The 57,671-nt window shown below is 65.4% G+C and carries 47 protein-coding genes and 1 tRNA gene (1 of these 48 running past the window's edge); 32 read left to right on the top strand and 16 right to left on the bottom strand.

Annotation, left to right across the window (positions count from 1 at the left end; genetic code table 11):
* A protein-coding gene (gene dusA, locus AC07PZ_RS19810) for a tRNA dihydrouridine(20/20a) synthase DusA (protein WP_495296845.1) crosses the window boundary here: on the top strand, positions 1 to 723 show its 3' portion. It extends 267 nt beyond the left edge of the window; the window shows 723 of its 990 coding nt (coding positions 268-990); the start codon falls outside the window, past its left edge; it ends in the stop codon at positions 721 to 723.
* A gap of 13 nt (positions 724 to 736) precedes the next feature.
* On the opposite strand, the gene AC07PZ_RS19805 is transcribed toward dusA, so the two are convergent.
* The 5 genes from AC07PZ_RS19805 to AC07PZ_RS19785 form a co-directional block, all read right to left on the bottom strand.
* Positions 737 to 1,516, bottom strand: coding sequence for an amino acid ABC transporter ATP-binding protein (locus AC07PZ_RS19805; protein ID WP_495296844.1), 780 nt, complete (start codon positions 1,514 to 1,516; stop codon positions 737 to 739).
* A gap of 2 nt (positions 1,517 to 1,518) precedes the next feature.
* The gene (locus tag AC07PZ_RS19800) at positions 1,519 to 2,187 is read right to left on the bottom strand and encodes an amino acid ABC transporter permease (protein WP_495296843.1); all 669 of its coding nucleotides are present in this window, start codon (positions 2,185 to 2,187) and stop codon (positions 1,519 to 1,521) included.
* A gap of 10 nt (positions 2,188 to 2,197) precedes the next feature.
* The gene (locus AC07PZ_RS19795; RefSeq protein ID WP_495296842.1) at positions 2,198 to 3,040 is read right to left on the bottom strand and encodes a transporter substrate-binding domain-containing protein; all 843 of its coding nucleotides are present in this window, start codon (positions 3,038 to 3,040) and stop codon (positions 2,198 to 2,200) included.
* Between the two features lie 58 nt (positions 3,041 to 3,098).
* Positions 3,099 to 3,836 carry an SDR family NAD(P)-dependent oxidoreductase gene (locus AC07PZ_RS19790; RefSeq protein ID WP_495296841.1) on the bottom strand — a complete coding sequence of 246 codons (738 nt, stop codon included), beginning with the start codon at positions 3,834 to 3,836 and terminating at the stop codon, positions 3,099 to 3,101.
* 107 nt (positions 3,837 to 3,943) lie between these two features.
* Positions 3,944 to 4,591 carry a GntR family transcriptional regulator gene (locus AC07PZ_RS19785; protein ID WP_495296840.1) on the bottom strand — a complete coding sequence of 216 codons (648 nt, stop codon included), beginning with the start codon at positions 4,589 to 4,591 and terminating at the stop codon, positions 3,944 to 3,946.
* Positions 4,592 to 4,704: 113 nt separating this feature from the next.
* Between AC07PZ_RS19785 and scpA the strand changes: the two genes are divergently transcribed.
* The 5 genes from scpA to AC07PZ_RS19760 are packed head-to-tail and all read left to right on the top strand — an operon-like array spanning position 4,705 to position 12,070.
* Positions 4,705 to 6,864: a methylmalonyl-CoA mutase gene (gene scpA, locus AC07PZ_RS19780; RefSeq protein ID WP_495296839.1), complete on the top strand. Its 2,160-nt coding sequence runs from the start codon at positions 4,705 to 4,707 to the stop codon at positions 6,862 to 6,864.
* Between the two features lie 2 nt (positions 6,865 to 6,866).
* Complete coding sequence (gene meaB / locus AC07PZ_RS19775; protein ID WP_495296838.1) at positions 6,867 to 7,937, top strand: methylmalonyl Co-A mutase-associated GTPase MeaB; 1,071 nt, start codon at positions 6,867 to 6,869, stop codon at positions 7,935 to 7,937.
* 46 nt (positions 7,938 to 7,983) lie between these two features.
* Entirely contained in the window at positions 7,984 to 9,516 is a 1,533-nt protein-coding gene (locus AC07PZ_RS19770) for an acyl-CoA carboxylase subunit beta (RefSeq protein WP_495296837.1), read from the top strand.
* A gap of 17 nt (positions 9,517 to 9,533) precedes the next feature.
* Positions 9,534 to 11,585 carry an acetyl-CoA carboxylase biotin carboxylase subunit gene (locus tag AC07PZ_RS19765; protein ID WP_495296836.1) on the top strand — a complete coding sequence of 684 codons (2,052 nt, stop codon included), beginning with the start codon at positions 9,534 to 9,536 and terminating at the stop codon, positions 11,583 to 11,585.
* The gene (locus AC07PZ_RS19760) at positions 11,582 to 12,070 is read left to right on the top strand and encodes a VOC family protein (RefSeq protein WP_495296835.1); all 489 of its coding nucleotides are present in this window, start codon (positions 11,582 to 11,584) and stop codon (positions 12,068 to 12,070) included. The genes AC07PZ_RS19765 and AC07PZ_RS19760 overlap by 4 nt, the downstream gene beginning before the upstream one ends.
* A gap of 31 nt (positions 12,071 to 12,101) precedes the next feature.
* Here AC07PZ_RS19760 and AC07PZ_RS19755 read toward each other — a convergent pair whose 3' ends face one another.
* From AC07PZ_RS19755 to AC07PZ_RS19740, 4 genes are all read right to left on the bottom strand, one after another.
* Positions 12,102 to 12,734 (bottom strand): LysE family translocator, encoded by a 633-nt coding sequence (locus AC07PZ_RS19755; RefSeq protein WP_495296834.1) that lies wholly within the window; start codon positions 12,732 to 12,734, stop codon positions 12,102 to 12,104.
* Positions 12,731 to 13,381: an RnfABCDGE type electron transport complex subunit B gene (locus AC07PZ_RS19750; protein WP_495296833.1), complete on the bottom strand. Its 651-nt coding sequence runs from the start codon at positions 13,379 to 13,381 to the stop codon at positions 12,731 to 12,733. Before AC07PZ_RS19750 ends, AC07PZ_RS19755 begins: the two co-directional genes overlap by 4 nt.
* Positions 13,371 to 14,876, bottom strand: a complete 1,506-nt coding sequence (locus AC07PZ_RS19745) for a polyhydroxyalkanoate depolymerase (RefSeq protein ID WP_495296832.1) — start codon at positions 14,874 to 14,876, stop codon at positions 13,371 to 13,373. Before AC07PZ_RS19745 ends, AC07PZ_RS19750 begins: the two co-directional genes overlap by 11 nt.
* A gap of 88 nt (positions 14,877 to 14,964) precedes the next feature.
* Positions 14,965 to 16,161, bottom strand: coding sequence for an amino acid aminotransferase (locus tag AC07PZ_RS19740; RefSeq protein ID WP_495296831.1), 1,197 nt, complete (start codon positions 16,159 to 16,161; stop codon positions 14,965 to 14,967).
* A 132-nt stretch (positions 16,162 to 16,293) separates the two neighbouring features.
* On the opposite strand from AC07PZ_RS19740, the gene uvrB reads away from it, so the two are divergent.
* The 13 genes from uvrB to AC07PZ_RS19675 all read left to right on the top strand — a co-directional run bounded on the left by uvrB (position 16,294) and on the right by AC07PZ_RS19675 (position 27,317).
* On the top strand, positions 16,294 to 18,414 hold the full coding sequence (gene uvrB / locus AC07PZ_RS19735; protein ID WP_495296830.1) for an excinuclease ABC subunit UvrB: 2,121 nt from the start codon (positions 16,294 to 16,296) through the stop codon (positions 18,412 to 18,414).
* A 220-nt stretch (positions 18,415 to 18,634) separates the two neighbouring features.
* Positions 18,635 to 19,171, top strand: coding sequence for a Fe-S cluster assembly transcriptional regulator IscR (gene iscR, locus AC07PZ_RS19730; RefSeq protein ID WP_495296829.1), 537 nt, complete (start codon positions 18,635 to 18,637; stop codon positions 19,169 to 19,171).
* A 91-nt stretch (positions 19,172 to 19,262) separates the two neighbouring features.
* Entirely contained in the window at positions 19,263 to 20,483 is a 1,221-nt protein-coding gene (locus AC07PZ_RS19725; RefSeq protein WP_495296828.1) for an IscS subfamily cysteine desulfurase, read from the top strand.
* Positions 20,484 to 20,525: 42 nt separating this feature from the next.
* Positions 20,526 to 20,942, top strand: a complete 417-nt coding sequence (gene iscU / locus AC07PZ_RS19720; RefSeq protein WP_495296827.1) for a Fe-S cluster assembly scaffold IscU — start codon at positions 20,526 to 20,528, stop codon at positions 20,940 to 20,942.
* A 1-nt stretch (position 20,943) separates the two neighbouring features.
* Positions 20,944 to 21,267, top strand: a complete 324-nt coding sequence (gene iscA / locus AC07PZ_RS19715; RefSeq protein WP_495297086.1) for an iron-sulfur cluster assembly protein IscA — start codon at positions 20,944 to 20,946, stop codon at positions 21,265 to 21,267.
* 151 nt (positions 21,268 to 21,418) lie between these two features.
* On the top strand, positions 21,419 to 21,937 hold the full coding sequence (gene hscB / locus AC07PZ_RS19710; RefSeq protein ID WP_495297085.1) for a Fe-S protein assembly co-chaperone HscB: 519 nt from the start codon (positions 21,419 to 21,421) through the stop codon (positions 21,935 to 21,937).
* Between the two features lie 4 nt (positions 21,938 to 21,941).
* The gene (gene hscA / locus AC07PZ_RS19705; protein ID WP_495296826.1) at positions 21,942 to 23,801 is read left to right on the top strand and encodes a Fe-S protein assembly chaperone HscA; all 1,860 of its coding nucleotides are present in this window, start codon (positions 21,942 to 21,944) and stop codon (positions 23,799 to 23,801) included.
* A 9-nt stretch (positions 23,802 to 23,810) separates the two neighbouring features.
* Entirely contained in the window at positions 23,811 to 24,149 is a 339-nt protein-coding gene (gene fdx / locus AC07PZ_RS19700; protein ID WP_495296825.1) for an ISC system 2Fe-2S type ferredoxin, read from the top strand.
* Complete coding sequence (gene dnaQ, locus AC07PZ_RS19695; RefSeq protein WP_495296824.1) at positions 24,149 to 24,877, top strand: DNA polymerase III subunit epsilon; 729 nt, start codon at positions 24,149 to 24,151, stop codon at positions 24,875 to 24,877. Before fdx ends, dnaQ begins: the two co-directional genes overlap by 1 nt.
* A 59-nt stretch (positions 24,878 to 24,936) precedes the next feature.
* Positions 24,937 to 25,011, top strand: a tRNA-Val gene (locus AC07PZ_RS19690).
* Positions 25,012 to 25,108: 97 nt separating this feature from the next.
* Positions 25,109 to 26,212, top strand: a complete 1,104-nt coding sequence (locus AC07PZ_RS19685; RefSeq protein WP_495296823.1) for an NAD(P)/FAD-dependent oxidoreductase — start codon at positions 25,109 to 25,111, stop codon at positions 26,210 to 26,212.
* 88 nt (positions 26,213 to 26,300) lie between these two features.
* Positions 26,301 to 26,612, top strand: coding sequence for a glycine zipper domain-containing protein (locus AC07PZ_RS19680; RefSeq protein WP_495296822.1), 312 nt, complete (start codon positions 26,301 to 26,303; stop codon positions 26,610 to 26,612).
* Between the two features lie 3 nt (positions 26,613 to 26,615).
* The gene (locus tag AC07PZ_RS19675; protein WP_495296821.1) at positions 26,616 to 27,317 is read left to right on the top strand and encodes a phage holin family protein; all 702 of its coding nucleotides are present in this window, start codon (positions 26,616 to 26,618) and stop codon (positions 27,315 to 27,317) included.
* 63 nt (positions 27,318 to 27,380) lie between these two features.
* Here AC07PZ_RS19675 and AC07PZ_RS19670 read toward each other — a convergent pair whose 3' ends face one another.
* Complete coding sequence (locus tag AC07PZ_RS19670; RefSeq protein WP_495296820.1) at positions 27,381 to 28,454, bottom strand: quinone-dependent dihydroorotate dehydrogenase; 1,074 nt, start codon at positions 28,452 to 28,454, stop codon at positions 27,381 to 27,383.
* 40 nt (positions 28,455 to 28,494) lie between these two features.
* Between AC07PZ_RS19670 and rpiA the strand changes: the two genes are divergently transcribed.
* Positions 28,495 to 29,184, top strand: coding sequence for a ribose-5-phosphate isomerase RpiA (rpiA, locus tag AC07PZ_RS19665; RefSeq protein WP_495296819.1), 690 nt, complete (start codon positions 28,495 to 28,497; stop codon positions 29,182 to 29,184).
* A gap of 53 nt (positions 29,185 to 29,237) precedes the next feature.
* Here the strand turns inward: rpiA and AC07PZ_RS19660 are convergent, their stop codons facing one another.
* The 4 genes from AC07PZ_RS19660 to AC07PZ_RS19645 form a co-directional block, all read right to left on the bottom strand.
* Positions 29,238 to 31,295, bottom strand: coding sequence for a M3 family metallopeptidase (locus AC07PZ_RS19660; protein ID WP_495296818.1), 2,058 nt, complete (start codon positions 31,293 to 31,295; stop codon positions 29,238 to 29,240).
* A gap of 26 nt (positions 31,296 to 31,321) precedes the next feature.
* Positions 31,322 to 32,173, bottom strand: coding sequence for a bifunctional methylenetetrahydrofolate dehydrogenase/methenyltetrahydrofolate cyclohydrolase FolD (gene folD / locus AC07PZ_RS19655; RefSeq protein WP_495296817.1), 852 nt, complete (start codon positions 32,171 to 32,173; stop codon positions 31,322 to 31,324).
* Between the two features lie 78 nt (positions 32,174 to 32,251).
* Complete coding sequence (locus AC07PZ_RS19650; protein ID WP_495296816.1) at positions 32,252 to 32,887, bottom strand: response regulator transcription factor; 636 nt, start codon at positions 32,885 to 32,887, stop codon at positions 32,252 to 32,254.
* Positions 32,884 to 35,427, bottom strand: a complete 2,544-nt coding sequence (locus AC07PZ_RS19645) for a PAS domain-containing sensor histidine kinase (protein WP_495296815.1) — start codon at positions 35,425 to 35,427, stop codon at positions 32,884 to 32,886. The genes AC07PZ_RS19650 and AC07PZ_RS19645 overlap by 4 nt, the downstream gene beginning before the upstream one ends.
* Positions 35,428 to 35,615: 188 nt before the next feature.
* On the opposite strand from AC07PZ_RS19645, the gene aceE reads away from it, so the two are divergent.
* The 3 genes from aceE to lpdA (AC07PZ_RS19630) are packed head-to-tail and all read left to right on the top strand — an operon-like array spanning position 35,616 to position 41,901.
* Entirely contained in the window at positions 35,616 to 38,330 is a 2,715-nt protein-coding gene (gene aceE, locus AC07PZ_RS19640) for a pyruvate dehydrogenase (acetyl-transferring), homodimeric type (protein WP_495296814.1), read from the top strand.
* Between the two features lie 30 nt (positions 38,331 to 38,360).
* Entirely contained in the window at positions 38,361 to 40,037 is a 1,677-nt protein-coding gene (gene aceF, locus AC07PZ_RS19635; RefSeq protein WP_495296813.1) for a dihydrolipoyllysine-residue acetyltransferase, read from the top strand.
* Positions 40,038 to 40,050: 13 nt separating this feature from the next.
* The gene (gene lpdA / locus AC07PZ_RS19630; protein ID WP_495296812.1) at positions 40,051 to 41,901 is read left to right on the top strand and encodes a dihydrolipoyl dehydrogenase; all 1,851 of its coding nucleotides are present in this window, start codon (positions 40,051 to 40,053) and stop codon (positions 41,899 to 41,901) included.
* A 110-nt stretch (positions 41,902 to 42,011) separates the two neighbouring features.
* On the opposite strand, the gene AC07PZ_RS19625 is transcribed toward lpdA (AC07PZ_RS19630), so the two are convergent.
* Positions 42,012 to 42,593, bottom strand: a complete 582-nt coding sequence (locus AC07PZ_RS19625) for a C40 family peptidase (RefSeq protein WP_495297084.1) — start codon at positions 42,591 to 42,593, stop codon at positions 42,012 to 42,014.
* Between the two features lie 237 nt (positions 42,594 to 42,830).
* Here AC07PZ_RS19625 and AC07PZ_RS19620 point away from each other — a divergent pair, with 237 nt between their 5' ends.
* The 8 genes from AC07PZ_RS19620 (at position 42,831) to AC07PZ_RS19585 (ending at position 54,495) form a co-directional block, all read left to right on the top strand.
* Positions 42,831 to 43,997 carry a PQQ-dependent sugar dehydrogenase gene (locus AC07PZ_RS19620; protein ID WP_495297083.1) on the top strand — a complete coding sequence of 389 codons (1,167 nt, stop codon included), beginning with the start codon at positions 42,831 to 42,833 and terminating at the stop codon, positions 43,995 to 43,997.
* Positions 43,998 to 44,108: 111 nt separating this feature from the next.
* Entirely contained in the window at positions 44,109 to 44,711 is a 603-nt protein-coding gene (locus tag AC07PZ_RS19615) for an isochorismatase family protein (RefSeq protein WP_495296811.1), read from the top strand.
* 109 nt (positions 44,712 to 44,820) lie between these two features.
* A complete protein-coding gene (locus tag AC07PZ_RS19610) occupies positions 44,821 to 46,758 on the top strand; it encodes a propionate--CoA ligase (RefSeq protein WP_495297082.1) in 1,938 nt (645 codons plus the stop codon).
* A 167-nt stretch (positions 46,759 to 46,925) separates the two neighbouring features.
* Positions 46,926 to 49,796 (top strand): 2-oxoglutarate dehydrogenase E1 component, encoded by a 2,871-nt coding sequence (locus AC07PZ_RS19605; protein WP_495296810.1) that lies wholly within the window; start codon positions 46,926 to 46,928, stop codon positions 49,794 to 49,796.
* Between the two features lie 54 nt (positions 49,797 to 49,850).
* Positions 49,851 to 51,122, top strand: coding sequence for a 2-oxoglutarate dehydrogenase complex dihydrolipoyllysine-residue succinyltransferase (odhB, locus tag AC07PZ_RS19600; RefSeq protein ID WP_495296809.1), 1,272 nt, complete (start codon positions 49,851 to 49,853; stop codon positions 51,120 to 51,122).
* A 145-nt stretch (positions 51,123 to 51,267) separates the two neighbouring features.
* A complete protein-coding gene (gene lpdA / locus AC07PZ_RS19595) occupies positions 51,268 to 52,695 on the top strand; it encodes a dihydrolipoyl dehydrogenase (RefSeq protein WP_495296808.1) in 1,428 nt (475 codons plus the stop codon).
* A 55-nt stretch (positions 52,696 to 52,750) separates the two neighbouring features.
* Positions 52,751 to 53,851 carry a cell division protein ZapE gene (zapE, locus tag AC07PZ_RS19590; RefSeq protein WP_495296807.1) on the top strand — a complete coding sequence of 367 codons (1,101 nt, stop codon included), beginning with the start codon at positions 52,751 to 52,753 and terminating at the stop codon, positions 53,849 to 53,851.
* Complete coding sequence (locus tag AC07PZ_RS19585) at positions 53,848 to 54,495, top strand: hypothetical protein (protein ID WP_495296806.1); 648 nt, start codon at positions 53,848 to 53,850, stop codon at positions 54,493 to 54,495. The genes zapE and AC07PZ_RS19585 overlap by 4 nt, the downstream gene beginning before the upstream one ends.
* Positions 54,496 to 54,537: 42 nt before the next feature.
* Here AC07PZ_RS19585 and AC07PZ_RS19580 read toward each other — a convergent pair whose 3' ends face one another.
* Positions 54,538 to 55,317: a PP2C family protein-serine/threonine phosphatase gene (locus AC07PZ_RS19580; RefSeq protein ID WP_495296805.1), complete on the bottom strand. Its 780-nt coding sequence runs from the start codon at positions 55,315 to 55,317 to the stop codon at positions 54,538 to 54,540.
* A gap of 193 nt (positions 55,318 to 55,510) precedes the next feature.
* On the opposite strand from AC07PZ_RS19580, the gene yoaA reads away from it, so the two are divergent.
* Positions 55,511 to 57,556 (top strand): DNA repair helicase YoaA, encoded by a 2,046-nt coding sequence (gene yoaA, locus AC07PZ_RS19575; RefSeq protein WP_495297081.1) that lies wholly within the window; start codon positions 55,511 to 55,513, stop codon positions 57,554 to 57,556.
* Positions 57,557 to 57,671: the final 115 nt, after the last annotated feature.

The raw sequence follows: 57,671 nt of genomic DNA, 5'->3' as shown, positions 1-57,671 counted from the left end.
AACCTGAACTGCGGCTGTCCGAGCGAGCGCGTGCAGCGGGGCGCTTTCGGCGCCTGCCTGATGAACGAGCCTCAACTCGTGGCCGATTGCGTCAAGGCGATGGTCGACGTGACCGCGCTCCCGGTCACGGTCAAGCACCGTATCGGCATCGACAAGTCCGAGAGCTATGAGTTCGTGCGCGACTTCGTCGGAACGGTCAGCGAAGCGGGATGCAGGACTTTCATCGTGCACGCGCGCAATGCATGGCTCAAAGGCCTGTCGCCCAAGCAGAACCGCGAAGTTCCGCCGCTGCGTTATGAAGTCGTGCATCGCCTGAAGCACGATTTCCCCGCGCTGCGTTTCTCGATCAACGGTGGCATCGCGCAAAGCGGCCAGGTGCACGCGCAGCTGCGTCTGCTCGACGGTGTCATGGTGGGCCGCGAGGCGTACCACAATCCGTGGTGGCTGGCCGAATGGGACACGGCGTTCTTCGGCGAGCCGACGCGCGCGTTGTCACGCGAAGATGTCGAGCGCCAGATGTGCGACTACATGGTCCTCGAGGCCGCGAGACACGGCACGCCGTGGTCCAACATCGCGCGCCACATGCTCGGCTTGCGCAACGGCCTGCCGGGCGCTCGCCGCTGGCGCCAGGTCTGGAGCGATCACAGGCTCAAGCAGCTCGATCCGCATGCCGTGATGGCCATGGCCCACATGCCGAGCGGAGCGGAGGCGGAGATCGCCTGAGGTTCAGGCCGGCTCAGGCGGGAGCCGAGCGGTCTTCGTGAAAGCGCGCCAGGAAGGCCCGCGTGGCTTCTTCGTTCGGTGCGTCGATGACCTGGCGGGCCGGGCCACACTCGACGATCACGCCGTCACGCATGAAGGCCACCTGGTCGGCCACCTCGCGCGCGAACGACATCTCGTGCGTGACGATCAGCATGGTCATGCCGTCCTCGGCCAGTACCTTGATGACGCGCAGCACCTCGCCGACGAGTTCGGGGTCGAGGGCGGATGTCGCTTCGTCGAACAGCATCACCTGCGGTTCCATCGCCAGCGCCCGCGCGATGGCGACGCGCTGCTTCTGCCCGCCCGAGAGCCGGTCGGGCCAGGCATCGGCCTTGTCGAGCAGTCCCACCTTGTCGAGCAGCGCGCGCGCGCGGAGTTCGGCCTGGGCCTTGGGCACTTTCAGGACCGTGACCGGTCCCTCCATCACGTTGCCGAGCACCGTCATGTGCGGAAACAGGTTGAAGTGCTGGAAGACCATGCCGGTGCGCGCGCGAAAGCCCGAGAGCACGGCATCCTTGGGCAGCCGCGTGGCGGCGCCCTTGAAGGTGAGCGCCTGATCGCCGACCCGCACCATGCCTTCGTCGGGCACGGTCAGCAGGTTCAGGCAGCGCAGGAGTGTCGACTTGCCGGAGCCCGACGGCCCGATCAGCGCGACGACCTGGCCCTTGTCGACGGTGAGCGACACGTCGCGAAGCACAGGGTTGTCGCCGAATCGCTTGCCGAGGTGGCTGACCTCGATCATGGGAGTGCTCATGGTCATGCGTGCGCCGTGTTCGACAGCCGGCTTTCCGTGCGCTTGACCAGGATGGTGGCTGGCAGCAGCACGAGAAAATAGGCGATCGCGACGACGGTATAGGTTTCAAGCGGCCGGTAGGTTTCGTGCGCGATGCTCTGGCCCTGGTAGAGCAGGTCGGGCAGGGCCAGCACCGACAGCAGCGACGTGTTCTTGAGCTGGAGGATCGATTGGTTCAACAGCGGCGGCACCATGCGGCGCAAGGCCTGCGGCAGCACCACGCGGCGCATCATCTGAAAATGCCGCATGCCGAGCGCCCGGGCCGCTTCGGTCTGCCCGGGGTCGATGGAGATGATCCCGCCGCGGATGATTTCCGAGTAGAACGAGCTGCCGTACAGCGACAGCGCCAGGATCGCTGCCAGGGCCGCCGAGATCTGGATCCCGGTGAGCACCGGCAGCGCGTAATAGAACCACACCAGCTGTACCAGCACCGGCGTGCACCGGAACACCTCGACGTAGCCGCGCAGCGGCGCCCGCACCCACGCGTGGCGCGAGAGCCGGCCCATGGCGACGATCAGCCCGATCGACAGGCCCAGCAGCGTACAGATGACCGTGTAGGCCGCCGTGTAGCCCAGGCCGAGAAGGAGCAGCTTGCGGAAGCCCCAGAGAAATTCGAAGTCCCAGTGGTACACGGTGGTCCGGTCAGAAGCTGATTTCGCTGGGTACCTGGTCCGGCTTCACGCCCGACAGCGTCTGCATGTTCGACAGCACGACGTCCTTGACCTTGCCGCTCGCACGCGTCTGGGCGATCCACTTGTTGACGTACTCGACCCATTGCCGGTCCGTTTCCTTGCGGAAGCCGAGGTTGGTGGTGGTGGCCTGCGTGGGCGTCGGCAGCACGATGTGGCCGACGCTCGGGTTCTTGCTGACCACCGTGAGGGCCAGCACGACGGCGAGCACCTGGGCGTCGGCACGGCCGGTCTGCAGCGCCAGCGTGGCGTCGGCCGCCTTCTCGAGCCGGATGATCTGCGCGTTGGGACACATCTTGGTGACGACCTGGTCGTGCGACGAGCCGATGTCGACGGCGATCTTCACATCGGGCTTGTTCATCTCGTCCCAGGTCTTGGGGCTGAAGCCCTTGCGCGCGACGAGCACGAAGGCGTTGTTGAACAGCGGGTCGGAAAAGTCGACCACCAGCGCGCGCGCGGGCGTCGGGTTGAGGCCGAAGAACACGTCGATCTTGTTCGCCTGGAGATCGAGCACCGAATTGCCCCAGGTCGTCTCGTTGATCTCGAGCTTGACGTTCAGGCCGGCCGCGAGGCTCTTGCCGAAGTCGATCATGAAGCCCTGCCACTCGCCCGAGGCGAGGTCCTTGTGATAGTAGGGCGCCGCGCCTGCGACTGCGCCCATGCGCAGCACCTTGGTGCGGTTGATGCGCGCCCAGGCGCTCTCGGTGGTGTCGGTCTGCGCCAGCGCCTGCATGGCCCAGGTGCCTGCGGTGCCGGCTGCGGCGATGCCGGCCAGGAAGTGACGACGGTTTGTCATGAGTTTGTTCTCCATCGGGTTGAAAAAAGGTGAAGGGACCGGGGCGTCAGCCCCGTTGTCAGAGTGTCATGCCGCCATCGACATGAAGCACTTGGCCCGTGATGTAAGCGGCCTCCGCGCTCAGCAGGAAGGCGATGGGTGCCGCAATGTCGTCGGGTGTGGCCAGGCGTCCTGCCGGAACGCGGGTCAGGGCCTGCTGCCACTGGGCGTCCGTGAGCGCTCCCTTGTTCGGGCGGTCCTTGCGCACGTAGCCCGGTGCGACTGCATTGACGGTGATGCCGCGCGAAGCGTTTTCTGCCGCGGCCGCCCGGATCAATGCCTCCACGCCGGCCTTGGCGGCAGCCGTGGCGGGAAAGGTGGACGCGCCCAGCGTGAAGCGGTGCGCGACGAACGAACTCACGGCCACGAAGCGGCCCTGGCCGGATTTTTCGAGCAGCGGCAGGCTCTTGCGCAGCAGGCCGGCCAGCGAGACCACCATGGTCCGCAGCGAGCGTTCGAGCGCATCGTCGTCGAGCTCTGCAAGCGACCTGCGATCCGCGAAGCCGGCATTGGCGACAACGCCACGCAATCCGCCAAGGGTTTGCGCCGCATCGATGAGGGCGTCCGTCGTCGATGCGGCCGCCATGTCGCCGATCACCACGGTGCTGCGCACGGCACGGCATTCCGCCGCCAAGGCCTCGGCCGCTTCCCGTTGACTGCCGGTGTGGATCACCAAGTCGATGCCTTGGGCGGCAAGACGCCTGCAAGTCGCGGCTCCGATTCCGGACCCCGCACCCGTCACGACCACGCTACTCATTCGAAGCTGCTTTCTGTTTGCGGGCGCACATCGCAACGCCGCAAGCTGATGAAGCAAGTATTGTGCAAGGAGTCCGGCGGCCCCGGTAAGCCGGGTAGACCCCGGACTCAGGCCGCGGCTTCGAGCCCGCTGCTGAAGTGCTCCCGCATGCGGGCCATGGCCGCATCGGGATCCCTGGCCACCAGCGCCGCCATGAGCGCGCGATGCTCCTTGAGCGACTCGTCGATGCGGCCCGACTTCAGCAGCGAGTTGTGGCGATTGAGCTTCATCACCTTGCGCAGGTCCGCCACCATCTGATCGCGCCATCGGTTGTTGGCGATGGCGAGCAGCTGCATGTGGAAGCGCTCGTTGATCGCGAAGAAGTGCTCCCGGTCGACATGCCCGGGGACCGCCGCGGCCTCGAGCTCGGCGTGCAGCGCCTGCAGGGACGCCAGCTGCGCCGGCGTCGCCTGGACAGCGACGACGCTTGCCGCATCGCTCTCCAGCAGCGACAGCAGGTGGTAGACGTCGGCCAGATCCTGCTGCGACACCTCCGTCACATACGCGCCGCGGCGCACCTTCATCGTCACCAGGCCTTCGGCGGCCAGCACCTTGAGCGCTTCGCGCAGTGGCGTGCGGCTGATGCCGTATTCCTCGGCGATCTTCAGTTCATCGATCCAGCTGCCCGGCTCCAGCTCTCGGCTGAAGATCCGCTGGCGCAGCAGTTCGGCTACCTCTTCGTAGAGCGCGCGGGGGGTGAGGGTGGCGGCGGACATGGCCCGAATGTACCGCACGAAATCCGTTTGAATTAATAATTACGAATGGTTAGACTCGTGGAAAACCAGCACGGACAACGACGCGCTCCATCCGGAAAAGCACAAGAGACGCCATGAGCACACCCGAACCTACCTTCAAGACTTCCGACCTCGACGCCTGGGCCAAGGCGGCCGCCAAGTCCGCGCCGGGCGGCAATGTGGAGGCGCTGAACTGGATCACGCCCGACGGCATCCGCGTCAAGCCGCTCTACACCGCGGCCGACCTGCAGGGGCTGAAGTACACCGACACGCTGCCCGGTTTCGAGCCCTACCTGCGCGGCCCGCAGGCCACGATGTACGCCGTGCGGCCCTGGACGATCCGCCAGTACGCCGGTTTCTCGACCGCCGAGGAATCGAATGCGTTCTATCGCAAGGCGCTGGCTGCGGGTGGCCAGGGCGTGTCGGTCGCCTTCGACCTGGCGACCCACCGCGGCTACGACAGCGACCACCCGCGCGTGACCGGCGACGTCGGCAAGGCCGGCGTGGCGATCGACTCGGTCGAGGACATGAAGATCCTGTTCGACCAGATCCCGCTCGACAAGGTGAGCGTGTCGATGACCATGAACGGCGCCGTGCTGCCGGTGCTGGCGGGCTATGTGGTCGCGGCCGAGGAACAGGGCGTGGCGCAGGACCAGTTGAGCGGAACCATCCAGAACGACATCCTCAAGGAGTTCATGGTCCGCAACACCTACATCTTTCCGCCCGCGCCGAGCATGCGGATCATCGGCGACATCATCGAGTACACGGCGCAGAAGATGCCGAAGTTCAACTCGATCTCGATCAGCGGCTACCACATGCAGGAAGCCGGCGCCAACCAGGCGCTGGAGCTGGCCTTCACGCTGGCCGACGGCAAGGAATACGTGAAGACGGCGTTGTCGAAGGGCCTGAACGTCGACGACTTCGCCGGCCGGCTCAGCTTCTTCTGGGCCATCGGCATGAACTTCTACCTCGAAGTCGCCAAGATGCGCGCCGCGCGCCTGCTGTGGTGCCGGATCATGAAGGAGTTCAACCCGAAGACCGCCAAGAGCCTGATGCTGCGCACGCACTGCCAGACCTCGGGCTGGTCGCTGACCGAGCAGGACCCGTACAACAACGTCGTGCGCACCACCATCGAGGCCATGGCCGCAGTGTTCGGCGGCACGCAGAGCCTGCACACCAATGCGCTCGACGAAGCCATCGCGCTGCCAACCGAGTTCAGCTCGCGCATCGCGCGCAACACGCAGCTGATCATCCAGGAAGAGACCCACATCACGAACGTGATCGACCCGTGGGCCGGCAGCTACATGATGGAGAAGCTCACCCAGGACATGGCCGATGCCGCCTGGACCATCATCGAAGAGGTCGAGGCGATGGGCGGCATGACCAAGGCGGTCGACAGCGGCTGGGCCAAGCTCAAGATCGAGGCCGCTGCGGCCGACAAGCAGGCGCGCATCGACTCCGGCAAGGACGTCATCGTCGGTGTCAACAAGTACAAGCTCAAGACCGAAGATGCGATCGACAGCCTGTCGATCGACAACATGAAGGTGCGCGACAGCCAGGTCGCCAAGCTGAAGGCGATCCGCGAGACGCGCGACTCGGCGGCCGTGCAGAAGGCGCTCGACGCGCTGACCGTCGCGGCCGAGAGCGGCGAGGGCAACCTGCTCGCGCTGAGCATCGACGCGGTGCGGCTGCGCGCAACGGTCGGCGAGATCAGCGATGCGCTGGAAAAGATCTACGGCCGCCATCGCGCCGACACGCAGAAGGTGACCGGCGTCTACGCGGCTGCCTACGACTCGGCCGAAGGCTGGGAAGCGCTGCAGCACGAGATCGCCGCCTTTGCCGAAGAGCAGGGCCGTCGTCCGCGCGTGATGATCTCCAAGCTCGGCCAGGACGGGCACGACCGCGGCGCGAAAGTCGTGGCGACGGCCTTTGCCGACCTCGGCTTCGACGTCGACATGGGCCCGCTGTTCCAGACGCCGGAAGAATGCGCGCGCCAGGCGATCGAGAACGACGTGCATGCGGTGGGCGTGAGCACGCTCGCGGCCGGCCACAAGACGCTGGTGCCCGCGATCATCGAGGAGCTCAAGAAGCAGGGCGCCGACGACATCATCGTGTTCGTCGGTGGCGTGATCCCGCGCGGCGACTACGACATGCTGTACGAGGCCGGCGTGAAGGGCATCTATGGCCCCGGCACGCCGATTCCGGCGAGCGCCAAGGACGTGCTGGAACAGATCCGCGCGGCAGTTGCCGCCTGACCATGCCGGTGGTTCAACCTCCCGTCACGGCGGACGGGCTGCTCGCGGCTCAAGGACCGCAGCAGCGTCGTGCAATCGCCAAGGCGATCACGCTGCTCGAGTCGACCCGCGCCGACCATCGTGCGCAGGCCGACGAGCTGCTGACGGCGCTGTTGCCGCACACGGGCAAGTCATTCCGCCTCGGCATCTCGGGTGTGCCCGGCGTGGGCAAGTCGACCTTCATCGAGACGCTCGGGCTCTTCCTGATCGCGCAGGGGCATCGCGTCGCGGTGCTCACCATCGACCCGTCGTCCACCGTCTCCGGTGGCTCGATCCTCGGCGACAAGACGCGCATGGAGCGGCTGTCGGTGCACGAGCAGGCCTACATCCGGCCGAGCCCGTCGTCGGGCACGCTCGGCGGCGTGGCCGAGAAGACGCGCGAGGCGATGCTGGTCTGCGAGGCCGCGGGCTACGACATCGTGATCGTCGAGACTGTCGGCGTCGGCCAGAGCGAAACGGCCGTTGCCGGCATGACCGACATGTTCGTGCTGATGCAGTTGCCCAATGCCGGCGACGACCTGCAGGCGATCAAGAAGGGCGTGATGGAGATCGCCGACCTGGTCGTCATCAACAAGGCCGACATCGACCGCGACGCCGCGACGCGTGCGCAGGCGCAGATCACGTCGGCGCTGCGGCTGTTCGGCCACCATGGCAATCCGGCGCACGCCCACGCCATGCAGGTTGCGCATGCGGCGCCCGGATCGCCCGAGGCCGAGGTCCGCTTCTGGCTGCCGCAGGTGATGCAGCTGAGCGCGCTGGTCGGTACCGGTGTCGACGCGTTCTGGGCCGCGGTCACGCAGTTCAAGGCGCTGCAGTCGGCCAACGGCCGGCTCTCGACGCGCCGTGAGAAGCAGGCGCTCTCCTGGATGTGGGAGCGCATCGACGCCGGCCTGAAACAGGCCTTTCGCCAGCATCCCCAGGTGCGGGCGCTGCTGCCGGACACGATCGCGCAGGTCGCGGCCGGCCGGCTGCCCGCATCGACCGCCGCGCGTAACCTGCTCGCTGCACAAGCGGCGGGCGCCCAGGTTTTTTGAGACAGAGACAAGCCACCCTTCCGATTCATCTTCCCGACTGAATGCCATGAAAGAAATCCTCGAACAACTCGAAAAGCGCCGCGCTCAGGCCCGGCTTGGCGGTGGCCAGAAGCGCATCGACGCGCAGCACAAGAAGGGCAAGCTGACGGCGCGCGAGCGCATCGAACTGCTGCTCGACGACAACACTTTCGAAGAGTGGGACATGTTCGTCGAGCACCGCTCGACCGACTTCGGCATGGCCGAGCAGAAAATTCCGGGCGATGGCGTGGTCACCGGCTACGGAATGATCAACGGCCGGCTGGTCTTCATCTTCAGCCAGGACTTCACGGTGTTCGGCGGTGCGCTCTCCGAGGCCCACGCCGAGAAGATCTGCAAGGTGATGGACCAGGCCATGAAGGTCGGCGCACCGGTGATCGGCCTCAACGACTCGGGCGGCGCCCGCATCCAGGAAGGCGTGGCCTCGCTCGGCGGCTATGCCGACGTGTTCCAGCGCAACGTGATGGCCTCGGGCGTGGTGCCGCAGATCAGCATGATCATGGGCCCCTGCGCGGGCGGCGCGGTGTACTCGCCGGCCATGACCGATTTCATCTTCATGGTGCGCGACAGCTCGTACATGTTCGTGACCGGCCCGGAAGTCGTGAAGACCGTGACGCACGAGGACGTGACCGCCGAAGAACTCGGCGGTGCCCTCACGCACACGACCAAGAGCGGCGTGGCCGACATGGCCTTCGAGAACGACGTCGAGGCGCTGATGATGCTGCGCCGCCTCTACAACTACCTGCCGCTGAACAACCGCGAGAAGCCGCCGGTGCGCCCGAGCGGCGACCCGGCCGACCGCGCCGACCTGTCGCTCGACACGCTGGTGCCGGACAACGCGAACAAGCCCTACGACATGAAGGAGCTGATCAGCAAGGTGGTCGACGACGGCGACTTCTTCGAACTGCAGCCCGACTATGCGAAGAACATCGTGATCGGCTTCGCGCGCATGGAAGGCCAGAGCATCGGCATCGTCGCCAACCAGCCGCTGGTGCTGGCGGGATGCCTCGACATCAAGAGCTCGATCAAGGCAGCGCGCTTCGTGCGCTTCTGCGATGCCTTCAACATTCCGGTCGTGACCTTCGTCGACGTGCCCGGCTTCATGCCAGGCACTTCGCAGGAGTACGGCGGCATCATCAAGCACGGCGCCAAGCTGCTGTACGCATACGCCGAGTGCACGGTGCCAAAGATCACCGTGATCACCCGCAAGGCCTACGGTGGTGCCTATGACGTGATGGCGTCGAAGCACCTGCGCGGCGACGTCAACCTCGCCTGGCCACGCGCCGAGATCGCCGTGATGGGTGCGAAGGGCGCCGTCGAGATCATCTTCCGCGAGGACAAGAACGACCCCGAAAAGCTTGCTGCGCGCGAGGCCGAATACAAGGCCCGCTTCGCGAATCCGTACGTGGCGAGCACGCGCGGCTACATCGACGACGTGATCCTGCCAAGCGAGACGCGCAAGCGCATCTGCCGCTCGCTGGTGATGCTGCGCGAGAAGAAGCTCGAGAACCCGTGGCGCAAGCACGGCAACATCCCACTTTGAGCACGGAGACGAAGAACATGTTCAAGAAAATCCTGATCGCCAACCGCGGCGAAATCGCCTGCCGCGTCATCAAGACCGCGAAGAAGATGGGCATCCTAACGGTGGCCGTCTATTCCGATGCCGACAAGGACGCGCGCCACGTCGAGCTGGCCGACGAGGCCGTGCACATCGGCGGCGCTGCGAGCCGCGACAGCTATCTCCAGGCCGATCGCATCATCGCGGCCTGCAAGAAGACCGGCGCCGAAGCCGTGCATCCCGGCTACGGCTTCCTGTCGGAGAACGAGGCCTTCGCGCGCAAGGTCGAGGAAGAAGGCATCGTCTTCATCGGACCCAAGCACTACTCGATCGCGGCCATGGGCGACAAGATCGCCTCGAAGAAGCTGGCGAACGAGGCCAAGGTCAACACCATCCCGGGATGGAACGAAGCCATCGAGACCGCCGAGCGCGCGGTCGAGATCGCCAGGGACATCGGCTACCCCGTGATGATCAAGGCCTCGGCCGGCGGCGGCGGCAAGGGCCTGCGCGTGGCCTTCAACGACAAGGAAGCGTTCGAGGGCTTCACGTCCTGCCGCAACGAGGCACGCAACAGCTTCGGCGACGACCGCATCTTCATCGAGAAATTCGTCGAGGAGCCGCGCCACATCGAGATCCAGGTGCTCGGCGATTCCCAAGGCCACGTCATCTACCTGAACGAGCGCGAATGCTCGATCCAGCGGCGCCATCAGAAGGTGATCGAGGAAGCACCATCGCCCTTCATCAGCGACGAGACGCGCAAGGCGATGGGCGAGCAGGCCGTGCAGTTGGCCAAGGCCGTGAAGTACCAGAGCGCGGGCACGGTGGAGTTCGTGGTCGGCAAAGACCAGAGCTTCTACTTCCTCGAGATGAACACGCGCCTGCAGGTGGAGCACCCGGTGACCGAGTGCATCACCGGCCTCGACCTCGTCGAGCTGATGATCCGTGTCGCGGCCGGCGAGCCGCTGCCGCTCGCGCAGGCCGACGTGAAGCGCAACGGCTGGGCGATCGAATGCCGCATCAACGCGGAAGACCCGTTCCGCAACTTCCTGCCGTCGACCGGCCGCCTGGTGAAGTTCCAGCCGCCCAAGGAGACGATGTTCTCGGCCGACACCGAACATCTCTACGGCGTGCGTGTCGACACCGGCGTCTACGACGGCGGCGAGATCCCGATGTTCTACGACTCGATGATCGCCAAGCTGATCGTGCATGGGCGCGACCGCAACCATGCGATCGCGATGATGCGCGAGGCACTCAACGGCTTCGTGATCCGCGGCATCAGCAGCAACATCCCGTTCCAGGCGGCGCTGCTCGCGCATCCGAAGTTCGTCACGGGCGACTTCAACACGGGCTTCATCGCCGAGCATTACGGCAAGGGCTTCCATGCCGAAGACGTACCGCACGACGACCCGAGCTTCCTCACGGCGCTGGCCGCCTTCATGCATCGCCGCTACCGGGCGCGTGCGTCGGGCATCAGCGGGCAGCTCGAAGGCCACGGCGTGAAGGTTGGCGAGAAGTTCGTCGTGGTGACGCTGGGCGCCGAAGGCAAGCACGTGCACACGCCGGTGTCGGTGACGGACTTCGTCGGCACGACCGGCGCGAGCGCCGTGCAGGTCGGCGACAAGAGCTACCGCATCGTCAGCAGCGCCGCCCTGGGCAGCGTGCGCGTCGCGGGAACGGTCGACGAGAAGCCGTTCGTGGCGCAGGTCGAGCGCGGGGCCGGCAAGAACCCGCTGGCGCTGCGGATCTCGCACAACGGCACGCAGATCGAGGCGATGGTGCTGTCGCCGCTCGGCGCACGCCTGCAGGAACTGATGCCCTACAAGGCGCCGCCGGACCTGAGCAAGTTCCTGATGTCGCCGATGCCCGGGCTGCTGGTCGAAGTGGCGGTACAGCCGGGCCAGCAGGTGCAGGCCGGCGAGAAGCTGGCCGTCATCGAGGCGATGAAGATGGAGAACGTGCTGTTCGCCACGCAGGACGGTGTGGTCGGCAAGATCTCGGCGTCGAAGGGCGAGTCGCTCGCGGTCGACCAGATCATCCTGGAGTTCGCGTCGTGAGCGGCCCGCGTCCGTTCAAGGTGCTGGGCATCCAGCAGATCGCCATCGGCGGCCCGGACAAGCTGCGGCTGCAGAAGCTGTGGGTCGACATGCTCGGCCTGGAAGTCACCGGCACCTTCAAGAGCGAGCGCGAGAACGTCGACGAGGACATCTGCGCGATGGGCACCGGCCCGTTCAAGGTCGAGGTCGACCTGATGCAGCCGCTCGATCCCGACAAGAAACCGGCCGTGCACACGACGCCGCTGAACCACGTCGGCCTGTGGATCGACGACCTGCCCAGGGCGGTCGAATGGCTCACCGCCAATGGCGTGCGCTTTGCACCAGGCGGCATCCGCAAGGGCGCCGCGGGCTTCGACATCTGCTTCCTGCATCCGAAAGCGAACGAGGAGTTTCCGATCGCGGGCGAAGGCGTGCTGATCGAGATGGTCCAGGCGCCGGCGGAGGTCGTGAAGGCCTTCGAGGCCCTCGCGCTGGCACCGGCCTGATCCCGGGCGGCGTTGCGACGTGTCGCGCGCTTCAGGCGCCGGGGCGGCGCCAGATGGCCAGCGTGCCGGCCAGCAGCCACATGCCTGCGGCGCAGCTGCGGTTCAACACGCGCAGGCTGCGCCTGGAAAGCCATCGCACGGCCTGCGTGCCGGCTGCGGCATAGGCCATCATGATCAGCACGTCGATGCTGATGAAGATCGCGCCTAGCACCGCGTACTGCGCGCCCTGCGGCCGGGCCGTGTCCACGAACTGCGGCAGGAAGGCTGCGAAGAACAGCAGCGACTTCGGGTTCGACAGCGCCACCGCCAGGCTCTTGGCGAGTGCACGGCGGCCTTGCGGCGCCGAATGGTTCTCTGCCAGCGTGCGATCGACATCGGCGGGTTCGCTGCGCCAGAGCCTGTAGCCCAGCCAGGCCAGGTAGGCAACGCCGGCAACGCGCAATGCATCGAACAGCCAGGCGGACACCGCCAGCAGTGACCCGAGTCCCAGCGCGACGGTACTGATCACGATGACGCTGCCGAGCGTTGCGCCGGCAATGCCCCAGCTGGCGCGTCGCATGCCGCCACCGATGCCGTTCGACAGCGCGAGCAGCATCGTCGGGCCGGGCGTTGCCGCCAGAAGAAAGGCCGTGGCGGTGTAGATGGCGAGGGTGTCGATGGTCATGGCGTTCCCTTGGCGTGGCCGGATTTGGCGGCACGAGCGCGTGCCAGCGCGGCTTCGACGATCGACCGCTTGCGCTGTTCCGCGTCGGTGTCTCCGGCTTCCGGCGTGGTGGGCGGCACGGCCGCTTTTTTCCGACGTGCCGTGTGGGTGGCGTAGCGGCGTCGCGCCGCGTCGGCTTGCGGTTGCGACCAGGCCTGCCAACCCTTCCGGCCAGGGCTTGCGTCCTCCAGCGAGATGCAATCGACCGGGCAGACCGGGATGCACAGTTCGCAACCCGTGCAATGCGCTTCGATCACGGTGTGCATGCGCTTGTGGATGCCGAGGATCGCGTCGGTCGGGCAGGCGTCCAGGCACAGCGTGCAGCCGATGCACCAGGCCTCGTCGATCACAGCCATGGCCCGCGGTCCTTCAAGTCCGAAGCTCGGGTCGAGTGCCTCGGCGGGTCGGCCCGTCAGTCGTGCGAGCCGCGCGATGCCTTCCTCGCCGCCGGGTGGGCAGCGGTTGATGGCGGCCCCCTCGTCGGCGATGGCTTCTGCATAGGCGTGGCAGTCCGGATAGCCGCAGCGCGTGCACTGCGTCTGCGGCAGTGCATCGTCGATGCGCGCGATCAGCGCCGCATGCAGCGGCGCGGTGGTGCTATCCGGCACTCCGCGGGGCAGCGGTGGCGCGCTTGCGCGAGGGCTGCTTCCTGGCGGCGGCCTGGGTGGCCTTGGTCTTCTTCTCCGGTGCGGTGTTCAGTTCGGCCGGCGCGGCCTTGGCTGCGGCAGCGGTCTTTCGTGCCGCCCTGGGTGCGGCCTTGCGCGCAGGCGACGTAGGCGATTTCTCGATCGGATCTTCTGCGCTCACTTCGATGGCCGGCGTCGACGCGCGCGTCTGCGGCGCATCGTGGGCGGCGATGAAGGCCTGCACGCGCGGGTAGGTGATCTCGCGCCAGCGGCGGCCACTGAAGATGCCGTAGTGGCCGGCGCCCTTGACTTCGAGGTGCTCGCGCTGATCGGCCGGAATGCCCGGGCACAGGTCGTGCGCAGCCTGCGTCTGCCCCGAACCCGAGATGTCGTCGAGCTCGCCTTCGACCGTCAGCAGCGCCGTTGCGCGGATGTCCTGTGGCCGAACGCGTTCGCGCGAGCCATCGGCCGCCTTGACGTCCCACGTGCCCTGTACGAGCAGGAATTCCTGGAACACGGCGTGGATGGTTTCGAGGTAGTAGTCCGCGTCCATGTCGAGCACAGCGTTGTACTCGTCGTAGAACTTGCGGTGCGCTTCGGCACTCGCGTCGTCGCCCTTGATCAGATCCTTGAAGTAGTCGTAGTGGCTGGTTGCATGGCGGTCCGGGTTCATCGCGACGAAGCCGGTGTGCTGCAGGAAGCCCGGATACACGCGTCGGCCTTCGCCGGGAAAGCCTTGCGGCACGCGGTAGATCACGTTGTTCTCGAACCACTCGAAGCTCTTGTTCATCGCCAGGTTGTTGACCGCCGTGGGCGACTTGCGCGCGTCGATCGGGCCGCCCATCATGGTCATCGACAACGGCGTCTGCTCGCCGCGGCTGGCCATCAGCGACACCGCCGCGAGCACCGGCACGGTCGGCTGGCACACGCTGATCACGTGGCAGTTGCCGTATTCGTGCTGCAGGTGGCGGATGAACTCTTCCACGTAATGGATGTAGTCGTCCAGGTGGAATTCACCTTCCGACAGCGGCACGGTGCGTGCGTTCTTCCAGTCGGTGATGTAGACCTTGTGGCCGCGCAGCATGGTGCGCACGGTGTCGCGCAGCAGGGTCGCGTAGTGGCCCGACAGCGGCGCGACGATCAGCACCACCGGCTGCTTCTTCAGTACGTCGAGCGTGTCCGGATCGTCGGTGAAGCGCTTGAAGCGCAGCAACTGGCAGAACGGTTTGTCGACGTCGACCACCTCGTGGATCACCACGTCGGTGCCGTCGACCTCGACCGTGTCGATGCCGAAAGCCGGCTTCTCGTAGTCCTTGCCCAGGCGGTAGAGCAGGTCATAACCTGCCGCCATGCGCTGGGCGAGCGGGCTCTGCGCCAACGGCGAGATGTTGTTGCTGAACAGCTTGGACGCAGCCTGCGCAAAGTCCGTGAACGGCTCCATCAGCGACCGCTGGGCTTCGTAGAGTTGATAGAGCATGGTGTGTTTCCGGTTGAAATTGCTGCGGTGCAATATATCAACGGTGGATGACCGGCATGTAGGGGCTCTTCCCTACATGCCGCTCACATCAGATCACCTTGGCGACACTCTGGCAGACGTAGTCGATGTTCTTGCTGTTCAGTGCGGCAACGCACATGCGGCCGGTGTCGGTGCCGTACACGCCGAACTCGTTGCGCAGGCGAACCATCTGGTCCTTGCTCAGGCCCGAGTAGCTGAACATGCCGATCTGCGTGGTGATGAAGCTCATGTCCTGCTTCACGCCGGCAGCCTTCAGTCCGTCGACGAACTTCTGGCGCATGGCCTTGATGCGGGTGCGCATCTCGGCGAGTTCCTTCTCCCACACCGCGCGGCGCGCCGGGTCGTTCAGCACGGCGGCCACCACGGCGCCGCCGTGGATCGGCGGGTTGCTGTAGTTGGTGCGGATCGCGATCTTGAGCTGCGACAGCACGCGTGCCGTTTCTTCCTTGTTTTCGCACAGCACCGACAGGGCGCCGACGCGCTCGCCGTACAGGCTGAAGCTCTTCGAGAACGAGGTCGACACGAAGAACGTGAGGCCCGCCGCGACGAACTTGGCGATCACTGCGCCGTCTTCGGCGATGCCGTGGCCGAAGCCCTGGTAGGCCATGTCGAGGAAGGGCGTCAGGTTCTTGGCCTTGACGGCGGCGATCACCTGGTCCCACTGGGCGGCCGTGATGTCGTAGCCGGTCGGGTTGTGGCAGCAGGCGTGCAGCACGACGATCGTGCCAGGCGCTGCGGCGTCGAGCGCGCCGAGCATGCCGTCGAAGTTGACGCCGCGCTTGTCGGCGTCGTAGTACGGATAGGTCTCGACCACGAAGCCGGCGTTGGTGAACAGCGCGCGGTGGTTTTCCCAGCTCGGATCGCTGATCAGCACCTTGGCGTCGGGGCTGAGCTTCTTCAGGAAGTCCGCGCCGACCTTCAGGCCGCCCGTGCCGCCGATCGCCTGGATCGTGGCGACGCGGCCGGAGGCGACCGGCTCGCTGTCCGCGCCGAACACGAGGTTCTTGACTGCGTTGTCATAGGCCGCGATGCCGTCGATCGGCAGGTAGCCGCGCGCGCTGGGCGCCTTCATCATGTCCGCTTCCGCCGCCTTGACGCATTCCAGCAACGGCAGCTTGCCGTTGTCGTCGTAATAGACGCCAACGCCCAGGTTGACCTTGTTGGGGTTGCTGTCGGCGGCATATTGCTCGTTGAGACCAAGGATGGGGTCGCGCGGCGCCATTTCGACGGCGGTGAACATAGACATGAAAAAGTCCTCTGGATGAATCGGATGCGGGCGGAGCGGAAATCCGCCTCTGGCTCAGGCCCGCAAGCTGTATTAGGCTTTCGGGTTGCCTTGAATTTTACCGACCGCACGCAAACTGGGACGGATACAGCCATGCCCGATTTTTCCGACGCCATTTCCGAACCCGCCAGCATCGACGACACCGCTCCTGCCAAGGAGGGAACGTTCATCCGTTATCCCGGTTCGCCCTTCGAACTGTTCCAGCCTTACCCGCCCGCGGGCGACCAGCCGACCGCCATCAATGGCCTCGTCGAGGGTGTGGAGAATGGGGAGGTTTTCCAGACGCTGCTGGGTGTCACCGGGTCCGGCAAGACCTTCACGATGGCCAACGTGATCGCCCGGCTCGGCCGGCCGGCGATCGTGTTTGCGCCCAACAAGACGCTGGCCGCACAGCTCTACAGCGAATTCCGTGAGTTCTTTCCGAAGAACGCCATCGAGTATTTCGTGAGCTACTACGACTACTACCAGCCCGAAGCGTACGTGCCTCAGCGCGACCTGTTCATCGAGAAGGACAGCTCGATCAACGAACACATCGAGCAGATGCGGCTGTCGGCCACCAAGAGCGTGCTCGAGCGTCGCGACACCGTGATCGTCGCGACCGTGAGCGCCATCTACGGCATCGGCACGCCGGAGGACTACACCCAGATGCGTTTCATCATGCGGGTGGGCGACGAGATCGGCCAGCGCGACGTGATCGGCCGGCTGATCCGCATGCAGTACACGCGCAATGAACAGGACTTCTCTCGCGGCACCTTCCGTGTGCGCGGCGACACGATCGACGTGTTTCCCGCGGAGCACAGCGAGCTGGCGATCCGTATCGAATTGTTCGACGACGAAATCGAATCGCTCCAGCTGTTCGACCCGTTGACCGGGCGCATCCGGCAGAAGATTCCGCGCTTCACGGTCTATCCGTCGAGCCACTACGTTACGCCGCGCGACAAGGTGCTGACGGCGGTGGAGACGATCAAGCTCGAACTCGCGGACCGGCTCAAGGAATTCGTGGGGCAGGGCAAGCTGGTCGAGGCGCAACGGCTGGAGCAGCGCACGCGTTTCGACCTCGAAATGCTGGCCGAGATCGGGCACTGCAAGGGCATCGAGAACTACTCTCGCCACCTGTCCGGAGCCGCGCCCGGCGAACCGCCTGCGACGCTGACCGATTACCTGCCGAAGGACGCCATCATGTTCCTCGACGAGAGCCACCAGATGATCGGCCAGCTCGGCGGCATGTACAACGGCGACCGGGCGCGCAAGATGACGCTGGTCGAGTACGGCTTCCGGCTGCCCTCCGCGATGGACAACCGGCCGCTCAAGTTCGAGGAGTTCGAGCGCCGGATGCGGCAGTGCATCTTCGTGTCGGCAACGCCCGCGCAGTACGAGATCGACCATGCGGGCAACGTCGTCGAGCAGTTGGTGCGGCCGACCGGGCTGGTCGACCCGGTGGTCGAGGTTCGGCCGGCGACGCATCAGGTCGACGACGTGCTGCAGGAAATACGCATCCGCGTCGACAAGAACGAACGCGTGCTGATCACCACGCTGACCAAGCGCATGGCCGAACAACTGACCGACTACCTCGGCGACAACGGCGTCAAGGTGCGTTACCTGCACAGCGACGTCGACACGGTGGAGCGCGTCGAGATCCTGCGCGATCTGCGGCTGGGTACCTTCGACGTGCTCGTCGGCATCAATCTGCTGCGCGAAGGGCTCGACATCCCGGAGGTGTCGCTGGTCGCGATCCTCGATGCGGACAAGGAAGGCTTTCTGCGTGCCGAACGCTCGCTGATCCAGACCATCGGGCGCGCCGCGCGCAACCTGAATGGCAGGGCGATCCTGTATGCCGATCGCATGACCGAGTCGATGAAGAAGGCGATCGGCGAAACCGAGCGCCGCCGTCTCAAGCAGATCGCGCACAACGACGCGAATGGCATCACGCCGCGCAGCATCGTGAAGAAGGTGCGCGACCTGATCGACGGTGTCTACAGCGAGAAGACCGGCAAGGAAATGGCGAAGCTCGAACTGGAGCGCGCCAAGGTGGAGGACATGAGCGAGAAGGACGTGGCGCGGGAAATCAAGCGCCTCGAGAAGCTCATGCTCGAACACGCACGCAACCTCGAATTCGAAAAGGCCGCGCGCGTGCGCGACCAGTTGGCCGCGTTGCGCGAACAGGCCTTCGGTGCGGCTGGTGGCGACAACATCGTTCTGCCGTCGGCAGGCTGATCCCTTCGGCGATTCGCGCTGAAATCGCGGCCTGGGGTTTACCCGAGCGTATCGAGGGGCTTTCTGTTATACTTGAGCGAAACACTCAACAACAAAAGAGCGACTTCGCGATGAAGGGCCGGCGCCGATCCGATGGATCCGGACGCCGGGCAGGGCGGAGACCACGCACCAGGGGCTATCCGCCTGCGGTGTCACAGTAACGAGCACAAAGGAGCTTGCGATGCGTCTCACTACCAAAGGCCGTTTTGCGGTCACGGCCATGATCGATCTGGCACTGCGCCAGAACACGGGCCCGGTCACGTTGGCGGCCATCAGCCAGCGCCAGCAGATTTCGCTGTCCTATCTGGAACAGCTGTTTGGGAAGCTGCGCCGCCATGAATTGGTCGAGTCGACGCGTGGCCCTGGTGGCGGCTACAGCCTCGGACGCAAGGCCGCGGACATCACCGTGGCCGACATCATCGTGTCGGTCGACGAACCCATCGATGCCACGCATTGCGGCGGCAAGGAAAACTGTCTCGGCGAGGCGGGTCGCTGCATGACGCACGAGCTTTGGGCTTCGCTGAATCAGCGCATGGTCGAGTTCCTCGATTCCGTCACGCTGCAGAAGCTGGTCGATGACCAGATCGCCAAGGGCGTTCAGGTCGAGAACAAGCCGGCGGTCAAGCGCGCCATCTCGAGCCAGCCGGTCGTCAAGCCGATTCGCGTGAACGCGCCGAACTCGGTGTTCGCGCTCGGCAACGTATTCGCAAAGTCCTAAAGGACGGAGCGACGGGGTGCCGTAAGGCGCCTCGTCCAATGCGGCGGCCAGACAGTCAAATCATAAAACCCCACGCCATACAGAGTCAGCCATGGACGTTACCCCTCATTTCCCGATCTACCTCGATTACGGCGCAACCACGCCGGTCGATCCACGCGTCGTCGACGCCATGATTCCGTGGCTGCGCGAACATTTCGGCAATCCGGCATCGCGCAGTCATGCATGGGGCTGGGAAGCGGAAGAAGCCGTCGAAAAAGCCCGTGCCGAAGTGGCGGACCTGATTGGTGCCGATCCGCGCGAGATCGTCTGGACGTCCGGTGCGACCGAGTCGAACAACCTGGCCTTGAAAGGCGCAGCCAACTTCTACAAGGGCAAAGGCAAGCACCTGATCACGGTCAAGACCGAGCACAAGGCCGTGCTCGACACGATGCGTGAGTTGGAGCGCCAGGGCTTCGAGGTGACCTACCTCGACGTGCAGGAAGACGGCATGCTCGACCTGGCCGCCTTCAAGGCTGCGATCCGGTCGGACACCATCCTGGCCAGCGTGATGTTCGTGAACAACGAGATCGGCGTGATCCAGGACGTCGTTGCGCTCGGCAATATCTGCCGCGAAAAGGGCGTGATCTTCCACGTCGACGCAGCCCAGGCCACCGGCAAGGTCGAGATCGACATGAAGTCGCTCCCGATCGACCTCATGAGCCTTGCTTCGCACAAGACCTATGGCCCCAAGGGCATCGGCGCGCTCTACGTGCGTCGCAAGCCGCGCGTCCGGCTCGAGGCGCAGATGCACGGTGGCGGCCACGAGCGCGGCATGCGTTCGGGCACGTTGCCGACGCATCAGATCGTCGGCATGGGCGAGGCCTTCCGCATCGCCAAGCTCGAGATGAAGGACGACCTTGCCAAGGCGAGCGCGTTGCAGAAGCGTCTGCTGGACGGCCTGAAGGATGTCGAGCAGGTGTTCGTCAACGGCAACCTCGAGCATCGGGTGCCGCACAACCTGAACATCAGCTTCAACTACGTCGAAGGCGAGTCGCTGATCATGGGCATCAAGGGCCTGGCGGTCTCGAGTGGTTCGGCCTGCACCTCGGCCAGCCTCGAGCCCAGCTATGTGCTGCGTGCACTCGGACGCAGCGATGAACTGGCGCACAGCAGCCTTCGCATGACCATCGGCCGTTTCACGACCGAGGAAGAAATCGACTACGCGATCTCGACCATCAAGCACAACGTGGCCAAGCTCCGCGAGCTGAGCCCGCTGTGGGAGATGTTCAAGGACGGCATCGACATCAGCACGATCCAGTGGTCGGCGCACTGACGCCGGCTCCCTGATTCACAACATTCGAACAAGAGGTTCCCCATGGCTTATTCCTCCAAGGTCATTGACCACTACGAAAATCCGCGCAACGTCGGTTCCTTCGAAAAGGGTGACGACTCGGTCGGCACCGGGATGGTCGGTGCTCCGGCCTGCGGCGACGTGATGAAGCTGCAGATCAAGGTCAACCCGGAAACCGGCGTGATCGAAGACGCGCGCTTCAAGACCTATGGCTGCGGTTCCGCCATCGCGTCGTCCTCGCTCGTCACCGAGTGGGTCAAGGGCAAGACGCTGGACGAAGCTGCCGCACTCAAGAACGCCCAGATCGCTGAAGAGCTGGCGCTGCCGCCGGTCAAGATCCACTGCTCGATCCTTGCGGAAGACGCGATCAAGGCGGCTGTCAACGACTACAAGCAGAAGCATGCCGCTGTCGCTGGCGTCTCGGCGGAAGCGGTTCACTGACATGGCCGTCACGCTCACCGACGCTGCTGCGCGTCACGTCAACCGGTACCTCGGCAAACGGGGCAAAGGCGTTGGCGTGCGGTTGGGCGTCAAGACCACCGGTTGTTCCGGCCTGGCCTACAAGCTGGAATATGTCGACGAGTTTTCTCCGGAGGACGTGGTGTTCGAAGACCATGGCGTCAAGGTGCTGGTCGATCCGAAGAGCCTGGCCTACATCGACGGCACGCAACTCGACTTCGTGCGCGAAGGTCTGAACGAAGGCTTCAAGTTCATCAATCCGAACGAGCGTGATCGCTGCGGTTGCGGCGAGTCCTTCCGGATCTGAAGCCTGGATTCGAAGGCTGCGCGGGCTGCTAAATGCCTTCGCCACCCCCGCTCCCGGGGCGTGGTCACACCGGCAGTTCGGCGCAGTCCGCTTCGCCGTGTTTCTGGACAGAACGACAGGCCGCCGCATTTGCTGGCGGCATTTTTTTGCAATGAATCTGAACGACACCGATTTCCAGCTGTTTGCGGTCCCGGCGACTTTCGCGCAAGAGCGCGCGGCGCTGGATGCGCGATGGAAAGAGCTGCAGCGCGAGGCGCATCCGGACCGCTTCGCGGCGCAGGGGGCTGCAGCGCAACGCATTGCGATGCAATGGTCGGTGCGCATCAACGAGGCCTATCAGCGGTTGAAGGATCCGGTGCGTCGCGCCAGCTACCTGTGCGAGCTCCACGGTGCACCGGTGAACGCCGAGAACAACACCGCGATGCCTGGCGCTTTTCTGATGCAGCAGATGGAATGGCGCGAAGCACTGGACGATGTGGCCGACGCCAAGGCGCTGGACATGCTGCAAGGCGAAGTCGATACGGCACGTGCCAGGGCCTTGTCCTCGCTGGATTGGCTGATCGACGAAAAGGGCGACTATCCGGCCGCTGTGCAACAGGTCAGAGCCCTCATGTTCATCGAGCGCTTTGCGCAGGACATCGAGAGCAAGTCGGATCAGTTGGGACAATAAAGACATGGCGCTTCTCCAAATTTCCGAACCCGGCCAGGCCCCCGATCCGCATCAGCGCCGCATCGCCGTGGGCATCGACCTCGGCACCACGCATTCGCTGGTGGCCGCCGTGCGCAATGGTGTGGCCGAATGCCTTCCCGATGACCAGGGCCGCGTGCTGCTGCCGTCGGCCGTGCGCTATCTGGACGGCGACCGCCGGCAGATCGGTCATGACGCCTTGGCTGCGCGCGCGCAGGACCCGGCCAACACGATCACCTCGGTCAAGCGCCTGATGGGGCGCGGCATGGCGGACATCGCAAACCGTGACAGCATGTCTTATCGCATCGGCGCTGGCGACGGTGGCATGGTTCGGGTGTTGACGCTCGCCGGCGAGAAGTCGCCGGTCGAGATCAGCGCCGAGATCCTGGCGACGCTGCGCTATCGCGCCGAGGACACTTTCGACGACGAGCTCTACGGCGCCGTCATCACCGTGCCCGCCTACTTCGACGAAGGCCAGCGTCAGGCGACCAAGGACGCCGCGCAGCTCGCAGGCATCAACGTGCTGCGCCTGATCAGCGAGCCCACTGCCGCTGCGATCGCCTACGGTCTGGACAATGCCAGCGAGGGTGTCTACGCGGTCTATGACTTGGGCGGCGGTACTTTCGACATCTCCATCCTGCGGTTGACGCAGGGCGTTTTCGAGGTCATCGCCACCGGTGGCGATTCGGCGCTCGGCGGCGACGACTACGACCACGCGCTGGCCGACTTCGCGTTGGCGCAAGCGGGCGTTCAAGCATCGACGGATCTCGACAAGGCGGCGGTGCTGGTCGCCGCGCGTGCAGCCAAGGAAGCACTGACCGACGCGGAGTCGGTGGCGTTCGAGGCACGGCTCGGCAGCGAGACGGTCGAGCTCGTGCTGAGCCGCGATCAATTCGATGCGGCGACGAAACCACTGACCGATCGCACCATCGCCGCCGTGCGCAAGGCATTGCGCGACGCGCGCCTCAAGTCCGATGCGCTTCAGGGCATCGTGATGGTCGGAGGCTCCACGCGCATGCCGCAGGTGCGCCTTGCCGTCGCAGATTTCTTCGGCCGCGAGCCGCTCGTCAACCTGAATCCCGACGAGGTCGTGGCGCTCGGCGCCGCGATCCAGGCCAATCAATTGGCAGGCAACAACGGAGCGGGCGAGCTGCTGCTGCTCGACGTGATCCCGCTGTCGCTCGGGATCGAGACGATGGGTGGCCTGGTCGAGCGGATCGTGCCGCGCAACCAGACGATTCCAACCGCGATGGCGCAGGACTTCACGACCTACCAGGACGGCCAGACGGCGCTGGCGTTGCACGTGGTGCAGGGCGAGCGTGACCTGGTTGCCGACTGCCGCAGCCTCGCGCGCTTTACGCTGCGTGGCATTCCGCCGATGGCGGCTGGTGCGGCGCGGATCCGCGTGACCTTCACGGTCGACGCGGATGGTCTGCTGAGCGTCGGTGCGAAGGAGCAGGGCAGTGGCGTCGAAGCCAGTGTGACCGTCAAGCCGTCGTACGGCCTGTCGGACGACCAGATCGCGACGATGCTGCAGGACAGCTTCTCGACCGCTCAGCAGGACATGAAGGCGCGCGCGCTGGTCGAGGCACGCGTCGATGCCGACCGCATGCTGATGGCCACGCAGAGCGCGCTGGACGCCGATGGCGCGCTGTTGACCGATGACGAACGCGCCGCGATCGACGGCCTGATGGCGTCGCTGCGCACTGCGCTGTCGGCGGTAGACGCGGCCGTCGTCGAAGCGGCCACCAAGGCGCTGGCCGACGGCACGGAGGCCTTTGCCGCACGCCGAATGAACCAGGGCATCGCACGCGCGCTGGCTGGCCGCCAGATCGAGTCCCTCTAGAACAAGCACATGCCCACGATCAAGATTCTTCCCCATCCCGAATACTGCCCGCAGGGCGCCGAGGTCAGCGCGCCCGCCGGCACGTCGATCTGCGAGGCGCTGCTCGACAACCACATCGACATCGAACACGCCTGCGAGATGAGTGCAGCCTGCACGACCTGCCACGTGGTGGTGCGCCAAGGTTTCAATTCGCTCAACCCTTCCGACGAGATCGAGGACGATCTACTCGACCGCGCCTGGGGCCTCGAACCACAATCGCGGCTGAGCTGCCAGGCGATCCTGGCCCAGCAGGACCTGACGATCGAGATCCCCAAATACTCGATCAACCACGCCAAGGAAAACCACTGATGACGCGTCAGATCGTTCTCGACACCGAAACCACCGGCCTGTCCGCGGAAAACGGTGACCGGATCATCGAGCTGGGCTGCGTGGAGCTGTTCAACCGAAAGCTCACCGGCAACGACCTGCACATCTACTTCAACCCGGAGCGCGAGAGCCATGAGGACGCGCTCAAGGTGCACGGGCTGACGACCGACTTCCTGCGCGACAAGCCGAAGTTCGCCGCGTTGGCGAACGACGTGGTGGAGTACCTGCGCGGTGCCGAACTGATCATCCACAACGCGGCATTCGACGTTGGCTTCCTGAACAAGGAATTCGAGCTCGCCGGTTTGCCTCCATTGCGCACCTTCGCGCCGGATGTGACCGACACGCTGGCGATGGCCAAGCAGGTTTATCCCGGCAAGCGCAATTCGCTCGACGCGCTGTGCGATCGGTTCGGTGTCGATCGTTCCAATCGGACCTTCCACGGCGCCAAGCTCGATGCGCAGTTGCTGGCCGACGTCTACATCAACCTCACGCGGGGCCAGGACGCGCTGCTGATCGACGTGCAGTCGAACGAGCCGACGTTGGGTGAAATCGTGCTGGTTGATCTGCGTGGCTTCGACCTGCCCGTTCTGAGCGCAGGCGAGAGCGAGCTGGCGGCGCACGAGGCGCTTTTGGCGCAGCTCGACAAATCGAGCGGCGGCCGCACAGTTTTCAGAAAAGCCGATGCAGCAAGCCAAAATGCTGTGGCATAATCTGAGGCTTCGCAGATAACGCGAAATATCTTCTGACGACATGTTCATGTCGTCTTGAAGGGCGGTTAGCTCAGGGGTAGAGCACAGCATTCACACTGCTGGGGTCCCAGGTTCGAAACCTGGACCGCCCACCAAATTCCCAAATCGATCATTGCCGAACTCCAAGCCCGAACAGGCTGGAGTATTTCGAGCCTCCCGCCTGACCAGGCCGGAGGCCGCTAAGCTTGGCGCATGGACGAAATCGATTGCGCCGTCATCGGCGCGGGTGTGGTGGGCCTCGCCGTCGCGCGGGCTCTGGCGCTTCAAGGGCGCGACGTGATCGTGCTGGAGGCCGAAGGTGCGATCGGCACGGGCACCAGTTCGCGCAACAGCGAAGTCATTCACGCAGGCATCTATTACCCGCAAGGGTCGCTCAAGGCGCAACTGTGCGTCGAAGGCAAGCAGGCGCTCTATGCCTATGCGGCCGAGCGCAGCGTGCCGCATCGGCGCTGTGGCAAGCTGATCGTTGCGACATCGATCGCGCAGGTGGCCGAACTCGAGGCGATCGCCGCCAAGGCCCGGGCCAATGGCGTGGACGATCTGGTACTGCTCACGCGCGCGCAGGCTCAGGCGATGGAGCCGCAACTCGAATGCCTTGCAGCGCTGCATTCGCCGAGCACCGGCATCGTCGACAGCCACGCGTTGATGCTGGCCTATCAGGGCGATCTGGAGAACGCGGGCGGCGTGCTCGCATTGAAGTCGCCGGTGGCGCAGGCTGCCTGCACCGCGCAAGGCATCGTGCTCACCACGGACGACGGCACGACGCTGCGCTGCGCCAGCGTCGTGAACGCCGCCGGTCTGGGCGCGCCGGCGTTGGCGCGCCGCTTCGCCGGTTTGCCGGCCAGCGCCGTGCCCGAGCCGCATTTCGCGAAGGGGAGTTACTTCACGCTGGGTGGGCGTGCACCGTTCAGCCGGCTGATCTATCCCGTGCCGGAAGCGGCGGGCCTGGGCGTGCACCTGACGCTCGATCTCGGTGGGCAGGCCAAGTTCGGCCCCGACGTGCAATGGGTCTCGTCGCCCGATGACCTGGTGGTCGATCCATCACGCGGCGACGGCTTCTATGCCGAGGTGCGCAAGTACTGGCCGGCGTTGCCCGACGGTGCCCTGATCCCTGGGTATGCCGGGATCCGGCCGAAGATCTCGGGCCCGGGTGAAGCTGCGCGCGACTTCGCGATCGAGGGCCCCGACGCGCATGGCGTCCCTGGACTGGTGAATCTGTTCGGCATCGAGTCGCCCGGACTCACGAGCAGCCTCGCCATCGGACAACGTGTAGCGTCATTGCTTGGGGCGGCCTGAGTACGCATGTACCATGGAACGGCATGCCGCTTGCAGGCATGGCGTCTGCCGGCGCGGTGTCCGGCGCGAATCACGGAGAAAGATCCCAATGAGTGCATCCAAGAACCTCGAAGCTGCTGCCAACGCGGTGGTCGAAGAACTCGCCAGCGACGTCAAGGGCGTGCTTGGCGGCAAGGATCTTGAATCCATGCCGCAGATCAAGGCGCTGCGCCAGCGTGTCGAAACCAAGCTGGCCATTGCCCGTGAACTCGCTGCAGAGAAAAGCAAGCTTGCGACCCAGAAAGCCAAGGAAGCCGCCACGACGGCCAATGCTTACGCACACGACGAGCCATGGCAGATCGCAGCCGGTGCGCTTGCAGTGGGCGTGCTCGTCGGACTGCTGCTCGGCCGCCGTCGCTGATCGATGAATCTGTTGTCGATGCTGGGGCTGGATCGGAAGATCCGGCAATTGAAGATCGCCGCGGGCGAGGGTGCGATCGCCGCCGAAGACCGCGCGCAGTTGCTGCGCATGGCGTGGGATGAGGAAAAGCAGCGCTTCAAGGTGATGCTGGTCCTGGTGATCGTGGTGCTGGGACTGACGACGGTTGCCGTTGCCTTGCTGTCGGTCGCGGTGGTCGTGCATTTCTGGGACACGCCGCAACGCACGACGGCCGCCTGGTCCGTGGCCGCGGTGTGGATCGTGCTCTGGGCCGCCTCGCTGATCGGGCTCTGGAAGATGCTGAATGGCGCGTCCGCCGCCTTCACGCCGGTCCGCGAAGAAATCGCACGCGACTGGGCCTGGGCGCAGGAACGTTTCGATCTGGGCAAGGACGAGGACGGCGAGCCGCGCGTGCCGCAGCGGCGTCCCGCGAAGCGCGACGAGTTGCTGGCGCGCATGGCTCGGCAGCGCGAACGCATTGCGGTGCTCCAGGCGCCGCGTGCGCCTGAGCCTTCTGCGGAAGAACCGCCACCGGATGAGACCGCGAGCGAAATGGCACTGCGCATGGCGCGCGCGCATCCAGTTGCGTCGGGTGTGGCTGCAGCAGCTGTCGTGGCGGTCGTCGGGCCACGCAGATTGCTGCGCTGGGCCGCTTTCGTCGCGCCAGTGCTGTGGCGCATGCGTTGAGGCCAAAACCGTTACGCACGCACTGACGGATCGATAACGGCCCCGCAAGGGCCGCGATAGCCGTCAGGCGCGGCGTGTGGCGCGCAGCGCCTGGGCGACTTCGCGCACCAGCGCCGGGCCGCGGTAGATGAGCCCGGTGTAGATCTGGACCACATCGGCGCCGGCCGCAATCTTGGCCTGGGCATCTGCGCCACTCAGGACGCCGCCGACGCCGATGATCGGAAATCCTGCGCCCAGCGCTGCTCGCAATTGCGCGATCACCCGATTGCTGGCTTCACGCACCGGTGCGCCCGACAGCCCGCCGGTTTCCTGCGCATGCGGCAGGCCTGCGACAGCTTCGCGCGACAGCGTCGTGTTGGTCGCGATCACGCCATCCATGCCGTGACGTTTCAGGGTAGCCGCAATCACGCCGACCTGTACGTCGTCGAGGTCGGGTGCAATCTTCACGAACAGCGGCACGCGCTTGCCGTGTTGCGCTGCCAGGACTTCGCGCCGTTGCGCGATCGTGCCGAGCAAGGCGTCGAGCGCTTCATCGCTCTGCAGCGAGCGCAGGTTGGCGGTGTTCGGGCTGGAGATGTTGACCGTCACGTAGTCGGCGTGCGGATAGACGCCGTCGAGGCACAGGAGATAGTCGTCTGCCGCTCGGTCGATTGGCGTTGCAGCGTTCTTGCCGATGTTCAAGCCAAGCAACATGGGCGCCCGGGTGGTGCCGTTCGTCCGGAAGCGCGCCTTCGCGACGTTGGCCAGGAAGGCTGGCAAGCCATCGTTGTTGAAGCCGAGCCGGTTGATCAGCGCGTCGCGCTCGGGTATCCGGAAAATCCGAGGGCGCTGGTTGCCCGGCTGCGCTTTCGGGGTGACGGTGCCGACCTCGACCGAGCCGAAGCCCATCGCAGCGAACGCGTCGATGCATCGCGCATTCTTGTCCAGCCCGGCAGCCAGCCCGATGCGGTTCGGGAAGGTCAGCCCGGCCAGCGTGACCGGATCGTCCACGCGCGGAGCCGCGTACAGGCAGGCCAATGGCGTGTTCTGCGTGCGTGCCAGCGCGCCGAGCGTGATTTCATGAGCGTGCTCGGCATCGAAACCGAACAGGAAAGGACGGGCAAGTCCATAGAGCGACGAGGGCGGCGGCAAGGGCATCGGATAATTCTCGACTTCGAACAACCAAGGATTCTCCCTGATGAGCACCCCCCAATTCACCCAGGACCAATTGAAGGAGCAGGTTGGTCGGGCCGCACTGGACTATGTGGTGAAGGGCGCGATCGTCGGTGTGGGCACCGGTTCGACGGTCAACAAGTTCATCGACGCGCTGGCTACGATCAAGAACGACATCAAGGGCGCCGTGTCCAGTTCGGTCGCTTCCACCGAGCGCCTGAAGGCGCTGGGCATCGAGGTGTTCGACAGCAATGCGGTCGACGAACTGGCTGTCTACATCGACGGCGCGGACGAGATCGATGGCCGCGGTTTCATGATCAAGGGCGGTGGCGCCGCGCTGACGCGCGAGAAGATCGTCGCGGCGCAGTCACGCAGCTTCGTCTGCATTGCAGATGCATCCAAACGGGTGCACACGCTGGGCGCCTTTCCGCTGCCGGTCGAGATCATCCCGATGGCCGCGCGCCGCATCATTCGGCAATTCGAGCGTCTTGGCGGCAACGCCCAGGTGCGCGAGAAGGATGGCATTGCGCTAGTGACCGACAACGGCCAGCACATCGTCGACGTGACAGGCCTGAAGATCACCGATCCGCGCGGCTTCGAGTCCGAGGTGAGCCAGTGGCCGGGCGTGGTGACGGTGGGTGTGTTTGCACACCAGCGCGCGAACGTCTGCCTGCTTGGTACGCCGTCGGGCGTCGAGACGCTGCGCTTCGACTGAAAGGTGCCCGCCCGGGCCATCCGCCGCGAGGCGGAGCCCGGTAGCCGCCGGCGTCAGGCTGCGACCGGTTCGCCCATGCCCTGGTGGCGCAACAACGCGTCGAGTTGGGGTTCACGGCCGCGGAAGGCCTTGAACGACTCCATCGCGCTGCGGCTGCCGCCGGCTTCCAGGATCGCCTGGCGGTACTTCCGGCCGGTCTCGATGTTCGGCTGCCCGTCGCTGCCGGCCGTCTCTTCGAAGGCCGCGTAGGCGTCGGCGCTCAGCACCTCGGCCCACTTGTAGCTGTAGTAGCCCGCGGCATAACCGCCCGAGAAGATGTGGCCGAAGGTGTTCGGCGTGCGGCTGAACGGCGGCGACGGCATCACCGCCACTTCGCTGCGCACCTTGCCGAGCAGCGCCATCACGTCGCCGGGCTTTGCCGTGGCGGCGTCGTATTCGGTGTGCAGCAGCATGTCGAACAGCGAGAACTCGATCTGGCGCAGCGTCTGCAGGCCGCTCTGGAAGTTCTTGGCGGCCGTCATCTTGTCGAACAGCGCGCGTGGCAGCGGCTCGCCGGTGCCGACGTGCGCAGTCATGTTCTGCAGCACGTCCCATTCCCAGCAGAAGTTCTCCATGAACTGACTGGGCAGTTCGACCGCATCCCATTCGACGCCGCTGATGCCCGACACGTCGCGCTCGTTGATCTGCGTCAGCATGTGATGCAGGCCATGGCCGAACTCGTGGAACAACGTGGTCACGTCGTCGTGCGTGAGCAGCGGCGGATTGCCGTCGACGCCTTCTGCGAAGTTGCAGACCAGTTGCGCGATCGGCGTTTGCAGCGTGCCGGTGTCGGGGCGCAGCCAGCGGGCGCGCACGTCGTCCATCCAGGCGCCACCGCGCTTGGCGGCGCGCGCGGACGGGTCCAGGTAGAACTGGCCGACCTTCTGGCCTGCGCGTTCGATGCGGTAGAACTCGACGCTCGGATGCCACACCGGCGCGCTGTCGCGGCGGATCGCCACTTCGAACAGCGTCTCGACGATCTTGAACAGCCCGGCCATCACCTTGGGCGCCGGAAAGTACTGCTTGACCTCCTGCTCGCTGAAGGCATAGCGCGCCTCCTTGAGCTTCTCGCCGACGTAGGTCCAGTCCCAGGGCTGTGGATCGAGCAGTCCCAGTTCACTCGACGCGAATGCGCGCAGGTCGGCCAGGTCGCGTTCGCCATAGGGCTTGGCCTTGGTGGCGAGGTCGCGCAGGAATTTCACGACCTGCTCGGGCGATTCCGCCATCTTCGGGACGATCGACAGTTCGCCGAAGTTGCGGTAGCCGAGCAGCTTGGCTTCTTCCTCGCGCAGCGCGAGGATTTCGGCGATCAATGCGGTGTTGTCGAATTCGGGTTTGCCGAACTCGCTGGCGCGCGTGGCGTAGGCGCGGTAGAGCGTCTCGCGCAGCGCGCTGCGCTTCGCGAACTGCATGACCGGCAGGTAGCAAGGCATCTTCAGCGTGAGCTTGTAGTCGTTGCGGCCTTCGGCTTCGGCTGCTGCGCGCGCGGCGCCGATCACGTCCGCCGGTACGCCTTCGAGTTCACCGAACTCGACGTAGTGCGCGAAGGCATCCGTCGCGTCCAGCGAGTTCTCGCTGAACTTCTGGCTCAGTTCGGCCTGGCGCTCCTGGATGGCCGCGAAGCGTTCCTTTGCCGCGCCCTGCAATTCCGCGCCGCCGAGCACGAAGTTGCGCACGGCGTTGCGGTGAGCCTGGCGCTGTTCCGCGTTGAGCGAAGCGACGTCGATCGCCTTGTACTTGGCGTACAGCCGTTCGTCGGAGCCCAGGCGCGTCCAGAAGGCCGTCACGCGCGGCATCGCGTCGTTGTAGGCGGCGCGCAGCTCGGGCGTATCGGCCACGGCGTTCAGATGCCCGACGGCGCCCCAGGCGCGGCTGAAGCGCTCGGACGCCACGTCCAGCACCTTCGAGATCGCCAGCCATTCCGCGGGGAAGTCCGGCGCGGTGACTGTCTGCAAGGCCGCATCGGCATCGGCCAGCAGGATGTCGACGGCAGGCGCCACATGTTCAGGCCGGATCTGGTCGAACAGCGGAAGGTCGGTGAAGTCGAGGAGCGGATTGGTCATGGTTGGCATCTGGCGGCGCGCGCCTCAAGTTCAAGTCAGCTGGCGGAACGTTCCGCAGCTTCCAGCGTATTCACGAGCAGCATGGTGATCGTCATCGGGCCGACGCCGCCCGGCACTGGCGTGATCCAGCCCGCCACTTCGCGGACGCCCGCGAAGTCGACGTCGCCGCAGAGCTTGCCTTCGTCGTTGCGATTGATGCCGACGTCGATGACCAGGGCGCCCGGCTTCACCATGTCGGCGGTCAGCACGTTCCGGCGGCCGACCGCGGCCACGACGACGTCGGCTTGCCGCGTGTGGTGACCGATGTCGGTGGTGCCGCTGTGGCAGACAGTGACCGTCGCGTTGGCCTGCAGCAGCAGCAGCGCCATCGGCTTGCCGACCGTGTTGCTGCGGCCGATCACGACGGCATGCTTGCCGCGCAGGTCGAAGCCTGTGCTCTCGATGAGCTTCATGCAGCCGTAAGGCGTGCAGGGTCGGAAACCCGGCAGTTGCGTCATCAGCTCGCCTGCGCTCAGCGTCGAATAGCCATCCACGTCCTTGCTCGTGGCGATGGCCTCGATGATCCTGTGCGGATCGATGTGCTTCGGCAGCGGCATCTGCACCAGGATGCCGTGGATCGTCGGATCGTTGTTGAGCGCGTCGATGCGTGCGAGCAGCTCAGCTTCGCTGAACTCGGCCGGGTACTTTTCCATCACCGAATGCAGGCCGTTGTCCTCGCAGGCCTTCACCTTGTTGCGAACGTAGACCTGGCTGGCCGGGTCCTCGCCCACCAGCACGACCGCCAAGCCGGGCGTCACACCGCGGGTCTTGAGGGCTGCGGCGCGTTGGGCCACATCGGCGCGCAGTGTGCGGGAGAGGGCGTTGCCGTCGATCAATTGAGCTGTCATCGGGAAAGCATTTTCCAAGTAAAAACGCCCGCTTGCGCAGGCGTGGGGGCCACTGTGCCTATCGAGGCGATAGCCGGTTCAGGGTGCCTTCGCGGGCGGTTGTGCCTGGCCAAGCGCGATCTTCAGCAGGTCGGCGACCGTGTTGGCGTTGAGTTTTTCCATGATGTTGGCGCGGTGCGCCTCCACCGTCTTGATGCTGATGCCGAGGTCGTCGGCAATCTGCTTGTTCAGGCGACCGGCGACGATGCGCTCGAGCACCTGTGCCTCGCGGCCCGTGAGCTTGGACAGCAAGGCATCGCGGCTGGCCGACTGCTGGTGCTGGGCAAATGCGCCGCGTGCGTGTTCGAGCATGCGTTCGACGAGGGCCACGAGTTCGTCTTCGTTGAAGGGCTTCTGGATGAAGTCCATCGCGCCCTTCTTCATGCTGTCGACCGCCATCGGCACGTCGCCGTGGCCGGTGATCACCACGATCGGCAGCGGCGAGCGGCGTTCGATCAGGCGGTCCTGCAATTCGAGGCCGGTCATGCCGCCCATGCGGATGTCGACGATCAGGCAGGCCACCTCGCGGGAGTCGTAACGCGACAAGAAGGATTCGGCTGAATCGAAGCATCGGACCCTGTAGTCCTTGCCCTCCAGCAGCCACTGGAGTGAGTCTCGAACGGCCTCGTCATCATCGACGACATAGACCGTGCCCTTCTTCGGAATCAAGCTCATGCGGGTACCTTTGCCTCGTCGTTTGCTACGGAACTGATAGCGTCCATCACCGGGATCCAGAAGGAAAAACGGCATCCGACCACGTCGGGTCCATTGTAGATGTTCTCTGCCTGCATTCGGCCGCGGTGCGACTCGACGATCGTGCGGCAGAGGTTCAAGCCGATCCCCATGCCTTCCGGCTTGGTGGAGAAGAAAGCCTCATAGAGCCGGTCCATGACTTCCGGCGCCAGGCCGGCGCCCGTGTCCTGCACCGAAAACTCGACCGCCTTGTGCCCTTCGATGACCTTCGGCAGCACGCGCAACTCGACGCTGCGCCGGGCCAGCGGGCGCTCGGCCAGATCGATCGATTCGGCCGCGTTCTTGAGCAGGTTGACCAGCACCTGCTCGATCAGGATCGGGTCCACCAGCACGATCGGCAGCCGCGCCGCGACGTAGTGGTTGAGCCTGACGTTGCGCCGCCGCAATTCGATGCCGGCAAGCTCGACCGCCTCGCTGACCATCAGTGCCACGTCCGATGGCGTGCGGTTCGGCTCGCTGCGCTTCACGAACGAGCGGATGCGCTGGATGATCTGGCCGGCGCGCTGCGCCTGCCGCGACGTCTTTTCAAGCGCCGCGATGAGCGTGTCCGAGTCGATCTGCTGGTTCTTGATGCGCGACATCATCCCGTTGCAGTAATTGCTGATCGCGGTCAGCGGCTGGTTGAGCTCGTGCGCCACGCTCGACGCCATCTCGCCCATCGTGATCAGCCGGCTGGCCGACTGCGCGCGGTCGGCCTGCGCCGCGGCCTGTTCCTCCGCGTCGCGGCGTGGCGTGATGTCCGTCGCGATCACCAGCTGGGCGAGCCGGCCGTCGACCCAGGTCAGATAGCGGGAACGCACTTCGAGCCATTTGCCCAGTTCGGGCACGAAGATCTCGTTGTTGGCCGGCTGCGCCGTCGTCAGCGTGTCGATCGGCAGGCCGGCGAAGGGGTCGACGTCGTCCAGCGCCTCATCCTGCGCGGCGGAGGCCGGAACGCCGGCCTGCGCCACCATGCCGAGATGACCGACGGTGTTGGAGCCGAACCAGAGCCGGTACAGCTTGTTGGCGAACAGCAGTTCCTCGCTGCCGATCGGTGCGACCGATACGGCGGCGTCGAGCGCTTCCAGCACGGTCGTGAACCGCTCGTACGACGCCGACAGCTGTTCGCGGATGCGCGTCGGCTCGGTGATGTCGGTCATCGACGTCATCCAGCCGGTCTGGTGGCCTCGCGCGTCGATCAGCGGCGACACATAGAGCCGTGCATTGAAGACGCTGCCGTTCTTGCGCTTCACGCGGACCTGGAAGCCGCCGGGCAGGGCGCGGCCGTGGATTTCCTCCTCGAGCCGCTCGTTCATCACCTCGCGGTCGGTTTCGAGCCAGTAGGGGAACGGCGGCTTCTGCCCGACCAGCTCGGCTTCGCTCCAGCCGGTCATGGCGCAGAAGGCCGCGTTCACATAGGTGATGCGACCCTCGAGGTCGAGCACGCGCATGCCGGTGAGCATGGAGTTTTCCATGGCACGCCGGAAATTCGTCTCGACGATCAGCGCCTGCTGCGCCTGGAGCCGCTTGCGCGTGTGGCGCCATGTACCGATCAGCATCCAGCTGGTGAGCACGCTCAGCGCGCCGACCAGCCAGAAGAGCCCGTTGCCGACCACGCCCTGCGACGTGCGGTACGCCTGTGCCCGCAGCACCAGCGCGTTGCCAACCGGTGACACCGGCACCTCATATTCATTGGAGCTTTCGATCCAGGGCAGCAGCCGCGTCACCGTTTCCCTGGGGTTCGCCACGGTGTTGCCCGCGATGACGCCGCCCTTGGCGTCGAGCATTGCCAGGGCGTAGCGCGCCGAGACTTCGGCTGGCATGCCATAGCGCAGCAAGCCATCGACCGAGAATTCGCCCATCAGCACGCCCGCGAACAGACCCTGGTCGAACAGCGGGATATGGAGCTGCAGCATCGGCGGGGGATCGCTGCCGGCCATCGGTTGGGAATACACCGGCTGGCGCAGTTCACGCGCGAGCGCGTAGTTGCTTTCGGTGTCCCCGGGGCGCAAGACGTCGCCGATGGTGTGCTGAAGTGCAGGATGCACGCTCGGCCCTGCATAGCCGGCCTTGAACCGGCGCCGATCGTCGACCCAGCTCACGGCTTGCAGTTCCGGGAATTGGCTGACCAGCGATTCGGCCCGGCTGGTGAATTCGGCGGCGTCGATTTCGCCATTGGACGCATCGCGCGCGATGCGCATCAATTGTTCCTGGCGCTCCAGCAGCCGCAGTCTGACGCGCTGCTGCGCATATTCGACATCACGCTTGACGGACTCCTGCTCGCGCTCGACTTCCTCAACCCGCAAATACCAGAACGCCGAGGCGATGGCTGCCAGGAACAACAGCACTGCGGCCAGCGGCGCCAGCATCGCGACGGCATCCTGCAGCATGGGCGTCTGACGGCGCCACCAGCGGCGCCACCAGGAGAGTGGCGACGCTTTCACAGCGCTGCGCGCCACCGCGATCGGGGAGAAGAGGGGCATTCGGCGAGTTTAGGGGACGGCCCCTGTGCGGCGCGGGTTTGGCGTTGATTCAGCTCGTTCTCATCCTCGATTTTTCATAATAAGAAATCAATGTGCACCATTTGGAATCGACTGATTTCTGTGAGAAACTCCCGCGCGCTGCGGAATACCGCACTAAATTACCGCCACAACCTCATCAGGAGACACGCATGTCGGCAATCCCCGAGAACTCATTCGGCTCGGCCGCGAACGACGCGGATGCACAGGAAACCCGTGAATGGATGGACGCGCTGTCTGCCGTCATCCAGAGCGAAGGCCCCGATCGGGCGCATTTCCTGTTGGAACAACTGCTCGAGCACGCGCGCCAGAACAGCGTCGACATGCCGTTCTCGGCCAACACCGGCTACGTGAACACTCTCGAGCCCGAAGTGGAAGCGCGCAGCCCCGGCAACCTGGAGATCGAACAGCGCCTGCGGGCCTATATGCGCTGGAACGCGATGGCGATGGTGGTCAAGGCCAACCGCCACCATCCACCGGAAGGCGGCGACCTCGGCGGCCATATCGGTTCCTTCGCCTCGCTGGCCAGCATGTTCGGTGCCGGCTTCAATCATTTCTGGCATGCCGAGAGCGAGAACCACGGCGGCGACCTGCTGTACATCCAGGGCCACGTATCGCCAGGTATCTATGCCCGCGCCTACCTCGAAGGCCGTCTGAGCGAAGAGCAACTGCTCAACTTCCGCCAGGAAGTCGACGGCAAGGGCCTGTCGAGCTATCCGCACCCGAAGCTCATGCCCGAGTTCTGGCAGTTCCCCACGGTGTCAATGGGCCTCGGCCCGCTGATGGCGATCTACCAGGCGCGCTTTCTGAAGTACCTGCATGCCCGCGGCATCGCGAACACCGAGAACCGCAAGGTGTGGGTGTTCTGCGGCGACGGTGAAATGGACGAGGTCGAATCGCTCGGCGCGATCGGCCTGGCTGCGCGCGAGAAGCTCGACAACCTGATCTTCGTCATCAACTGCAACCTGCAGCGCCTCGACGGCCCGGTGCGCGGCAACGGCAAGATCATCCAGGAGCTCGAAGGCGAGTTCCGCGGTGCCGGCTGGAACGTTCTCAAGCTGATCTGGGGCAAGGGCTGGGACGCCCTGCTCGCCGCCGACAAGGACGGCGCGCTGCGCAAGATCATGATGGAGTGCAACGACGGCGACTACCAGTCCTTCAAGGCCAACGACGGCGCCTACGTCCGCAAGAACTTCTTCGGCCGCGATCCGCGCACGCTGAAGATGGTCGAGCACCTGACGGACGACGAGGTCTGGAACCTGCAGCGCGGCGGCCACGACTCGCAAAAGGTCTATGCGGCCTTCCATGCGGCGCAGAACCATGGCGGCCAGCCGACCGTGTTGCTCGTCAAGACCGTCAAGGGCTTCGGCATGGGCAAGATCGGCGAGGGCAAGAACACGGTCCACCAGACCAAGAAGCTCGGCGACGAGGACATCAAGGCCTTCCGCGACCGCTTCAACATCCCGATTCCGGACAGCCAGATCGCCGACCTGCCGTTCTACAAGCCGGCCGACGACACGCCGGAAATGAAGTACCTGCACGAGCGCCGCAAGGCCCTCGGCGGCTACCTGCCGCACCGCCGCGTGAAGTCGGACGAGAGCTTCACCGTGCCGACGCTGGAGACCTTCAAGGCCGTGCTCGAGCCGACCGCGGAAGGCCGCGAGATCTCGACCACGCAGGCTTACGTGCGCTTCCTCACGCAGCTGCTGCGCGACCAGGCGCTCGGCCCGCGCACTGTGCCGATCCTGGTCGACGAGGCGCGTACCTTCGGCATGGAAGGCCTGTTCCGCCAAATCGGCATCTACAACCCCGCGGGGCAGCAGTACACGCCGGTCGACAAGGACCAGGTCATGTACTACAAGGAAGACAAGTCCGGCCAGATCCTGCAGGAAGGCATCAACGAAGCCGGCGGCATGTCGAGCTGGATCGCGGCGGCTACGTCGTACAGCACGAACAACCGCATCATGGTGCCGTTCTACGTGTACTACTCGATGTTCGGCTTCCAGCGCATCGGCGACCTGGCCTGGGCGGCCGGCGACATGCAGGCCCGCGGGTTCCTGCTGGGCGGCACGTCGGGGCGCACCACGCTCAACGGCGAAGGCCTACAGCATGAAGACGGCCACAGCCACATCCTGGCCAACACCATCCCGAACTGCGTGAGCTACGACCCGACCTTCGCGCACGAAGTCGGCGTGATCCTGCATCACGGTCTGAAGCGCATGGTGGAGAAGCAGGACAACGTCTATTACTACCTGACGCTGCTCAACGAGAACTACCCGATGCCCGGCCTCCAGCCTGGCACCGAAGAGCAGATCATCAAGGGCATGTACCTGTGCAAGCAGGCGCCGGACCTGGGCGCGAAGGCGCCGAGCGTGCAACTGCTGGGCAGCGGCACGATCCTGCGCGAAAGCTTCGCGGCGCAGGAACTCCTCGAGAAGGAGTGGGGCGTCAGCGCTGGCGTCTGGAGCTGCCCGAGCTTCAACGAACTGACGCGCGACGGCCAGGACGCCGACCGCTGGAACCTGCTGCACCCGACCGACGCGCCCCGCGTGCCCTTCGTGGCGCAGCAGCTCGGCGCGAGCAGCGGTCCGGTGGTGGCGTCGACCGACTACATGAAGGCGTACGCCGAGCAGATCCGCCCGTTCATCCCGAAGGGCCGCACGTACAAGGTGCTGGGCACCGACGGTTTCGGCCGCAGCGACTTCCGCAGCAAGCTGCGCGAGCACTTCGAGATCAACCGCCACTACATCGTGCTGGCGGCCCTCAAGTCGCTGGCCGAGGACGGCGTGATTCCCGCGGCCAAGGTGGCCGAGGCGATCACCAGGTACGGCATCAATGCCGACAAGATCAACCCGCTTTACGCATAACCGACTGCGCCTGGCGCGGGAGACAAGAACATGGCAGCAGTGGACATCAAGGTGCCGGACATCGGCGATTTCGACGAAGTCGCGGTGATCGAGGTGCTGGTGAAGGTGGGCGACACGGTGAAGGCCGAGCAGTCGCTGATCACGGTCGAATCCGACAAGGCGTCGATGGAGATTCCGTCGAGCCAGGGTGGCGTGGTCAAGGAAATCAAGGTCGCCGTCGGCGACAAGGTGAAGCAGGGCTCGGTGGTGGTCACGCTCGAGGCAGAAGGCGCGCCAGCGACGGCTGCTCCCGCGCCCGCCGCGGCCCCTGCGGCAGCGGCCCCGACAGCCGCAGCGCCGGCACCGGCCGCAGCACCTGCTGCACCGGCACCGGCCGCGAGCACCGGCCCGGTCGAAGTGAAGGTGCCCGACATCGGCGACTTCAAGGACGTCTCGGTGATCGAGGTGCTGGTGAAGGCTGGCGACACCATCAAGGCCGAGCAGTCGCTGATCACGGTTGAATCGGACAAGGCGTCGATGGAGATCCCGTCCTCCGGAGCCGGTGTGCTCAAGGAGCTCAAGGTCAAGGTCGGCGACGTGATCAACATCGGCGACCTGATCGCTGTGCTCGAAGGCACGACGGCAGCCGCCCCCGCATCGGCGCCCGCCGCCGCGGCGGCTGCACCCGCGCCGGCGACCGCCAGCGCGCCTGCGGCGCCAGCTGCGACCCCAGCGCCTGCCGCATCGGCCGCTGCACCCGCTGCGCACGACACCACGACCCCGCCGAGCGGCAAGCTGCCGCACGCGTCGCCGTCGGTACGCAAGTTCGCGCGCGAACTCGGTGTGCCGCTCGACGAGGTCAAGGGCACGGGCCTCAAGGGCCGCATCACGCAGGACGACGTCCAGAGCTTCACCAAGGCCGTGATGAGTGGCCAGGCCAGCACCAAGGCCGCCGCCGCCAAGGCGCCGGCCGCAGGCAGTGGCGACGGCGCGGCGCTCGGCCTGATTCCGTGGCCGAAGGTCGATTTCGCCAAGTTCGGCGCGGTCGAACGCAAGGACCTGTCGCGCATCAAGAAGATCAGCGGCGCGAACCTGCATCGCAACTGGGTGATGATCCCGCACGTCACCAACAACGACGAAGCCGACATCACCGAGCTCGAAGCCTTCCGCGTATCCACCAACAAGGACAACGAGAAGTCGGGCATCAAGGTCACGATGCTGGCCTTCGTGATCAAGGCGGTCGTCTCGGCGCTGAAGAAATTCCCCGAGTTCAACACCAGCCTGGACGGCGACACGCTCGTCTACAAGCAGTACTACAACATCGGCTTCGCGGCGGACACGCCCAACGGGCTGGTGGTGCCGGTGCTCAAGGACGCCGACAAGAAGGGCATCCTGCAGATCAGCCAGGAGATGGGCGAACTCGCCAAGAAGGCGCGCGACGGCAAGCTCGGCTCGGCCGACATGCAGGGCGGCTGCTTCTCGATCAGCTCGCTCGGCGGCATCGGCGGTACGCACTTCACACCGATCATCAATGCACCGGAAGTGGCCATCCTCGGCCTCTCGAAGGGCCAGATGAAGCCGGTGTGGGACGGCAAACAGTTCGTGCCGCGTCTCACGCTGCCGTTGTCGCTGTCGTACGACCACCGCGTGATCGACGGCGCCCTGGCCGCACGCTTCAATGCCTATCTGGGCCAACTGCTGGCGGACTACCGCCGCATCGTGCTGTAAGGAGCGCAACAGCATGAGCGAACAACAGATCAAGGTGCCGGACATCGGCGATTTCGACGAAGTCGCGGTGATCGAGGTGCTGGTGAAGGTGGGCGACACGGTGAAGGCCGAGCAGTCGCTGATCACGGTCGAATCCGACAAGGCATCGATGGAGATTCCGTCGTCCGCTGGCGGCGTGGTCAAGTCGGTGGCCGTGAAGGTCGGCGACAAGGTCAAGCAGGGCTCGGTCGTGGTGACGCTGGACGCGGCGGAAGCTGCGGCACCTGCACCTGCACCTGCACCCGCGGCAGCCCCTGCGGCAGCCCCTGCGGCGCCGGCCCCAACGGCCGCGGCGGCGGCAACCCCGGCGCCTGCGCCCGTGGCCGCTCCCGCACCCACTGCCGCGTCGAGCTACGGTGGCGGCGTCGACATGGAATGCGACCTGCTCGTTCTGGGCGCCGGCCCCGGCGGCTACTCGGCGGCTTTCCGCGCGGCCGACCTCGGCCTGAAGGTCATCCTGGTGGAGCGTTACGCCACGCTCGGCGGCGTCTGCCTGAACGTGGGTTGCATCCCGTCGAAGGCGCTGCTGCACGTGGCTGCCGTGATGGACGAGGTCAAGCACTTCGCCGACATGGGCGTCACCTTCGGCGAGCCGACGGTCGACCGCAGCAAGCTGCTCGCGCGCAAGAACAAGGTGGTGAGCAAGCTCACCGGCGGGCTGACCGCGATGGCCAAGATGCGCAAGGTCACGACCGTGCGCGGACTCGGCGAGTTCGTCGATGCGTTCCACGTCAAGGTCCAGGAAACCGGTGGCACCGGGCAGGAGCCGACCGGCAAGGCGCAGGTCATCAAGTTCCGCAATTGCGTGATCGCCGCCGGCTCGCAGGCCGTGCACCTGCCGTTCATGCCGAAGGGCGATCCGCGCGTGGTCGACTCGACCGGCGCGCTGGAACTCGGCATCGACCCGAAGCGCATGCTGATCCTCGGCGGCGGCATCATCGGGCTCGAGATGGGTTCGGTGTACTCCAGCCTCGGCGCGCGTCTCGACGTGGTCGAGATGATGGACGGCCTGATGCAGGGCGCCGACCGCGACCTGGTGAAGGTCTGGCAGAAGATGAACGCGCCGCGCTTCGACAACATCATGCTGAAGACCAAGACCGTCGGCGCCGAGGCGACGAAGGACGGCATCCGCGTGAGCTTCGAAGGCGAGGGCGCACCGAAGGAGCCTCAGCTGTACGACCTGGTGCTGCAGGCCGTGGGCCGCACGCCCAACGGCAAGAAGATCGCGGCCGACAAGGCCGGCGTGACGGTGACCGACCGTGGCTTCATCCCGGTCGACATCCAGATGCGGACCAATGTGCCGCACATCTTTGCGGTCGGCGACATCGTCGGCCAGCCGATGCTGGAGCACAAGGCCGTGCACGAGGCGCACGTCGCTGCCGAAGTGATCGCAGGTGAGCAGAAGGGCGACAAGGAGCTCGCGAGCGCTGCCTTCAACGCACGTGTGATCCCGAGCGTGGCCTACACCGATCCGGAAGTGGCCTGGGTCGGCCTGACCGACGACCAGGCCAAGGCGCAGGGCGTGAAGATCACCAAGGGCATGTTCCCCTGGAACGCGTCGGGCCGCGCCATCGCCAACGGCCGCGACGAAGGCTTCACCAAGCTGCTGTTCGACGCCGAGACCCATCGCATCGTGGGTGGCGGCATCGTCGGCACGCACGCGGGCGACATGATCGGCGAGATCGCGCTGGCCATCGAGATGGGCGCGGACGCCATCGACATCGGCAAGACGATCCATCCGCATCCGACGCTGGGCGAGAGCATCGGCCTGGCGGCCGAGGCTGCGCATGGCAGCTGCACCGACCTGCCGCCAGTGAAGCGCTGATCGATCAGCGCAACGTCTCCGCAAGCAAAAAAGTCCCGCTTCTGCGGGACTTTTTCATGGTGCCGTTTCCTGGGGTGGAAGCAGCGGGTGTTGGGTTGGAACGCGTGTCTTCAGTTGCCTGAGGTCGCCCGGATCTGCGCCTGCACCTGTTGCGCTTCGGCCTCTGCACCGGGCACGCGGCGGGCGCCGTCGAAGCGGCGCAGCCAGTAGCTCTCGTTCATGCTTTCCACACGCACTTGCGCGCCGGAACGCGGGGAGTGGATGAACTTGCCCTCGCCGACGTAGATGCCGACATGGCTGAAGGCGCGGCGCATCGTGTTGAAGAACACCAGGTCGCCCGGCTTGAGTTCGCTGCGGTCGATCTTTTCGGTGGCGGCGGCCTGCTCTTCGGCGCGGCGTGGCAGCAAGTGTCCGAGCGTCTGGTTGTAGATCGCGCGGACGAACCCGCTGCAATCGAAACCGGTTTCGGCGCTGTTGCCACCGCGGCGGTAAGGCACGCCGAGAAAGCCGAGTGCGTTGACCACCAGATCCGAGGTGCGATCCACCATGGTCTGACGGACTTGCTGGAGATGGCCGATCAGGCCCTTCTCGGCCAGTAGGCTCTCCATCTCATCGGAACGATCCTGCAAGGGTGCCGCGTGGACGGCGACTGTCAGCAGAAACATGCAGGCGGGTAAGACGAGTAGTCGCATCAGTCGTAGGATAAGGATGACATAAGGAAGTGTCAATTTCGCGCTGTTTCGCTATTATGGGCGTAAGTGCTTGTCGGAGTTGGGATTTACACGATATTTGATATTTGAAAATGTAACGGTTGCCAAAATGGTGCATCCGCTTTCGCGCTTCAGGGCTTTTGTGGCGTGCTCAGCCGGCGCATTCCACACTTGGTTTCTCAATGCACTTTGTGTGCCGCTTGTGGCGGCCTCGATCCCATGAACCTTGTGAGCCCGTTGCCCCGGTTTGTTGCCACGCCCGCCGTTCCAGGTCGGAGGGTTCTCCGAAGAGTCGCCGCCTCGGTCGTCGCCGTCTTGCTGTCATCGACCGCCGCGGCCGAAGGCGTGCAGGTGCAGACGGTTGCGGCGGGTCTTGAAAATCCCTGGGGCGTGACGTTCCTGCCTGGCGGGCGATTCCTGGTGACGGAGCGCCCGGGGCGCCTTCGGGCGGTCGAGGCCGACGGCCGTCTGGGCCCGCCGATCGGTGGCTTGCCGGCCATCGCGGCCGGTGGCCAGGGCGGGCTGCTCGATGTGCTGGCGGACACCAACTTCGCCAGTAACCGCACCGTGTATTTCTGCTTTTCCGAACCTGCCGCGAGCGGCTCGTCCAACAGCACGGCCCTGGCACGCGCCCGGCTGTCGACCGATGGCCGTCGTCTGGAAGAGATGAAGGTCGTCTTTTCCCAGAAGCCGAAAGTTGCGAGCAGCGCGCATTTCGGCTGCCGGATCGTCGAGGCAAAGGACGGGACGCTGTTCCTCACGCTCGGCGATCGCTTCAGCCGCAAGGAAGATGCGCAGAAGCTGGACAACCATCTCGGCAAGGTCGTGCGGATCGGCAAGGACGGCACGATCCCGCGCGACAACCCGTTCGTCGGACGGGCCGGCGCCTTGCCCGAAATCTGGAGCTACGGCCACCGCAACGGCCAGGGCGCCACGCTCGGCCCGGACGGCCGGCTCTGGATGCACGAACACGGCCCGCAAGGCGGGGACGAAATCAACCTGTCGCAGGCCGGACGGAACTACGGCTGGCCGGTGATCACCTACGGCGAGAACTACGGTGGCGGCCCGATCGGCGAAGGCATCACCGCGCGCGACGGGATGGAGCAGCCGCTGCACTACTGGGTGCCGTCGATCGCACCGTCGGGAATAGCCTTCCTGACCAGCGACCGCTACGGTCCGGCGTGGAGGGGAAATCTGTTCGTCGGTTCGCTGAAGTTCGGCTACCTCGACCGCATCGTGCTGCGCGACGGCAAGGTCGCCGAGGAGCACAAGCTGCTCGAAGACCGGCGCGCCCGCATCCGCGACGTCAAGCAGGGCCCTGATGGCCTGCTGTACGTCCTGACCGACGAGTCGGACGGCAAGTTGCTGCGGCTGCAGCCGCAGTGAAGGGATTGCCGTGCGAGGCATGTCATTGCGGCCGGACCGGCGCGGCGATACGGTCTAATCCCGGCCTGTTCAGGCGGAATGCCGCCTCGCCCCGTTTTTCGAAGGATTTCCATGCTGCTCGACGCCTCCCAATCGCAACTCGTCCTGGTCGACTACCAGGCCCGCCTGATCCCGGCCATCTTCGAGGCCGATGCGGCGGTGGCCAACGCGGTCCGGCTCGCCAAGATGGCGAAGATGCTCGACGTGCCGGCCTGGGGCACCGAGCAGAACCCGTCCAAGCTGGGTGAGAACCCGTCAGACATCCGGAGCCTGTGCCAGCGAACGCTCGCCAAGATGCAATTCAGCGGCGTCGAAGAAGGCCTCGGCGAGTGGTTGCGTCCGCCGGCCAAGGCACCCCAGGGCAACGCCCGCAGCCTGCCGAAGCATCTGCAGAAGCCGGTGGCTGCGTCAGAGGAGCGCAATGCCATCGTCATCGCCGGCTTCGAGGCGCACGTCTGCCTGCTGCAGACGGCGCTCGATCTGCTGGAGGACGAATTCGAGGTCTGGGTCGTGACCGACGCCTGCAGTTCGCGCACGGAGCGCAACCGCGACGCGGCCTTCGACCGCCTGGCGGGGGCGGGCGCCGAGCTGGTGACCACCGAGATGGTCGGCTTCGAATGGCTGGGCAGCGCCGAGCATCCGGCGTTCAAGGAATTCCAGGCGCTGATCCGCTGAGGCGTCACGGCGGGTCGATCGGATCGGGCGCGTCGCCCGCGGCATGCGGGTTGTCGCGGGTTGCGTCAGTTGCCTGCAAAGTCGAAGCTTGAGACTCGGGGGCCCGGCAATGGCCGGCGTCAACCGGAGAACAAGAGACATGCCCAGCTACGAAGATTTCTACCGCCATTCTCTCGACGCGCCCGAGGCCTTCTGGGCCGAGCAGTCGAAGCTGATCGATTGGCAGACGCCACCCGAGCAGGTGCTGGACGCGAGCCGGCCGCCATTCGCCCGCTGGTTCGTCGGCGGGCGGACCAACCTCTGCCACAACGCGATCGACCGTCACCTGGGTGCGCGCGGCAATCAGCCTGCGTTGCACTTCGTTTCCACTGAAACAGGTGTCGAGCGCAGCTGGAGCTTCGCGCAGCTGCATGCGGAGGTGCAGGCCACGGCGGCCAGCCTGATGGCCTTGGGCGTCGGCCGCGGCGACCGGGTGCTGATCTACATGCCGATGATCCCGCAGGCCGTCTTCGCGATGCTTGCCTGTGCGCGCATCGGCGCGATCCACTGTGTGGTGTTCGGCGGCTTCGCGAGCGGTTCGCTGGCCACCCGGATCGAGGATGCCGAGCCCAGGGTCGTCGTCAGCGCCGATGGCGGTTCGCGCGGCGGCAAGGTGATCGCGTACAAGCCGTTGCTCGACGAGGCGATCCGCCTGTCCAGCCACAAGCCCGAGGCCGTGCTGCTGGCCGATCGCGGCCTCGCACCGATGGAGATCGTGCCCGGCCGCGACCACCGCATGGACGTTCTGGCCGAGCAGCATGCAGGTACGCAGGTGCCGTGCGCCTGGCTCGAATCGACCGAAATCAGCTACACCATCTACACCAGCGGCACCACCGGCAAGCCGAAGGGCGTCCAGCGCGACACCGGTGGCTACGCGGTGGCATTGGCCGCGAGCATTCCGCACATCTTCGACGGCAAGCCCGGCGAGACCTACTTCTGCACCAGCGACATCGGCTGGGTGGTCGGACACAGCTACATCGTCTATGGGCCGCTGATCGGCGGCATGGCGACCATTCTTTATGAGGGCCTGCCCACGCAGGGGCTCGACCGCCAGCCGGACGGCGGCATCTGGTGGCGGCTGGTCGAGAAGTACAAGGTCAGCGTGATGTTCAGCGCGCCGACTGCCGTGCGCGTGCTCAAGAAGCAGGATCCGGCGCTGCTGAAGAAGTACGACCTCTCCAGCCTGCGTGCGCTCTTCCTGGCCGGCGAGCCGCTGGACGAACCGACGGCGCGCTGGATCAGCGACGGACTGGGCGTGCCGATCATCGACAACTACTGGCAGACCGAATCCGGCTGGCCCATCATCACGATCGCCAATGGCGTCGAAAAAAAGCCGAGCAAGTTCGGCAGCCCTGGCGTGCCGATGTATGGCTGGCGGGTCAAGATCGTGGACGAGTCGACCGGCGAGGAACTTCGCGAACCGAACCGGAAAGGCGTGGTCGTGATCGACGGGCCGACGCCGCCAGGCTTCATGCAGACCATCTGGAAGGACGACGCACGTTTCGTCAACACCTACTGGAAAAGCGTGCCGGGCACGACGGTCTATTCGACCTTCGACTGGGGCATTCGCGACGCGGACGGCTACTTCTACATCCTGGGACGGACTGACGACGTGATCAACGTCGCCGGCCATCGGCTGGGTACGCGCGAGATCGAGGAAAGCATCTCCGGCCATCCGGCCGTTGCCGAGGTGGCGGTGGTGGGCGTCGCCGATGCGCTCAAGGGGCAGGTGGCGGTCGCGTTCGCGGTGGCGAAGGACGCCGGCGCGGTGGCCGACGAGGCCGCGGCGCTGCATCTGGAGGGCGAGATCATGCAGCGAGTGGCCAGCCAGCTCGGCGCGCTGGCGCGGCCGGCGCGGGTGCATTTCGTGACCGCGCTGCCCAAGACGCGCAGCGGCAAACTGTTGCGCCGGGCGATCCAGGCGGTCTGCGAACGGCGCGATCCGGGCGACCTGACCACGATGGACGACCCGCTCGTGCTGCAGAAGATTCAGCACATCGTTTCCTGAGGGCTTGCAAGCATGCGAAACGATGTCACATGGTTGACGTGGCACAATGCCAAGGTACTCAGGCCCTTCCCCAGCCACAGTCGCATCCGCCAATCGGTCCAGCCGTGTCGCGGAAGGTTTCTTAAACCAGCTAATGCTTCCTTCAGGGAAGCGAAGGTCAGCGGAATATGAGCGATTCCTCGTCCGTCTATCAAGCCTATCAAGGCAACACCTACCTCTTCGGCGGCAATGCGCCCTATGTCGAAGAGATGTACGAAAACTATCTTTCGAACCCTGGCAGCGTGCCGGACAACTGGCGCTCGTATTTCGACGCGCTGCAGCACGTGCCCGCTTCCGACGGCAGCAACGTCAAGGACGTTCCGCATCTGCCGGTCGTCAACGCGTTCGCCGAGCGTGCCAAGCAGGGCACCACCAAGGTGGTCGTCGCCAGCGGTGCCGACTCCGAACTCGGACGCAAGCGCACGGCCGTCCAGCAGCTGATCGCGGCGTACCGCAACGTCGGCCTGCGCTGGGCTGACCTGGATCCGCTCAAGCGCACCGAGCGTCCGGCGATCCCCGAACTCGAACCCTCTTCCTACGGCTTCACCGACGCCGACCTGGAAACGGTGTTCAACACCAGCAACACGTTCTTCGGCAAGGACACGATGTCCCTGCGCGACCTGCTGAACGCGCTGCGCGAAACGTACTGCGGCACCATCGGCGCCGAGTACATGTACACGACCGACCACAGCCATCAGCGCTGGTGGCAGCAGCGGCTCGAAAGCGCCCGCGCCAATCCGCAGCTGAACGCCGAACAGAAGAAGCGCGTTCTCGAGCGCCTCACTGCAGCCGAAGGCCTCGAGCGCTTCCTGCACACCAAGTACGTCGGCCAGAAGCGCTTCTCGCTCGAAGGCGGCGAAAGCTTCATCGTCTCGATGGACGAACTGATCAACGAAGCCGGCGCCAAGGGTGTGCAGGAAATCGTGATCGGCATGGCCCACCGTGGCCGCCTGAACGTGCTGGTCAACTCGCTGGGCAAGATGCCCAAGGACCTGTTCGCCGAGTTCGACCACACCGCGCCCGAAGAGCTGCCCAGCGGCGACGTGAAGTACCACCAGGGCTTCAGTTCCGACGTGACCACGCGCGGCGGCCCGGTTCACCTGAGCCTCGCGTTCAACCCGTCCCACCTCGAGATCGTGAACCCCGTGGTCGAAGGCTCGGTGCGTGCCCGCATGGACCGCCGCGGCGATCCGCTCGGCAAGCAGGTGCTGCCGATCATCGTGCACGGCGACGCGGCCTTCGCAGGCCAGGGCGTCGTGATGGAAACGCTGGCGCTGGCCGAAACGCGTGGCTATTCCACCGGTGGCACGGTGCACATCGTCATCAACAACCAGATCGGCTTCACCACCAGCGACCCGCGCGACAGCCGCTCGACGCTGTACTGTTCGGACATCGTCAAGATGATCGAGGCGCCGGTGCTGCACGTGAACGGCGACGATCCTGAAGCCGTGGTGCTCGCCACCCAGCTCGCCCTCGACTTTCGCATGGAATTCCAGAAGGACGTGGTCGTCGACATCATCTGTTTCCGCAAGCTGGGCCACAACGAGCAGGACACGCCCTCGCTCACCCAGCCGCTGATGTACAAGAAGATCGCCCAGCATCCCGGCACGCGCAAGCTGTACGCCGACAAGCTTGCGACGCAAGGCCTGGGTGCGACGCTTGGCGACGACATGGTCAAGGCGCAACGCGCGGCCTTCGACGCCGGCAAGAACACCTCCGATCCGGTCCTGACGAACTTCAAGAGCAAGTTCGCCGTCGACTGGAGCCCGTACCTCAACAAGAAGTGGACCGACGCAGCCGACACCGCGATCCCGACCGCCGAGTGGAAGCGCCTGGCCGAGAAGATCACGACCGTTCCGGCCGGCTTCACCGTGCATCCGCTGGTCAAGAAGGTGCTGGACGACCGCGCCGCAATGGGCCGCGGCGACGCCAACGTCGACTGGGGCATGGGCGAGCACATGGCTTTCGCTTCGCTGGTGGCCAGCGGCTATCCGATCCGCCTGTCGGGCGAGGACAGCGGCCGCGGCACGTTCACGCACCGCCACGCCGTGCTGCACGACCAGAACCGCGAGAAGTTCGACGAAGGCACCTACGTGCCGTTGCAGAACGTGGCCGACAACCAGGCTCCGTTCGTCGTCATCGACTCGATCCTGTCCGAAGAAGCCGTGCTGGCCTTCGAATACGGCTACGCCTCGAACGACCCGAACACCCTCGTGATCTGGGAAGCCCAGTTCGGTGACTTCGTGAACGGTGCGCAGGTCGTCATCGACCAGTTCATCGCCTCGGGCGAAGTGAAGTGGGGCCGCGTCAACGGCCTGACCATGATGCTGCCGCACGGCTACGAAGGCCAGGGTCCGGAGCACAGCTCGGCGCGCCTGGAGCGCTTCATGCAGCTGTCGGCCGACACGAACATGCAGGTGGTCCAGCCGACGACGGCCAGCCAGATCTTCCATCTGCTGCGTCGCCAGATGGTGCGTAACCTGCGCAAGCCGCTGATCATCCTCACGCCGAAGTCGCTGCTGCGCAACAAGGACGCGACCTCGCCGATCTCCGAGTTCACCAAGGGCGGTTTCCAGACCGTCATTCCGGACCCGAAGACGCCGAAGGCCGAGAAGGTCAAGCGTCTGATCGCCTGCTCGGGCAAGGTCTATTACGACCTGGCCAAGAAGCGCGACGAGAAGGCGGCGGAAGACGTGGCGATCATCCGCGTCGAGCAGCTCTATCCGTTCCCGCACAAGGCCTTCGCGGCCGAGATCAAGAAGTACCCGAACCTGGTCGACGTGGTCTGGTGCCAGGACGAGCCGCAGAACCAGGGCGCCTGGTTCTTCGTCCAGCACTACATCCACGAGAACATGCTCGACGGCCAGAAGCTCGGCTACTCGGGTCGCGCTGCCTCGGCATCGCCCGCGGTCGGTTACTCGCATCTGCATCAGGAACAGCAGAAGGCGCTGGTCGACGGCGCGTTCGCCAAGCTCAAGGGATTTGTCCTCACGAAGTGAGTCGGCTCCTTGTTTTGAAACACCCACAAAAATACGAATCGGAGCCCTCTCCAAATGTCTATCGTTGAAGTCAAAGTCCCGCAACTGTCGGAATCGGTGGCCGAAGCCACCATGCTCACCTGGAAGAAGAAGGCCGGCGACGCCGTGGCGGTCGACGAAATCCTGATCGAGATCGAGACCGACAAGGTCGTGCTCGAAGTGCCGGCCCCCTCGGCTGGCGTGCTGACCGAGATCGTCCAGGGCGACGGCGCGACCGTGGTGGCCGACCAGGTCATCGCGAAGATCGACACCGAAGCCAAGGCTGGCGCCGCAGCACCTGCCGCCGCCGCACCCGCTCCCGCAGCGGCGGCTGCCCCCGCGCCGGCTGCTGCTGCAGCCGCGACCGGTGGCGCCAAGTCGGACGTCGCCATGCCCGCTGCCGCCAAGCTGCTGGCCGACAACAACCTGTCGACCGCCGATGTGGCTGGCTCCGGCAAGGACGGCCGCGTGACCAAGGGCGACGTGCTCGGCGCCGTGGCTGCCGGCACGACCGCCAAGGCTCCGGCCCCCGCTGCTGCACCTGCACCCGCGGCCAAGCCCGCGCTGCAGCAGGTGGCCGCACCGGTGCGCGCCGCCGATCTGGGCGAACGCCCGGAACAGCGCGTGCCCATGAGCCGCCTGCGTGCCCGTATCGCCGAGCGTCTGCTGCAGTCGCAGTCGACCAACGCGATCCTGACGACCTTCAACGAAGTCAACATGGCCCCGGTCATGGACATGCGCAAGAAGTTCCAGGATGCCTTCACCAAGGAACACGGCGTCAAGATCGGCTTCATGAGCTTCTTCGTGAAGGCGGCCGTGCACGCGCTGAAGAAGTTCCCGGTGCTGAACGCATCGGTCGACGGCAACGACATCGTCTACCACGGCTACTTCGACATCGGTATCGCTGTCGGTTCGCCGCGCGGCCTGGTCGTTCCGATCCTGCGCAATGCCGACCAGATGAGCTTCGCCGAGATCGAGAAGAAGATCGCCGAGTTCGGCAAGAAGGCACAGGAAGGCAAGCTGGGCATCGAAGACATGACCGGCGGCACCTTCTCCATCTCGAATGGCGGCACCTTCGGCTCCATGCTGTCGACCCCGATCATCAACCCGCCGCAGTCGGCCATCCTGGGCGTGCATGCGACCAAGGACCGCGCGGTGGTCGAGAACGGCCAGATCGTGATCCGTCCGATGAACTACCTCGCGATGAGCTACGACCACCGCATCATCGACGGCCGCGAAGCCGTGCTGGGCCTGGTCGCGATGAAGGAAGCGCTGGAAGACCCGTCGCGCCTCCTGTTTGATATCTGACCACCCCCAGGCTTCGCGCACTGCGTGTTGCTTCGCCAACCCCCTTCGAGGGGGTAACACCTGCGGTCCGGCAGAGCCGGTTCCGCGGTGTTCCTGGTAAAGAGAAAGAGGAGCTTGCTCGAGCGGGCTCATTTGAAAGAGATTCATGTCTAAACAATTCGACGTCGTCGTGATCGGCGGCGGCCCCGGCGGCTACATCGCCGCGATCCGTGCGGCGCAACTCGGCTTCAATGTCGCGTGCGTCGACGAATGGAAGAACGCCAAGGGCGGCCCGGCACTGGGTGGCACCTGCACCAACGTCGGTTGCATCCCGTCGAAGGCGCTGCTGCAATCGTCCGAACATTACGAGCACGCCGGCAAGCACTTTGCCGATCACGGCATCACGGTGAAGGGCCTGGAGCTCGACGTCGCCAAGATGCTGGCCCGCAAGGACCAGGTCGTGAAGCAGAACAACGACGGCATCACCTACCTGTTCAAGAAGAACAAGATCACGTCGTTCCATGGCCGTGCCTCGTTCGCAAAGGCTGCCGACGGTGGCTACGAGATCAAGGTCGCCGGCGCTGCTGAAGAGTCGATCGTCGGCAAGCACATCATCGTGGCCACCGGCTCCAACGCCCGTGCGCTGCCGGGTGCACCGTTCGACGAGGAGAGCATCCTGTCGAACGACGGCGCGCTGCGCGTCGGCGCGGTGCCGAAGAAGCTGGCGCTGATTGGCTCCGGCGTGATCGGCCTCGAAATGGGCTCCGTGTGGCGCCGCCTGGGTGCCGAAGTCACGGTGCTCGAAGGTCTCCCCACCTTCCTCGGTGCGGTCGACGAGCAGATCGCCAAGGAAGCCAAGAAGGCTTTCGACAAGCAGGGCCTGAAGATCGAGCTGGGCGTCAAGGTCGGCGAGATCGCGAAGACGGCTTCGGGTGTGAGCGTGGCCTACACCAACGCCAAGGGCGAAGCGCAGAAGCTCGACGTCGACAAGCTGATCGTCTCGATCGGCCGCGTGCCGAACACGATCGGCCTGAACGTCGAGGCCGTCGGCCTGGCGCTGGACGAGCGCGGTGCGATCGTCGTGGACGGCGAATGCAAGACCAACCTGCCGAACGTCTGGGCGATCGGCGACGTGGTGCGTGGCCCGATGCTTGCGCACAAGGCCGAGGAAGAAGGCGTTGCCGTGGCCGAGCGCATTGCCGGCCAGCATGGCCACGTCAACTTCAACACGATTCCCTGGGTGATCTACACCTCGCCGGAAATTGCATGGGTCGGCCAGACTGAGCAGCAGCTCAAGGCCAGCGGCCGTGCCTACAAGGCCGGCACCTTCCCGTTCCTCGCGAACGGCCGGGCGCGTGCTCTGGGCGACACGACCGGCATGGTCAAGTTCCTGGCCGACGCCGCCACGGACGAGATCCTGGGCGTGCACATGGTCGGACCGCAGGTCAGCGAACTGATCTCCGAAGCCGTCGTGGCGATGGAGTTCAAGGCCAGCGCCGAAGACATCGCGCGCATCTGCCATGCGCACCCGTCGCTGTCGGAAGCGACCAAGGAAGCGGCGCTCGCGGTCGACAAGCGCACGCTGAACTTCTGAACGTGTCCATCCGCCGGCGCGCCCATGGTGCATCGGCGGTGGCCGTCTTCCCACTTTGACCAGCGTCAAACAAGCGTACGAAGCGGAACTCGCATCGCGCGGCTTCACGAGCGACCCCGCGCAATTGCGCGCGGTGGAAGCGCTGGAACGCTGCGCCAACGAGTGGGCCGCCTACAAGTCGCAGCGCTCCAACGCGCTGAAGAAACTGATCAACCGTCCGGACATCCCGCGCGGTGTCTACATGTATGGCGGTGTCGGGCGCGGCAAGAGCTTCCTGATGGACTGCTTCTTCAACGCGGTACCGATCACACGCAAGACGCGTCTGCATTTCCACGAATTCATGCGGGAGGTGCATCGCGAGCTGGTGGAGCTGCAAGGCATCGTCAATCCGTTGGACGAGCTCGGCAAGCGCATTTCCAAGCGCTACAAGCTGATCTGCTTCGACGAGTTCCACGTGGCGGACATCACCGACGCCATGATCCTGCATCGATTGCTCGCGGCGTTGTTCGACAACGGCGTGGGCTTCGTCACGACGTCCAACTTCAAGCCGGACGATCTGTACCCGGATGGCCTGCACCGCGACCGCATCCTGCCGGCCATCGCGTTGCTGAACGAACGCCTCGAGGTGCTGAGCGTCGACAACGGGACGGACTACCGTCGCCGGACGCTCGAGCAGTTGCGCCGTTACCTCACGCCCAACGGGCCGGAGGCCGACCGCGAGATGGGCGAGGCTTTCGATCATCTGGCCGAGACGGCGGACGAGGATCCGGTGTTGCGGATCGAGCAGCGGGAGATCCGTGCGCGTCGCAAGGCCGGTGGCGTCGTCTGGTTCGACTTCAAGACGCTGTGCGGCGGCCCTCGCTCGCAGAACGACTACCTCGAGATCGCGACTCAGTTCCATACCGTGCTGTTGTCCGACGTGCCGGCCATGTCGGTCTCGCGGGCATCCGAGGCGCGGCGCTTTACCTGGCTGGTCGACGTTTTTTACGATCGACGCGTGAAACTCATCATGTCTGCCGAGGTCCAACCCGAGTCTTTGTACACGGAAGGTCCGCTGGCGCACGAGTTTCCCCGCACCGTGTCTCGTCTGAACGAGATGCAGTCGGCGGAGTTTCTCGCGCTCGAACGGCGGGTCGTCGACACACGGCTCACATGAAGAAAATCGCTTTCGCTCTCCTGTCGATGATGATGGGCGCCTCGGCGCTGGCGCAGTCCGTCGCAGCGTCGGGGAGCACCAACTTCGACGCGGAGCGTGCACGGATCTCCGCGGAGCGGGCGGCACTGGAAAGCCGTTCGAAGACGGAGCAAGCCGCCTGCTACCAGAAGTTCGCGGTGGAGGACTGCCTGTCGGATATCCGGCAGCGCAACCGCAAGCTGACCGACGACCTGAAGCGGCAGGAGGCCGCAATCAACGACATCCAGCGCAAGCAGCGAGGCGCCGCGCAACTGGACCGTCTTGACGAAAAGAATGCGACGCCACGCCCGCAGGACCAGCCGGCGCAGCGCGAGCAGGCAATGAAGTCGCAACAAGATCGCGAGCAGCGCGCCGCCGACCATGCGAAGAGCCGCGAAGATGCCGCAGCCAAGGCCGAAGAAAACAAGCGCGCCTTCGAAAACAAGCAGCGTGCGCATGCCGACGTGCAGGCCAAGGCCGCTCAACGCGCTGCTGAAGCCGACCAGCAACGTGCGTTGCACGAGCGCAAGCTGCAGAAGGCCGCCGAGCATGTCGCCGACCGAGAGAAGCGCAACGCGGCGCGCACGAAGCCGCGATCGGCGCCGTTGCCCGCACCAGCGCCTTGAGCGCGGCTGACGGGTCGTCAGCGCACGCCGCGCTCCATCCCATCAGTCTTGTGGTGACAGCGGCTCGATCTTCAGCACTGCGAGCGACAGGTTGTCCCCCAGTCCGCGGGCGCGCTTGCGCGCTTCTTCCACGAGCAGCTCGACGGCCTTGCGCGGTGGAGCTTCTGCGATCAGGCCGCCCATTTCCTCGGGCTTGAAGTAGGGCCAGAGACCGTCGCTGCAGGCGAGCAACGCGTCACCCGGCAGCAGTTGTGCGATCGAGTGCGTATCTACGGGCGGCGATGCGTCCGTCATTCCGAGGCACCCCATCAGCACGTGGCTCTTGGGATGGCTTTCGGCTTCGGCCTCGGTGATGTCGCCGCGATCGATCAATGCCTGAACGTAAGAGTGGTCGCGCGTGCGCCGAATCATCCGGCCGTTCCGGAAGTGGTAGATGCGCGAATCGCCCGCGTGGATCCAGGCGCATTGGCCTTGCGGGTCCATGAGAAAGGCGGCGATCGTGCTGTGGGGCTCCTGTTCGCTCGAGACGGCGGTGAGCTTGATGACGGTGTGAGCCTCGTCGAGGATTCGCCGGAGGGCGTCGACGGGCTGGTCATGGCCCGGTCGGTAGCGCTCGAACAGCTGCCGCGCCGTCAGAAGCACCTGGTCGGAGGCCTTGCGCCCCCCGCTGCGTCCGCCCATGCCATCGGCGACCACGCCAAGCACGCAACCTGCGATGCGCGGGTGGCTGATCAGCATGACCTGGTCTTGCTGATACGGCCGATCGCCCTGATGCAGGCCGGTGGCAGCCGACAGCCGGAAGCCTCGGGAAGGGGCGTGCATCTGGGCGTTCATGGAGGGCGAAAGCAAGGACGTATTATCGAGTGGCGCTGGCCGCAGGCAGCACCGGATCTCGCCGTCTTCTTCCCTGCCTTCTCCTCGACTTCATGTTTCTGATCGTTCCCTCTCGCCCGTTTTCGCGACCGTCGGCTGGCGTTGCACGACCGATCGCGACAAGCAAGCGGGCGCGCCTGGCATGACGCTCGAGCAGCAGGTACGCGACGTCTTCGCGATGGGCGGCGTGCTCTCGCATGCTGCCAAGCAGTTCCGCGAGCGCGAAGGCCAGACCGACATGGCGGTTGCCGTCGCGCGCACGATCGACAACGGAGGCGCACTCGTCGTCGAGGCGGGGACGGGCGTGGGCAAGACCTTCTCGTACCTCGTGCCGGCGTTGCTGAGCGGCGAACGGGTGCTGATCTCCACCGCCACGAAGACGCTGCAGGACCAGCTCTTCGGTCGTGACTTGCCCCGGCTGGTCGACGCACTGCAATTGCCGGTCCGCACCGCGCTGCTCAAGGGGCGTGGCAGCTATCTGTGCCTGCATCGTCTCGGCCTGGCGCGCCAGGATCCGTCCTTGCCGGAACGCGGCAGCATCCGCACGCTGGCCAAGATCGAGCAATGGTCGCAGTCCACGCGGACTGGGGATCTCGCTGAATTGCCGGGCCTGGATGAACGCTCTCCGCTGATTCCGCTCGTGACGTCGACGCGCGAGAACTGTCTGGGCGCCCAGTGCCCGCAGTTCAAGCCATGCCACGTCAATGTCGCGCGGCGCGAGGCGCTCGCCGCCGATGTGGTGGTCATCAATCACCACCTGTTCTTCGCGGATCTTGCGGTCCGGGAGTCGGGAATGGCGGAGTTGCTGCCCAGCGTCAGCGTGGTGGTGTTCGACGAAGCGCATCAGCTCAACGAAACCGGCGTGCAATTCCTGGGTATCCAGTTCGGCACCGGGCAGGCGCTCGACTTCGCGCGCGATCTGCTGGCGGCCGGGCTGCAGCAGGCACGTGGATTGGTCGAATGGACGCAGTTGGCGTCGGCGGTCGAACGGGGTGCGCGTGAACTGCGCCTTGCGGTCGGCAAGCAATGGCCCGGCGCCAAGTTGCGTTGGCTTCAAGCCGGCGAACCAATGAGCGATGCCGATTCGTCGGACGTGGTGCGCACGGCGCCCGAAGGCGTTGCGCCGCAGATCTGGCTGGATGCGCTGGACGACCTGCAGCACGCCTTCGAATCGGCTGCCGCCGGTCTCGATACCGTCAGCGAGCTGTCGCCCGACTTCGTGCGCCTGCACGAGCGCGCCATGCAATTGGCAGAGCGGGCGGCCCGGTTTGCCCGGCCTTGCGTGCTCGGTTCGGTCCGTTGGGTCGATGTCGGCACGCAACTGCGGCTTGTCGAGTCGCCGCTGGACATCGCGCAGGCCGTACGCACCCGGATCCTCAAGGTCGATTCCAAGGACCCTGTGGAAACGGGGCGTGCGTGGATATTCACTTCTGCCACCCTCGGTGATGAACCCAGACTGCGTTGGTTCACCGAGCCATGCGGACTGGAAGATGCCGAGGTGCTCCGCGTTCGCAGTCCGTTCGACTACGCGGCGCAGGCGGCGCTGTATGTGCCACGCGTGTTTCCCAAGCCCGCCGATCCGGCGCACAGCACCGCCGTGGCCCGGATGGCCGCACGCGGCGCTGCGGAGCTGGGCGGCCGGACGCTGGTGCTGACCACCACGTTGCGCGCGTTGCGCGTGATCGGGGACGAGCTGCGAAAGGCGCTGGAAGCGTTGCGGCTCGAGCGGACGCCGGACGTGCTGGTCCAGGGCGAACTGCCCAAACGGGTCCTCATGGATCGGTTCAGGGAGGGCGCAAGCCTCGGGCGCGCGGGATGTGTACTGGTCGCCTCCGCATCGTTCTGGGAGGGATTCGACGCGCCGGGCGACGCATTGCAGTTCGTCGTGATCGACAAGCTGCCGTTTCCGCCGCCCAACGATCCGCTGGTCGAGGCGCGCTCCCAGCGACTGGAGTCGCAGGGGCGCAACGCCTTCGGCGAATATTCGCTGCCCGAGGCCGCGGTTGCGTTGAAGCAGGGCGCCGGGCGATTGATTCGGCGGGAAACCGACAGCGGCGTGCTCGCGATCTGCGACACACGCCTCGTGGCAATGGGCTACGGCAAGCGCCTCATCGCTGCGCTGCCGCCGATGCGACGGCTTGAAACAGACGCCGACTTCAATGCCGCGATCGGCATGCTGAAGGGCTGAGGCTCACAGGGACGTCGGCGAATCGTCCGAATGCCGGCTCACCAGACCTTCCACCAGGGGTCGTCCTTGGAGCGGAATCCGCGGGTGACGTACTCGCTCTTGGGGTAGTTGGCCG

This window comes from Variovorax sp. GW821-FHT10B04 (assembly GCF_059415645.1).
This window is presented reverse-complemented; position numbering and strand designations above follow the sequence as displayed.

Coding starts and splice junctions, on each gene's coding strand:
- AC07PZ_RS19645 (WP_495296815.1), bottom strand. CDS start 35,427: ATGCCCCTCTTCTCCCCGATCGCGGTGGCGCGCAGCGCTGTGAAAGCG.
- AC07PZ_RS19620 (WP_495297083.1), top strand. CDS start 42,831: ATGAACCTTGTGAGCCCGTTGCCCCGGTTTGTTGCCACGCCCGCCGTT.
- iscA (WP_495297086.1), top strand. CDS start 20,944: ATGGCCGTCACGCTCACCGACGCTGCTGCGCGTCACGTCAACCGGTAC.
- AC07PZ_RS19795 (WP_495296842.1), bottom strand. CDS start 3,040: ATGACAAACCGTCGTCACTTCCTGGCCGGCATCGCCGCAGCCGGCACC.
- scpA (WP_495296839.1), top strand. CDS start 4,705: ATGAGCACACCCGAACCTACCTTCAAGACTTCCGACCTCGACGCCTGG.
- AC07PZ_RS19785 (WP_495296840.1), bottom strand. CDS start 4,591: ATGTCCGCCGCCACCCTCACCCCCCGCGCGCTCTACGAAGAGGTAGCC.
- lpdA (WP_495296812.1), top strand. CDS start 40,051: ATGAGCGAACAACAGATCAAGGTGCCGGACATCGGCGATTTCGACGAA.
- AC07PZ_RS19650 (WP_495296816.1), bottom strand. CDS start 32,887: ATGAGCTTGATTCCGAAGAAGGGCACGGTCTATGTCGTCGATGATGAC.
- AC07PZ_RS19670 (WP_495296820.1), bottom strand. CDS start 28,454: ATGCCCTTGCCGCCGCCCTCGTCGCTCTATGGACTTGCCCGTCCTTTC.
- AC07PZ_RS19680 (WP_495296822.1), top strand. CDS start 26,301: ATGAGTGCATCCAAGAACCTCGAAGCTGCTGCCAACGCGGTGGTCGAA.
- yoaA (WP_495297081.1), top strand. CDS start 55,511: ATGACGCTCGAGCAGCAGGTACGCGACGTCTTCGCGATGGGCGGCGTG.
- hscA (WP_495296826.1), top strand. CDS start 21,942: ATGGCGCTTCTCCAAATTTCCGAACCCGGCCAGGCCCCCGATCCGCAT.
- AC07PZ_RS19610 (WP_495297082.1), top strand. CDS start 44,821: ATGGCCGGCGTCAACCGGAGAACAAGAGACATGCCCAGCTACGAAGAT.
- aceF (WP_495296813.1), top strand. CDS start 38,361: ATGGCAGCAGTGGACATCAAGGTGCCGGACATCGGCGATTTCGACGAA.
- AC07PZ_RS19770 (WP_495296837.1), top strand. CDS start 7,984: ATGAAAGAAATCCTCGAACAACTCGAAAAGCGCCGCGCTCAGGCCCGG.
- AC07PZ_RS19740 (WP_495296831.1), bottom strand. CDS start 16,161: ATGTCTATGTTCACCGCCGTCGAAATGGCGCCGCGCGACCCCATCCTT.
- AC07PZ_RS19625 (WP_495297084.1), bottom strand. CDS start 42,593: ATGCGACTACTCGTCTTACCCGCCTGCATGTTTCTGCTGACAGTCGCC.
- odhB (WP_495296809.1), top strand. CDS start 49,851: ATGTCTATCGTTGAAGTCAAAGTCCCGCAACTGTCGGAATCGGTGGCC.
- AC07PZ_RS19685 (WP_495296823.1), top strand. CDS start 25,109: ATGGACGAAATCGATTGCGCCGTCATCGGCGCGGGTGTGGTGGGCCTC.
- dnaQ (WP_495296824.1), top strand. CDS start 24,149: ATGACGCGTCAGATCGTTCTCGACACCGAAACCACCGGCCTGTCCGCG.
- AC07PZ_RS19790 (WP_495296841.1), bottom strand. CDS start 3,836: ATGAGTAGCGTGGTCGTGACGGGTGCGGGGTCCGGAATCGGAGCCGCG.
- AC07PZ_RS19805 (WP_495296844.1), bottom strand. CDS start 1,516: ATGAGCACTCCCATGATCGAGGTCAGCCACCTCGGCAAGCGATTCGGC.
- AC07PZ_RS19675 (WP_495296821.1), top strand. CDS start 26,616: ATGAATCTGTTGTCGATGCTGGGGCTGGATCGGAAGATCCGGCAATTG.
- AC07PZ_RS19585 (WP_495296806.1), top strand. CDS start 53,848: ATGAAGAAAATCGCTTTCGCTCTCCTGTCGATGATGATGGGCGCCTCG.
- rpiA (WP_495296819.1), top strand. CDS start 28,495: ATGAGCACCCCCCAATTCACCCAGGACCAATTGAAGGAGCAGGTTGGT.
- uvrB (WP_495296830.1), top strand. CDS start 16,294: ATGCCCGATTTTTCCGACGCCATTTCCGAACCCGCCAGCATCGACGAC.
- aceE (WP_495296814.1), top strand. CDS start 35,616: ATGTCGGCAATCCCCGAGAACTCATTCGGCTCGGCCGCGAACGACGCG.
- AC07PZ_RS19605 (WP_495296810.1), top strand. CDS start 46,926: ATGAGCGATTCCTCGTCCGTCTATCAAGCCTATCAAGGCAACACCTAC.
- fdx (WP_495296825.1), top strand. CDS start 23,811: ATGCCCACGATCAAGATTCTTCCCCATCCCGAATACTGCCCGCAGGGC.
- AC07PZ_RS19765 (WP_495296836.1), top strand. CDS start 9,534: ATGTTCAAGAAAATCCTGATCGCCAACCGCGGCGAAATCGCCTGCCGC.
- hscB (WP_495297085.1), top strand. CDS start 21,419: ATGAATCTGAACGACACCGATTTCCAGCTGTTTGCGGTCCCGGCGACT.
- AC07PZ_RS19615 (WP_495296811.1), top strand. CDS start 44,109: ATGCTGCTCGACGCCTCCCAATCGCAACTCGTCCTGGTCGACTACCAG.
- iscR (WP_495296829.1), top strand. CDS start 18,635: ATGCGTCTCACTACCAAAGGCCGTTTTGCGGTCACGGCCATGATCGAT.
- meaB (WP_495296838.1), top strand. CDS start 6,867: ATGCCGGTGGTTCAACCTCCCGTCACGGCGGACGGGCTGCTCGCGGCT.
- AC07PZ_RS19725 (WP_495296828.1), top strand. CDS start 19,263: ATGGACGTTACCCCTCATTTCCCGATCTACCTCGATTACGGCGCAACC.
- lpdA (WP_495296808.1), top strand. CDS start 51,268: ATGTCTAAACAATTCGACGTCGTCGTGATCGGCGGCGGCCCCGGCGGC.
- AC07PZ_RS19745 (WP_495296832.1), bottom strand. CDS start 14,876: ATGCTCTATCAACTCTACGAAGCCCAGCGGTCGCTGATGGAGCCGTTC.
- folD (WP_495296817.1), bottom strand. CDS start 32,173: ATGACAGCTCAATTGATCGACGGCAACGCCCTCTCCCGCACACTGCGC.
- AC07PZ_RS19660 (WP_495296818.1), bottom strand. CDS start 31,295: ATGCCAACCATGACCAATCCGCTCCTCGACTTCACCGACCTTCCGCTG.
- AC07PZ_RS19580 (WP_495296805.1), bottom strand. CDS start 55,317: ATGCACGCCCCTTCCCGAGGCTTCCGGCTGTCGGCTGCCACCGGCCTG.
- iscU (WP_495296827.1), top strand. CDS start 20,526: ATGGCTTATTCCTCCAAGGTCATTGACCACTACGAAAATCCGCGCAAC.
- AC07PZ_RS19755 (WP_495296834.1), bottom strand. CDS start 12,734: ATGACCATCGACACCCTCGCCATCTACACCGCCACGGCCTTTCTTCTG.